The 57,268-nt window shown below is 61.1% G+C and carries 50 protein-coding genes, 1 tRNA gene and 2 pseudogenes (2 of these 53 cut by a window edge); 24 read left to right on the forward strand and 29 right to left on the reverse strand.

Annotated elements, in window-relative coordinates:
* Positions 1-899 carry the 3' portion of an arginase family protein gene (locus AC1DXM_RS24395; RefSeq protein ID WP_477236954.1) on the forward strand. The gene continues 13 nt to the left of window position 1, outside the view, so only the last 899 of its 912 coding nucleotides appear in the window; its start codon lies beyond the left edge, outside the window; its stop codon occupies positions 897-899.
* 3 nt (positions 900-902) lie between these two features.
* Here AC1DXM_RS24395 and AC1DXM_RS24400 read toward each other — a convergent pair whose 3' ends face one another.
* The gene (locus AC1DXM_RS24400) at positions 903-1,853 is read right to left on the reverse strand and encodes a S1C family serine protease (protein ID WP_112563267.1); all 951 of its coding nucleotides are present in this window, start codon (positions 1,851-1,853) and stop codon (positions 903-905) included.
* 169 nt (positions 1,854-2,022) lie between these two features.
* Between AC1DXM_RS24400 and AC1DXM_RS24405 the strand changes: the two genes are divergently transcribed.
* The 3 genes from AC1DXM_RS24405 (at position 2,023) to AC1DXM_RS24415 (ending at position 4,510) form a co-directional block, all read left to right on the forward strand.
* Positions 2,023-2,895: a S1C family serine protease gene (locus AC1DXM_RS24405; RefSeq protein WP_477236956.1), complete on the forward strand. Its 873-nt coding sequence runs from the start codon at positions 2,023-2,025 to the stop codon at positions 2,893-2,895.
* 8 nt (positions 2,896-2,903) lie between these two features.
* On the forward strand, positions 2,904-3,539 hold the full coding sequence (locus tag AC1DXM_RS24410; RefSeq protein WP_477236958.1) for a helix-turn-helix transcriptional regulator: 636 nt from the start codon (positions 2,904-2,906) through the stop codon (positions 3,537-3,539).
* A gap of 104 nt (positions 3,540-3,643) precedes the next feature.
* A complete protein-coding gene (locus tag AC1DXM_RS24415; RefSeq protein ID WP_477236960.1) occupies positions 3,644-4,510 on the forward strand; it encodes an SDR family oxidoreductase in 867 nt (288 codons plus the stop codon).
* 116 nt (positions 4,511-4,626) lie between these two features.
* On the opposite strand, the gene AC1DXM_RS24420 is transcribed toward AC1DXM_RS24415, so the two are convergent.
* Positions 4,627-5,142, reverse strand: coding sequence for a TIGR00645 family protein (locus AC1DXM_RS24420; RefSeq protein ID WP_477236962.1), 516 nt, complete (start codon positions 5,140-5,142; stop codon positions 4,627-4,629).
* Positions 5,143-5,482: 340 nt separating this feature from the next.
* Positions 5,483-7,666 carry an OmpA family protein gene (locus AC1DXM_RS24425; RefSeq protein WP_477236964.1) on the reverse strand — a complete coding sequence of 728 codons (2,184 nt, stop codon included), beginning with the start codon at positions 7,664-7,666 and terminating at the stop codon, positions 5,483-5,485.
* Positions 7,667-7,868: 202 nt separating this feature from the next.
* Here AC1DXM_RS24425 and AC1DXM_RS24430 point away from each other — a divergent pair, with 202 nt between their 5' ends.
* Positions 7,869-8,315: a YcgN family cysteine cluster protein gene (locus AC1DXM_RS24430; RefSeq protein ID WP_477237050.1), complete on the forward strand. Its 447-nt coding sequence runs from the start codon at positions 7,869-7,871 to the stop codon at positions 8,313-8,315.
* A gap of 302 nt (positions 8,316-8,617) precedes the next feature.
* Positions 8,618-8,962, forward strand: coding sequence for a hypothetical protein (locus AC1DXM_RS24435; RefSeq protein ID WP_477236966.1), 345 nt, complete (start codon positions 8,618-8,620; stop codon positions 8,960-8,962).
* Positions 8,963-9,213: 251 nt separating this feature from the next.
* Here the strand turns inward: AC1DXM_RS24435 and AC1DXM_RS24440 are convergent, their stop codons facing one another.
* Positions 9,214-9,924, reverse strand: a complete 711-nt coding sequence (locus AC1DXM_RS24440) for an SIMPL domain-containing protein (RefSeq protein ID WP_477236968.1) — start codon at positions 9,922-9,924, stop codon at positions 9,214-9,216.
* A 134-nt stretch (positions 9,925-10,058) separates the two neighbouring features.
* On the opposite strand from AC1DXM_RS24440, the gene AC1DXM_RS24445 reads away from it, so the two are divergent.
* Positions 10,059-10,134 (forward strand) — tRNA-Ile (locus tag AC1DXM_RS24445).
* Between the two features lie 191 nt (positions 10,135-10,325).
* On the opposite strand, the pseudogene AC1DXM_RS24450 reads toward AC1DXM_RS24445, so the two are convergent.
* Positions 10,326-10,709, reverse strand: a pseudogene (locus AC1DXM_RS24450) (tyrosine-type recombinase/integrase); the annotation flags it as partial.
* Between AC1DXM_RS24450 and AC1DXM_RS24455 the strand changes: the two are divergent.
* Positions 10,611-11,084 (forward strand): hypothetical protein, encoded by a 474-nt coding sequence (locus tag AC1DXM_RS24455; protein WP_477236970.1) that lies wholly within the window; start codon positions 10,611-10,613, stop codon positions 11,082-11,084. The pseudogene AC1DXM_RS24450 and the gene AC1DXM_RS24455 sit on opposite strands and share 99 nt — an antisense overlap.
* Before the next feature lie 246 nt (positions 11,085-11,330).
* Here the strand turns inward: AC1DXM_RS24455 and AC1DXM_RS24460 are convergent, their stop codons facing one another.
* Positions 11,331-11,579: a hypothetical protein gene (locus tag AC1DXM_RS24460; protein WP_477236972.1), complete on the reverse strand. Its 249-nt coding sequence runs from the start codon at positions 11,577-11,579 to the stop codon at positions 11,331-11,333.
* A gap of 357 nt (positions 11,580-11,936) precedes the next feature.
* On the opposite strand from AC1DXM_RS24460, the gene AC1DXM_RS24465 reads away from it, so the two are divergent.
* Positions 11,937-12,125: a hypothetical protein gene (locus AC1DXM_RS24465; protein ID WP_477236974.1), complete on the forward strand. Its 189-nt coding sequence runs from the start codon at positions 11,937-11,939 to the stop codon at positions 12,123-12,125.
* Between the two features lie 345 nt (positions 12,126-12,470).
* On the opposite strand, the gene AC1DXM_RS24470 is transcribed toward AC1DXM_RS24465, so the two are convergent.
* Positions 12,471-12,623: a hypothetical protein gene (locus AC1DXM_RS24470; RefSeq protein WP_477237058.1), complete on the reverse strand. Its 153-nt coding sequence runs from the start codon at positions 12,621-12,623 to the stop codon at positions 12,471-12,473.
* On the opposite strand from AC1DXM_RS24470, the gene AC1DXM_RS24475 reads away from it, so the two are divergent.
* On the forward strand, positions 12,567-12,779 hold the full coding sequence (locus AC1DXM_RS24475) for a substrate-binding domain-containing protein (protein ID WP_477237052.1): 213 nt from the start codon (positions 12,567-12,569) through the stop codon (positions 12,777-12,779). The genes AC1DXM_RS24470 and AC1DXM_RS24475 overlap by 57 nt on opposite strands.
* A 232-nt stretch (positions 12,780-13,011) precedes the next feature.
* On the opposite strand, the gene AC1DXM_RS24480 is transcribed toward AC1DXM_RS24475, so the two are convergent.
* The 5 genes from AC1DXM_RS24480 to AC1DXM_RS24500 all read right to left on the reverse strand — a co-directional run bounded on the left by AC1DXM_RS24480 (position 13,012) and on the right by AC1DXM_RS24500 (position 19,686).
* Positions 13,012-15,153, reverse strand: a complete 2,142-nt coding sequence (locus AC1DXM_RS24480; protein ID WP_477236976.1) for a beta-galactosidase — start codon at positions 15,151-15,153, stop codon at positions 13,012-13,014.
* Between the two features lie 24 nt (positions 15,154-15,177).
* Positions 15,178-16,080: a carbohydrate ABC transporter permease gene (locus tag AC1DXM_RS24485; RefSeq protein ID WP_477236978.1), complete on the reverse strand. Its 903-nt coding sequence runs from the start codon at positions 16,078-16,080 to the stop codon at positions 15,178-15,180.
* Positions 16,080-17,000, reverse strand: coding sequence for a carbohydrate ABC transporter permease (locus AC1DXM_RS24490; protein WP_477236980.1), 921 nt, complete (start codon positions 16,998-17,000; stop codon positions 16,080-16,082). Before AC1DXM_RS24490 ends, AC1DXM_RS24485 begins: the two co-directional genes overlap by 1 nt.
* Before the next feature lie 79 nt (positions 17,001-17,079).
* Positions 17,080-18,390: an extracellular solute-binding protein gene (locus tag AC1DXM_RS24495; RefSeq protein WP_477236982.1), complete on the reverse strand. Its 1,311-nt coding sequence runs from the start codon at positions 18,388-18,390 to the stop codon at positions 17,080-17,082.
* Positions 18,391-18,501: 111 nt separating this feature from the next.
* Positions 18,502-19,686 carry an ROK family protein gene (locus tag AC1DXM_RS24500; RefSeq protein WP_477236984.1) on the reverse strand — a complete coding sequence of 395 codons (1,185 nt, stop codon included), beginning with the start codon at positions 19,684-19,686 and terminating at the stop codon, positions 18,502-18,504.
* A 557-nt stretch (positions 19,687-20,243) separates the two neighbouring features.
* On the opposite strand from AC1DXM_RS24500, the gene AC1DXM_RS24505 reads away from it, so the two are divergent.
* From AC1DXM_RS24505 to AC1DXM_RS24515, 3 genes are read left to right on the forward strand one after another with little or no spacing between them, the layout of a single operon-like run.
* Entirely contained in the window at positions 20,244-24,614 is a 4,371-nt protein-coding gene (locus tag AC1DXM_RS24505; protein ID WP_477236986.1) for a GAF domain-containing protein, read from the forward strand.
* A gap of 16 nt (positions 24,615-24,630) precedes the next feature.
* Entirely contained in the window at positions 24,631-25,026 is a 396-nt protein-coding gene (locus tag AC1DXM_RS24510) for an Hpt domain-containing protein (RefSeq protein WP_477236988.1), read from the forward strand.
* Positions 24,995-26,587, forward strand: coding sequence for a response regulator (locus tag AC1DXM_RS24515; protein ID WP_477236990.1), 1,593 nt, complete (start codon positions 24,995-24,997; stop codon positions 26,585-26,587). Before AC1DXM_RS24510 ends, AC1DXM_RS24515 begins: the two co-directional genes overlap by 32 nt.
* Positions 26,588-26,821: 234 nt before the next feature.
* Here the strand turns inward: AC1DXM_RS24515 and AC1DXM_RS24520 are convergent, their stop codons facing one another.
* Positions 26,822-27,016 carry a DUF1294 domain-containing protein gene (locus AC1DXM_RS24520; protein WP_477236992.1) on the reverse strand — a complete coding sequence of 65 codons (195 nt, stop codon included), beginning with the start codon at positions 27,014-27,016 and terminating at the stop codon, positions 26,822-26,824.
* A gap of 668 nt (positions 27,017-27,684) precedes the next feature.
* On the opposite strand from AC1DXM_RS24520, the gene AC1DXM_RS24525 reads away from it, so the two are divergent.
* Entirely contained in the window at positions 27,685-28,275 is a 591-nt protein-coding gene (locus AC1DXM_RS24525; RefSeq protein WP_477236994.1) for a flavodoxin family protein, read from the forward strand.
* 143 nt (positions 28,276-28,418) lie between these two features.
* Here the strand turns inward: AC1DXM_RS24525 and AC1DXM_RS24530 are convergent, their stop codons facing one another.
* Positions 28,419-30,071: a bifunctional AfsR/SARP family transcriptional regulator/alpha/beta hydrolase gene (locus AC1DXM_RS24530; RefSeq protein ID WP_477236996.1), complete on the reverse strand. Its 1,653-nt coding sequence runs from the start codon at positions 30,069-30,071 to the stop codon at positions 28,419-28,421.
* A gap of 615 nt (positions 30,072-30,686) precedes the next feature.
* On the opposite strand from AC1DXM_RS24530, the gene AC1DXM_RS24535 reads away from it, so the two are divergent.
* From AC1DXM_RS24535 to AC1DXM_RS24545, 3 genes and pseudogenes are all read left to right on the forward strand, one after another.
* Entirely contained in the window at positions 30,687-31,823 is a 1,137-nt protein-coding gene (locus tag AC1DXM_RS24535; RefSeq protein WP_477237054.1) for an alpha-hydroxy acid oxidase, read from the forward strand.
* Positions 31,824-32,143: 320 nt separating this feature from the next.
* Positions 32,144-32,808: pseudogene (locus AC1DXM_RS24540) on the forward strand (tyrosine-type recombinase/integrase).
* A 305-nt stretch (positions 32,809-33,113) separates the two neighbouring features.
* Complete coding sequence (locus tag AC1DXM_RS24545; protein ID WP_477236998.1) at positions 33,114-34,100, forward strand: aldo/keto reductase; 987 nt, start codon at positions 33,114-33,116, stop codon at positions 34,098-34,100.
* Between the two features lie 184 nt (positions 34,101-34,284).
* On the opposite strand, the gene AC1DXM_RS24550 is transcribed toward AC1DXM_RS24545, so the two are convergent.
* From AC1DXM_RS24550 to AC1DXM_RS24575, 6 genes are read right to left on the reverse strand one after another with little or no spacing between them, the layout of a single operon-like run.
* Entirely contained in the window at positions 34,285-35,475 is a 1,191-nt protein-coding gene (locus tag AC1DXM_RS24550) for an arabinose transporter (RefSeq protein ID WP_477237000.1), read from the reverse strand.
* 31 nt (positions 35,476-35,506) lie between these two features.
* A complete protein-coding gene (locus AC1DXM_RS24555) occupies positions 35,507-35,941 on the reverse strand; it encodes a lipocalin-like domain-containing protein (protein WP_477237002.1) in 435 nt (144 codons plus the stop codon).
* 57 nt (positions 35,942-35,998) lie between these two features.
* Positions 35,999-37,015, reverse strand: a complete 1,017-nt coding sequence (locus AC1DXM_RS24560) for a zinc-dependent alcohol dehydrogenase family protein (RefSeq protein WP_477237004.1) — start codon at positions 37,013-37,015, stop codon at positions 35,999-36,001.
* Between the two features lie 26 nt (positions 37,016-37,041).
* A complete protein-coding gene (locus AC1DXM_RS24565; RefSeq protein ID WP_477237006.1) occupies positions 37,042-37,437 on the reverse strand; it encodes a (R)-mandelonitrile lyase in 396 nt (131 codons plus the stop codon).
* 19 nt (positions 37,438-37,456) lie between these two features.
* Positions 37,457-37,927, reverse strand: coding sequence for a cyclophilin-like fold protein (locus AC1DXM_RS24570; protein ID WP_477237008.1), 471 nt, complete (start codon positions 37,925-37,927; stop codon positions 37,457-37,459).
* Positions 37,924-39,114: an MFS transporter gene (locus tag AC1DXM_RS24575; RefSeq protein WP_477237010.1), complete on the reverse strand. Its 1,191-nt coding sequence runs from the start codon at positions 39,112-39,114 to the stop codon at positions 37,924-37,926. Before AC1DXM_RS24575 ends, AC1DXM_RS24570 begins: the two co-directional genes overlap by 4 nt.
* A 151-nt stretch (positions 39,115-39,265) precedes the next feature.
* Between AC1DXM_RS24575 and AC1DXM_RS24580 the strand changes: the two genes are divergently transcribed.
* The gene (locus tag AC1DXM_RS24580; protein ID WP_477237012.1) at positions 39,266-40,159 is read left to right on the forward strand and encodes a LysR family transcriptional regulator; all 894 of its coding nucleotides are present in this window, start codon (positions 39,266-39,268) and stop codon (positions 40,157-40,159) included.
* Positions 40,160-40,703: 544 nt separating this feature from the next.
* Here the strand turns inward: AC1DXM_RS24580 and AC1DXM_RS24585 are convergent.
* The 9 genes from AC1DXM_RS24585 to AC1DXM_RS24625 form a co-directional block, all read right to left on the reverse strand.
* Positions 40,704-45,395, reverse strand: coding sequence for an alpha/beta fold hydrolase (locus AC1DXM_RS24585; protein ID WP_477237014.1), 4,692 nt, complete (start codon positions 45,393-45,395; stop codon positions 40,704-40,706).
* A 111-nt stretch (positions 45,396-45,506) separates the two neighbouring features.
* The gene (locus AC1DXM_RS24590; protein ID WP_477237016.1) at positions 45,507-45,683 is read right to left on the reverse strand and encodes a hypothetical protein; all 177 of its coding nucleotides are present in this window, start codon (positions 45,681-45,683) and stop codon (positions 45,507-45,509) included.
* 122 nt (positions 45,684-45,805) lie between these two features.
* Positions 45,806-46,198, reverse strand: coding sequence for a MaoC family dehydratase (locus AC1DXM_RS24595; protein ID WP_477237018.1), 393 nt, complete (start codon positions 46,196-46,198; stop codon positions 45,806-45,808).
* A 77-nt stretch (positions 46,199-46,275) separates the two neighbouring features.
* Positions 46,276-47,487: an NAD(P)/FAD-dependent oxidoreductase gene (locus tag AC1DXM_RS24600; protein ID WP_477237020.1), complete on the reverse strand. Its 1,212-nt coding sequence runs from the start codon at positions 47,485-47,487 to the stop codon at positions 46,276-46,278.
* 10 nt (positions 47,488-47,497) lie between these two features.
* The gene (locus AC1DXM_RS24605; RefSeq protein WP_477237022.1) at positions 47,498-48,799 is read right to left on the reverse strand and encodes a flavin-containing monooxygenase; all 1,302 of its coding nucleotides are present in this window, start codon (positions 48,797-48,799) and stop codon (positions 47,498-47,500) included.
* The gene (locus AC1DXM_RS24610; RefSeq protein WP_477237024.1) at positions 48,796-49,374 is read right to left on the reverse strand and encodes an OsmC family protein; all 579 of its coding nucleotides are present in this window, start codon (positions 49,372-49,374) and stop codon (positions 48,796-48,798) included. Before AC1DXM_RS24610 ends, AC1DXM_RS24605 begins: the two co-directional genes overlap by 4 nt.
* Before the next feature lie 297 nt (positions 49,375-49,671).
* On the reverse strand, positions 49,672-49,920 hold the full coding sequence (locus tag AC1DXM_RS24615; protein WP_477237026.1) for a DUF1127 domain-containing protein: 249 nt from the start codon (positions 49,918-49,920) through the stop codon (positions 49,672-49,674).
* 238 nt (positions 49,921-50,158) lie between these two features.
* Positions 50,159-50,584, reverse strand: coding sequence for a globin family protein (locus AC1DXM_RS24620; RefSeq protein WP_477237028.1), 426 nt, complete (start codon positions 50,582-50,584; stop codon positions 50,159-50,161).
* A 946-nt stretch (positions 50,585-51,530) separates the two neighbouring features.
* On the reverse strand, positions 51,531-52,421 hold the full coding sequence (locus AC1DXM_RS24625) for an ankyrin repeat domain-containing protein (RefSeq protein WP_477237030.1): 891 nt from the start codon (positions 52,419-52,421) through the stop codon (positions 51,531-51,533).
* A gap of 161 nt (positions 52,422-52,582) precedes the next feature.
* On the opposite strand from AC1DXM_RS24625, the gene AC1DXM_RS24630 reads away from it, so the two are divergent.
* From AC1DXM_RS24630 to AC1DXM_RS24655, 6 genes are all read left to right on the forward strand, one after another.
* On the forward strand, positions 52,583-52,786 hold the full coding sequence (locus AC1DXM_RS24630) for a hypothetical protein (RefSeq protein ID WP_477237032.1): 204 nt from the start codon (positions 52,583-52,585) through the stop codon (positions 52,784-52,786).
* Between the two features lie 365 nt (positions 52,787-53,151).
* Positions 53,152-53,388, forward strand: coding sequence for a type IV toxin-antitoxin system AbiEi family antitoxin domain-containing protein (locus tag AC1DXM_RS24635; protein ID WP_477237034.1), 237 nt, complete (start codon positions 53,152-53,154; stop codon positions 53,386-53,388).
* Positions 53,389-53,565: 177 nt separating this feature from the next.
* A complete protein-coding gene (locus tag AC1DXM_RS24640; protein ID WP_477237056.1) occupies positions 53,566-53,745 on the forward strand; it encodes a recombinase family protein in 180 nt (59 codons plus the stop codon).
* A 530-nt stretch (positions 53,746-54,275) separates the two neighbouring features.
* Positions 54,276-54,638: a hypothetical protein gene (locus AC1DXM_RS24645; RefSeq protein WP_477237036.1), complete on the forward strand. Its 363-nt coding sequence runs from the start codon at positions 54,276-54,278 to the stop codon at positions 54,636-54,638.
* A gap of 219 nt (positions 54,639-54,857) precedes the next feature.
* Positions 54,858-56,630, forward strand: coding sequence for a type I secretion system permease/ATPase (locus AC1DXM_RS24650; RefSeq protein ID WP_477237038.1), 1,773 nt, complete (start codon positions 54,858-54,860; stop codon positions 56,628-56,630).
* On the forward strand, positions 56,617-57,268 hold the beginning of the coding sequence (locus tag AC1DXM_RS24655; protein ID WP_477237040.1) for an HlyD family type I secretion periplasmic adaptor subunit. 695 nt of this gene lie beyond the right edge of the window; the window shows 652 of its 1,347 coding nt (coding positions 1-652); it begins with the start codon at positions 56,617-56,619; its stop codon lies beyond the right edge, outside the window. The genes AC1DXM_RS24650 and AC1DXM_RS24655 overlap by 14 nt, the downstream gene beginning before the upstream one ends.

A 57,268-nucleotide genomic window follows, 5' to 3' on the forward strand; every position in this document is an offset into this window, starting at 1 on the left:
GCCTTGTTCGTGCGCCATCCAATCTCGGCCTTCGGCCCCTGCGGCCGGGCCATGTGCCCGGCACCTGGCGGGCGCCGCAGGCGCTGAGCGAAGCCGGTCTGATCGAGGTGCTGGTGCCGGCGCGGGTGGTCGATCTCGAAAGGCCCGCTTACAGCATCGAACAGCAACCGGGCACCAGCCTACGCAATGGTCCGGCGATCCGCCGCTTCAATCTCGACCTTGCCGAGATCGTCGCAAGTGCGCTCGGGCAGAGCGAATTCCCGCTGGTCATCGGCGGCGATTGTTCGATCCTGCTTGGCGCGCTGGCGGCGGCGCGACGGTTCGGCGCGGTTGCGCTGGTGCATGTCGATGGCCACAGCGATTTCCGCCATCCCGGCAATTACGACGTCGATGCCATGCCCGGTTCCGCAGCCGGTATGGATCTGGCGCTCGCCACCGGGCGCGGCGAGCCTTTGTTGAAGGAGTGGCCCGGCATTGCCGGTCCGCTTGTCGCCGACGAGACGGTGGTGCAGATCGGTGAACGCGAGGGCCGCGATGCCGATTTCGCCTGGCCCGACATCAATGCGACAGCGATCACGCGCATCGACGTCTTTGCGGTGCGGGAATGGGGCGCTGCAAAAGTGGTGGAGACGACGAGAGCGACGCTGGCGCGGGCCGATTGTCCCTACTGGCTGCATCTCGATGTCGACGTGCTCGACCAGACGGTGATGCCGGCGGTGGATTCGCCCGGCAGTCCCGGCGTAGATCCCGACGATCTCGTCGCCATCCTGTCGGCGCTGGCAGCGGATCAGCGCTGCATCGGCATGGACATGACGATTTTCGATCCCGACCTCGACCCGACCGGCGATCTGGCGCGGTTGCTGGTGTCGCTGCTCGGCCGGGTGCTCAAGCAGCGATAGGGTTCAGCTCGCCCTTGCCACCGGCGTCACCGTGACCTGGCTGACGCCGGTGCGGCGCACCACGGTGCACAGCGTCTCGCGGCCGATGCGTTCGGCGTCGAGCATGCGCACGAGGTCGTCGACGCCGGTGACTGGGCGGCCGTCTATTGCGGCGATGATGTCGCCTTCCTTCAGGCCGGCCTTTGCCGCCGGGCCGTTCTTCTCGACGCTGCGCAGCCGTACCGCGGTGTTGGTCGACACCTGTGACAGAAGCGCTGCGCGGCGCGGCAAATTGGTGGTGTCGGCGGAGATGCCGATAAAGGCGCGCCGCACCCGGCCGAAGCGGATGATCTCCGAAATGACGAAGTTCGCGGTGTTGGAGGCAACCGCGAAGGCGATGCCTTGCGCGCCATGGATCATGGCGGTGTTGACGCCGATAACCTCGCCGGCCGACGAGACCAGCGGCCCGCCGGAATTGCCGGGATTGAGCGCCGCATCGGTCTGGATGACGTCGTCGATCAGCCGCCCGGTCGAGGCGCGCATCGAACGGCCAAGCGCGGAGACGACGCCGGAGGTGACGGTCCATTCGAAGCCGAGCGGATTGCCGATGGCAATCGCAATCTGGCCGCGCCGCAGCCGCTTGGAATCGCCAAGCGGCGCGACATCGGCAAAGCTGCCGTCGGCGCGCACCAGCGCGATGTCGGTGTCGGGGTCGCGGCCAAGCACGCGGCCTTCGCTGGAGGCGCCGTCCGGCATCGAGACGCGCACCGTCCTGGCGTCGCCGACGACATGGAAATTGGTGACGACCAAGCCGTCCTGCGCGATGACGAAGCCGGAGCCGTGGCCGCCCTGGCCGCCAATGCGCTCGATGCGGCAGACGGCGGGGCCGATGCGGTCGACTGCGTCTGCCACTGTCGTCGAATAGGCGTCGAGCAGTGTGTCGTCCGGTTGGAATTTGGCGGCGGCGACGGCCATTGGCGGGCTCCGTGTTTTCAGGCTTGTTCGTGACTATATGTGCGGAGCGGCTGGAACCGCCGCGACCTGACCAGATGGCCAGTGAAACCATGAACTAGCCGTCAGGCGAGTATCTGCGAGCCGGCTGCCGAGCGATATCTGGGGCATGCAAGAAACCCAGGAGACCAAAATGAGCGACTTCAATCTCAGCGCCTTTTCCGCGGCCATCGCCGACGTCGCGGCTGCGGCAGCACCCGTGACGGCAAGTTTCACCACCCATCACCATCGCACCGCCAGCGCCTTCCATTGGCGTGACGGCTATTTCGTCACCGCCGAGGAAGCCGTCGAGGCCGGCGAAGAGATCGAACTGACATTGGCTTCGGGCGAGACGGTCAAGGCCGAACTGGTCGGCCGCGATCCCTCGACCGGCGTCGCGCTTCTGAAGCCGGCCGGTGCGGCCACGGCGCCTGCGCTTGCCAAAGCGGATGCGGTGCGGCCCGGCAATCTGGCCATTGCCATCGGCAGCAGCCAGGGCTCGGCGCTGGCCGTGTCGGGCTCAGTCGGTGAGGTCGGTCCGGCCTGGCGCTCGATGCGGGGCGGCACCATCGACCAGCGCATCAATCTTGCCGTCAATGCCGGCGGCCGTTTCGAGGGCGGGCCGGTGCTCGACGCCAAGGGCGCGCTGATTGGCATGCTGCTGTTCGGCCCGCGCGGCCGGGCTCTGGTCATGCCTTATGAGACGATCGAGCGGGCGGTGGAGACGCTGCGTGAAAAGGGCCATGTCGCGCGCGGCTATCTCGGCGCCGGCCTGCACCCGATCCGTGACGGTGCGGCGCGCGGTGCCATGGTGATGAGCCTCGACGACAATGGCCCGGCCAAGGCCGCCGGTCTTGCGCTCGGTGACATCATCGTGGCGTGGAACGGCGAGGCCGTACATGGGCCGCGCGAGCTGATCCGCAAGCTTGGGCCCGATAGCGCAGGTGCCGCAGTGAGGCTTGGCGTGGTGCGCGGCGGCGAACAGCGCGATGTGGCTGTAACCATCGGCGAGAAGCCGCTGACCTGAGAGGGTTGATGGACACGCTCGCCAACGATCGGATCATGGCTGACGGCCCCGCCTCGCGGCGGCTGGTGGTGCTGATCGCGCTTGGCGACGTTGTTCGCGCTGAGCGCTTGGCTGCTGCGCTTGCCGCGAGCGACGATCTGTTGCCGGTCGCGGCCGGCGGCGGTGCGGCCGACGTCGCCATCATCGACGGCAGCGGCGCTGATGCCGTGCCGGCCGCCACGCCGCGGGTGCTGCTGTCTGGGCGTGCGACGGGTGAACGGCCTGCCGGCGAGGTGATGGCGGTCATGCCTGCCGGCGCGGACGATCTGCTGATCGCCGCGGCGGTGCGGCTGGCGGCGGCTGGCTATCGCGTCTCGGGCGACGGCGGTGGCGGGCGCCATGGGGATTTTCATGCTGGCGATGGCGAGCCTTTCGAGGAAGACCTCTCCGATGAACATGCCTCCCGACCGGCACTGTCACCGCGCGAGGCCGAAGTGCTGGCACTGCTTGCCGAGGGCGCGCCCAACAAGGTCATCGCGCGACGCCTGAACATCTCGGTGCACACGGCAAAGTTCCACGTCGCCGCGATCCTGATCAAGCTCGGCGCGGCGAACCGCACGGATGCGATTGCCATCGCGATGCGGCAGGGGCTTGTGCTGGTTTAGATCCTACGCTGCGTAACCCGCTTGCGGGCTGCTAAGGCCTTGCGCAGTGGTGGTCTGCCGCGCAAAGGTTCGCGCCTGCTATGATGCTAGGGAGGCGCAAGGAAATGTCGCTGAAGGGAAAGACGCTGTTCATCTCCGGCGGGTCGCGCGGCATCGGGCTAGCGATTGCGCTCAGGGCGGCGCGCGACGGCGCCAACGTGACGATCGCGGCCAAGACCGCCGAGCCGCATCCGAAGCTGCCGGGCACGATCTACACGGCTGCCGCAGAAATCGAGCAGGCCGGCGGCAAGGCGCTACCGGTTCTGTGCGACATCCGCGAGGAGGCGCATGTTGCGGAGGCAGTGGCCAAGACCGTGGAAAAATTCGGCGGCATCGACATCTGCGTCAACAATGCCAGCGCCATCCAGCTCACCGGCACGCTGGAGACCGACATGAAGCGTTACGATCTGATGCACCAGATCAACACGCGCGGCACTTTCCTGGTCTCGAAAATGTGCATTCCGCACCTGAAGTTGGCAAGCAATCCTCACATTCTGAATCTGGCGCCGCCGCTCGACATGAAGGCCAAGTGGTTCAAGAACCACGTCGCCTACACGATGGCCAAGTTCGGCATGTCTATGTGCACGCTGGGCATGAGCGCCGAGTTTGCCAAGGACGGCATCGCGGTCAATTCGCTGTGGCCGATCTCAACCATCGACACGGCGGCGGTGCGCAATCTGCTCGGCGGCGCCACGGTGGCGGCCATGAGCCGTTTGCCCGATATCATGGCCGATGCCGCGCATGCCATCTTCCTGCGGCCATCGCGCGAGACGTCAGGCAATTTCTACATCGACGAAGAGGTGCTGCGCGCCGAAGGCGTGACGGACTTTTCAATCTATTCGCCCGGTACGACAGGACCGCTGGCCGGCGACTTCTTCGTGCCGGACGACGTGTTCGCCAATTCGGCGACGAACGTCAAAAGCATCTACTAGCTGACATCATCTGCTGTAGGTGTTCGTCGTTTCGAAAAGCCAAGCAATTGGCTTTTCGTCCGCTGCGCGGACCACTCCTCAACTCCCCGTATGGCGACGGCGAGGAGGGGATCGGCTCACGCTTCGCTCTTCTTGCCTTTGGCCAGGCCCATCAGCCGGTCGATATAGGCGAGCATGAATGCCGAGACGACGAAGGCGAGGTGGATGATCGTCAGCCACATCAGCTGCTCGGTTGTGTAGGAGGCCGAATTCAGGAACACCTGCAGCAGGTGGATCGAGGAGATGGCGACGATGGTCGAGGCGACCTTGACCTTCAGCGAGCCGACATCGATCGTGCCGAGCCAATGGACCTCGCCGTCATTCTCGTCGAAGCGGCTGACGAAGTTCTCGTAGCCGGAGATAATGACCATCACCAGCAGCGAGGCGACCAGTGCCGCATCGATGAGGCCGAGCATCTTCAGGATGGTGTCGGTATCGCCGAGCGTGAAGACTACCGTGATGAATTCGTAGAGCTTCTTGCCGAAGGACAGTGCATAGACGGCCAGCGCCAGGGCCAGCCCGATGTAGAAAACCACCAGCAGCCAGCGGGAGGCGAGAATGATCGATTCGATGGCGAGTTCGAGACGTTTCATGCAGCGGTTCCGGTCAGTTTTCTCGATCGAATGGGTATTTCGGTCAGCTTGCCGCGGTTTGCAAGGCCAAAGCGCGTCGCGTTCATTGCGACGCAAAAGAAACCCCGCCGGGAGGGCCGGCGGGGCTCAATGCGTCCCGCTGGAGTCGGGACGGGGCAGGGAACGCCCAGTGCTGAATCTGGGGTTTGCCGCCCCGTGATTCAATGAGCCGGCGCTAATGTCGGTGCAATTCTTGTTGAACGGGACGTGACGTCCACAGGTCTACCCATCCCGGTTTCCCGGGATGGGTCTTTCTTGCTGATCTGATTCTAGAAGCCCATTAAGCCTCTGGAAAAGCAGATCAATTGTTGCTCGCCACGGGCGCCACCAGCGAGGTGATGCGGCGGATGGCGACGCGGCGGTTCTCGCGGTTGGGCGCCGTCGTGTTCACCTTCAAATACTCCTCGCCATAGCCCTGCGTGGTCAGGTTCTCCGGCGGGATGCCGAAGGCATTGGTCAACGCTTCGGCGACCGACTCAGCGCGGCGGTCGGACAGAGCAAGGTTTGCCTCCGGCGTTCCGACCGCGTCGGTGTGGCCTTCGATGAGGAAGGTTTCGGCCGGGTTCTTCTTCAACAGCTTCTCCATGGCGCTGGCGACGCCTTCCAGTTTCTGGACTTCGGTGTCGGAGATTGAGGCTGAACCAAATTCGAAGTTCAGCGTGTCGAGGTCGACGCGCCGCGCGATGTCACGCACGCGGGCCGAACGCTTGACCTCGTCGATTGAGTAGAGGCGCTGGACGCGCTCCACCGGCGGCTGTTCGAGGAAGGTGTAGTAGTCGTCCGGGTCTTCGACATCCTCGGAGTCCAGGATATACTCCTCGCGCGGAATGGTGAGCCGCATCGGCGGCAGATCGTCGCCGGGATCGCGCCAGTCGCTGTCATCCTCATAGTGCCGCTCGTCGACATAGCTCAGCACATATTCGCGTCCATCCGGCGCAATGCGCGAACGCTGGATGACGTCGCCATAGCGGTTGCGGATGGTGACGATCTGGACACCGTTGTCACGCTCGACGATTTCCCGGGTGCGATCGCCCGACAGATCCTCATAGTAGACGTTCCTGGCGCCGCGGGTCATGCGCGGGGCGTCATTGCTCTGGACGAATGTCTGGTTGTTGAACTGCAGGATGACGCGGTCGCCGAGTTGCCTGACGACGTCGACGCCTTTCGGACGCCGGCGGTCGCGAACGTTCTCATCGGGTGCACGCTCTACGCGCGTGCCCTTTTCCTCCGTCACCGGCGCAATCTTTTCAGGCTGGATTGCCTGTTGGGCCGACTTGTCGTCGGTGGGCGGCGGTCCCTGGTCGACCGGAGCCGGCTTCGGGTTCTGCGCCTCGGTGCTGCCCTGCGCGGGCTGCTCGCCCGTCTGGCCGCCTGCATTCTGACCGGCGTTCTGGCCGCCCTGATCCTTGCGATGCTTGCGCCTGGCGTCCTTCTGGCTGTCCAGAATGGGTGCTTCGTCGGGATTGGCCACGGCTTCGCCCTGGGCCGGTTTTTCGCCCTGCGCCGGCTGCTCGGCGGTGGCGGGCTGTTCACCGGTCGCAGGCTGTTGTTCGCCAGTCGCAGGTTGCTGTTCGCCTGTCACCGGCTGTTCGCCAACAGGTTTCTTGCCATTCTTCTTGGCCTGATCCTTGGGCTGTTCGCCCTCGGCGGGAGCGGCTTGCTGATCGGCCGGGGGCTGGACCGGCTCGGCCTGCGGCACGGGTTCCCCGGCAGGTGCAACCTTGGTGGCTGGCGCCTGTTCGGCAGGTGCTGCCTCGATCTGCTGCTGGTCCTGCTTGCGCTTTTTCTTGCGCGGAGTGTTGTCGTTTGCCGGCGCTACCTGGTCTGTGGGCGCGGCTTGCTCTGCAGGCTGCTGGGCCGGCTGTTCAGCCGGCGCCGCTTCGATCTGCTGCTGCTGGTCGCGCTTCTTCTTGCGCGGCTTCAGCGGCTGTTCTTCGGTTGCGGGCGCGGCCTGTTCAGCCGGTTGATCCGCTGGTGCAGCCTCGATCTGCTGCTGGTCACGCTTCTTCTTGCGCGACCTGGGCTGCTGTTCGTCAACCGCGGGTGCTATCTGCTCGGCAGCAGGAGCTGCCTGCTCGGCCGGCGCTACCTCGATCTGCTGCTGTTGATTGCGCTTTTTCCTGCGCGGCTGCTGCTCTTCAGCCGGGGCGGCCTGTTCAGCGGGAGCCTGCTCGGTCTGCTGCTGTTCGTGCTTCTTCTTGCGCGGCTGTTGCTCCTCGACGGCCGGTGCGGCCTGCTCAACGGCTGGTGCTGCCTGTTCGGCGGGCGCCTGTTCGGCCTGCTTGTGCTTCTTCTTGCGCGGCAGTTCCTGGTCGGTCTGCTGACCATCTGCAGCAGGGTCGTCCTGGACCAGGATCAGCGGCGCGGCCGTGTGCTGCAAGGGGCCGAAAACGGCGTTGCCCTGCAGCGGGGATGCGCCCAACGGCGCGGATGCCATCAGCAGGCCGAGTGCCGTACCTGCCAGTACCCGTGGTTGGCGTTTCATCAAAAATTCTCCTTGTGGGGTCCCATCCCTGCCCAAACTTTCATCAGCCGGATTGGTTCCGGTTCGTGGACATTACCGACAACGAAGGACGATTGACCGGCCTTTTGAAGGCAACTTCATGTTTTTCGTATGGTGCGGGCGGCATTTGCGGCGGCGGTACAGCTTGACCTCACCGCCAGCGAGGGCCACATCTCAGCCCATGATGGAAACCCCGTTCTGGAAAACCAAGACGCTGGAAGAGATGACGCCGGCCGAGTGGGAATCGCTCTGCGACGGCTGCGGCAAATGCTGCCTGTCGAAACTCGAAGACGAAGATACCGGGGAAATCTACTGGACATCAGTCGGCTGCCGTCTTTTCGACGGGCAAACCTGCCGCTGTTCGGACTATGCCAACCGGCTGGCGCGCGTGCCGGACTGCGTCGGGCTGACGCCGCAGAATGTGCGCACCATCAGCTGGCTGCCAAAAACCTGCGCCTACCGGCTGGTTGCCGAGGGACACGATCTCTACTGGTGGCACAGGCTGGTGTCGGGAAGTGCCGAGACCGTGCATGAGGCCGGCATTTCCATACGCGGCCGCGTCCGCGCCAGTGAGACCGATCTTGCCGAGCCGGACGACTATTTCGACTATATGCTCGACGACGAGCCCTAGATTCAAAGTGATAGAGCATGATGTCTGGACAAACACTGTTTGTCCGAGAAAACCGCTTCGCACTTTTCGGCATCATGCTCAAGCGTCTGGAACGGATGTAGCCGCCGCCCGTTCTGGGATGACCGGACGTTTTTGACACTCCAAGTCGTTTGCAGCGGTGGAAGGGGCGGTTGCTTTCGACCTGTCCGGCAGATTAACCGAAAATGAACGGCCGGTTCGCAAAGAGTTCAGATTGCAAGGAGCATTCTCCCCCCATCGGTTCGACGAAGACGGGCGCCAGCCCTCAACAAGGAGAGAAGACAATGTTCAACACGATCAAAACGGCAGCCCTTTCGGGTCTCGTAGCCCTCGGCACGCTTGCCGCCGTGCCCGCCCATGCGGACTCGATCTATCTCGGCTTCGGCAACAGCCACGACCGTCGCGTCGGCGTCTATACCGGCGACGACGATGACGGCTTTCGCCGCGAGCGCCATTGGCGCCGCTGTTCGCCGGAGCGGGCCCTCGACAAGGCCGAGCGCATGGGCCTGCATCGCGTCCGCCTCATCGACGTCAATCGCCGCGTCGTGAAGGTCGCCGGCCGCCAGTATGGTGATCGCGTGGTGGTCGTGTTCGCCAATGAGCGCGGTTGCCCGGTTATTTATCGCTAAGGCAGGAGACTGATCTGCTGATAAAGATCAGTCTGGAGGCATGATCCTCTGCGAGGATCAGCCTGTGATAGCGGCATGACCTTCTGCGAGGGTCAGCCAGGAGCCCCCTTCCCATAGCTCGGAAGGGTGCGGCTCGAAGAAAACCCCGAAGGACCATGTCCTCCGGGGTTTTTCATATTTGGTGCCAACCAAAATACCGGCCAGTTCGGCCCGCAGCATGCTGCCGCGGGCCTTTGCCGATTTGGATAAGCCTACTTGAGCTCAAAGGTGACGGTGACCTGCACGGCATAGGCATTCTCGCCGGCCTGTACCGGCACCGCGGCGCCGGCCGCATCGAAGGCCTTGGCATTGATCGGCATCGGCGCCGGCGCGATGTTCTGATCGGTAATTTCCAGCACCTGTCCGATGCTCACACCGGCAGCCGCGGCCAGCGTCTTGGCCTTGGTCATAGCGTCGGCGACCGCCTTCTTGCGGGCCTCTGTGACGGCAGCCTTCGGATCCTCGTTGGAGAACGAGATGCCGCCGCCCTGGTTGACGCCGAGCGACACCGCCTTGTCGAGAATCTCGCCGGTCTTGTCGATGTCGCGGATGCGTACGGAGAGCGTGTTGGTCACCTGGTAGGCGACAAGTTCGGCTTCCTGGCTGCCGTCGGGCTTGTTGGTGTAGTTGTAGCGCGGGTTGATCTGGATGCCGGCGGTCTGCAGGTCACGGTCCTTGATGCCGGCCGACTTCATTGCCGCGATCACGGCGGCCATGGCGTCGTTGTTGGCGTCGAGAGCGGCGCGTGCGGTCTTAGCCTCGCGCATGACGCTGAGCGTCAGCAGCGCCAGGTCTGGCGCTACAGTCGATTGGCCTTCACCCGACACGATGATGCGGGGCGGGGGCAGCGAATCGGCAGCGGTGGCAATAGCCGGAAAAGCGATCGCCGCGGCAAGTGCGAGCGGCAAAAGATGTCTGGTCATGAAAATCTCCTCGGTCTGCGATCCAGTCGCGCCAGTCGACTAGGATGCGAATATGGGCTGATTTGGGCGATCTCGGCCAGTCCGTCCGGAAAGCCTTGTGCCGCGTAAGGAAAAACACTAATCCAGCCCGCGTGGGGCCTGTAGCTCAATGGTTAGAGCCGGCGGCTCATAACCGCTTGGTTGGGGGTTCGAGTCCCTCCGGGCCCACCATTATCGTTATTTATCAATGCTTTATGGGGTGGTTCGCCACGAGGTTCGCCAATAGGTTCGCCAAGCATCGGCTTGCGCGTCACGAGGCGCACGACTCGATCCATCCCTTGGACCGCCAGCCGAACCTGCGAGGCCTCGCGCGAATAAAGCTCGGCATGGTCGATATCGTCGTGACCGAGCACGTCCATGAGCTGTCTCGTTGAGGCCTCGGCCTCCGCCAGATAAACACCGAGCGACTTCCGCAAGCCATGCAGTGTCAACCCCTTCGGAAGATCGGCAAGCTTGCACCAATGCGCCATCATTCCAGTCAGCGACTTGGCGGAGAACGGCTCACCATAGCCGTTGACCAGAACGGTCTCGCCGCGCCTGTCGGCCGCATCCAGGATCTCGGATAGCATCGGCGTGATCGGCACGAAAAGCCGTTTGCCACCTGTTCGTCCCTTGTTCTTGGCCTGAACGATATCAAACCCGTCGAAGTGACGCTCAACACCATCGATGATGACACGGCGGGTGACCCGCTGATCCCAGCGCAAGCCTGCGACGTCGCCGCGGCGGTTGCCGAGCCAAAGGGCCAAACCGTAGCAAGTGCGTGCCGCGGTGCCGAGCTGCCAACGGTTTTCGAATTGCGCCATCGCCTCGCGCGACCATGCTTTCCAGCCGGCATAGGCAGGCCGCCACTCGACCGCTGCTGTGGGATCGATTTCGATCCAGTCTTGCCGCAGGGCGACATAGACCAGCTTGCGTATGCCCACCAGCAGATGCTTGGCTTTATGGGGGGTGGCGATGAAGCGGCCAAGAAGCTCTTCGATATGGATACGTCTAAGATTCTTAACCGCTACATCTCGCCAGATGAGCGGGTGATCAGGGACCACCCGCAGTTCCAGAAATTCTTCGATCAGCCGCGTGTTCTTGCGCTTGCTGGCTTCGTCCAGCGCCAGCCACTTGACTGAGATCTTTAACCGTTGAAAGGCCGCTCCAAATGTGCCTGGCAGGGCGGCCCCAGGCATACGGACGACGGGAGCCTTGGGGACTTTCCGGCCCTCGACCGCCGCCTGGTACGCCTCCTTGAATCCGGGTTGATTGGGCGCTGGCAGACTAACCACACGCTCCTTCGTCCGATAGCGCCAGCGAACTTTGCCATGGCGGTCGGTGTAGGAGGAGAGGCCGGGATATTTGTCAGTCATGGCCGAATGAATCTATCCCCTGCGATGATTCCCTTGCAACAGGAAGTCGACTATATTTTCGTCATCGTCTCCAGGTAGTTCGGCAAACGCCGCTTCGAGTTTAAGGCGATCCCAAATTACGCGGCCGTCAACTTTCTTCGGCTTCGGCATGCGGCGGTCAGCAACCATCTGGTCGAATTTGGTTATGCCCACGCCAACATATCGGGCGGCCTCTTCACGTGAGAAGCCGCGAGGAGGATAGGAGAGGGAGTCGCTCTTCATGATCTCGCGCCGCCGTGTGCCCTGAGTGCTCGGGCTTCCGTTCAGAGAGCAGAATCTAGATTGTGTCAGCCTCCGACAGAAGGGCGCCGATCAAGGCATGCGGTAAATTGCGGTCACGGCGTATAAATAGGATGGTTGTGTGAGTTCAGGGGTTCGAGTCGGGAGGGCGCTACCATCCCTTGTTAGTTCGAAAATTGGCCTACGCGGTGTCACCCCAACATCGGGCGCCACTTTCCCGTCGAGGAGGTATTCCGTGGAGACGACGGTCTCCATCTCCGTTCCGTTCTGTCTTTTTGGTCACCGCATCCGCATTTTGCGCGTGACGATTGGTTAGCTCGCTTGCAGGGTGGTCTCACTATGGCGCGTAAGAAAAAAGACTCTCCAGTTCGATTCTTCATGGCCGATGGCGTCGAGGTGGAAACCATTCTCGATTTGGCCGGCCCCCACAAGGATGAACTGTTGAAGCGAATCGTTGAGGCGCTGGCGCGAGACGCGGCGAGGCGGGATTTTAACGCCGAGCGCGGCCTGGTCTCGGGTCAAACCTAGCGGGCCGTCGCCGGATTAGTTCGGAATGCGGGTTTGCGTTCAACGCGCGCGACGTGTTGCCTCCGAGAGGAGGATTCATTGCTCCTCTTGGTTTATGGGTTCGGCACAGCGTGCGAGAACATACGGCGGACATGGATTGGCGAACCGGCCGCTAAAACCTTGAGTTTCTATTGAAAATCCTGTCCCTCAGCGACTAACATAATCGTTAGTTGTCAATGGGTTACGAAGCGGTTCGCCCAAATCGATTCAAGAAGCTGCTCCAGCCACTCGCTGACCGCATTTATTTTCTACCGAATGGCAGCAATGCGCCTCATGTCGGCTGTTGAGATCAAATTCGCCGTTTCCTCAAAGCAGCCGTTCGGCTTGGGCGACATGATGTCCGGGTTTGGCCCAAAGCGGACACGGGTCCACAGCGCCAGCCGTCATGCCCGCGACGATCTGCTGGTTGAAGAACAGGTAGACGATCAGCGGCGGGATGGTGATCAAAAGGATGTTCATGAAACAAGCGCTCGACTATTTCGACAAACAACACACCCCGAAGCGGTCTTTTTTTGGACGGATTTCGTGGCTTTCGAGGTTTTGAGCGTTGCCAGGGAGCTGGGTCTGCATGTGCCAGGCGACGTGGCAATAATGGGTCACCCTTTTGCGATCTGAGTATCGCCTCCATGACAAGTTTCGATCAGTCGGGGCCCGAACTTGGCGCAAACGCGGCACGGCTTCTCATCGAAAGGATCGAGGGACATACGAAAAGCGTGTTCGTGACGGTCGCACCGAAAGTCGTGGCACCTGGCAGCACAAAGATGCCTAGAGTGGAGATTGCTGCCCAACCTAAGATCACTGGGACAGAAGATACTGAGCGTTTCCCAAGGCCTCGCGACAAACATCCCTAGTCGAGTTCGATGATGCTGCAGCCATAGGCCGGGAGCGACAGCTTACCGCCGCGCACTTTGCCATCGCCGAGCAAATCCTTGCCCGCGGGGACATTGCGGATGCTTGCCAACTCGCCCAGCGTGTTGAGGATGAAGAGCAGGCGGCGGTCCTTGCTCTCGCGGATGGTCGCTTCGACACCGGCCGGCATGTCGGCAATGAGCGGCACGATACCGGCGGGCGCCAGCACCTGATCGGCCAGCACCTCGACCAGAGCATCGCTGAGGTACGTGCCGAGGTAGATCACATTGCCCTTGCCGACTTTGCGCGAAGTCATCGCGGCTTGGCCCTCGGCGAAGCGGCTGGCCCAGATGCCGATAACGTCCGTGCCGGGCGCGACGTTAAGCAGCTCATAAAGATGCGCCGCCGTCACCTGCGCATTCCCGATCTTGAGCTCGTATTGGCGGCTCGCCGACGTCGCCGGCAGCTTCTTGCGCACCGTGTTGGCGCCGAAACGGCCACCATGCTCGAACATTCCGTCGCCGCCGATCGGCGTCAGCAACCCGAACTCCTCGACCGTGATCCCGGCCAGCGCCGAGAGCCTCTTGCCCGGCGAGGTGTCGCGGATGACGTGGTTGTTAACGTCGCGTGATCCGGTGCGGCCTCCCAGGATTACCGTTCCACCCGCCTTGGCGAAGGCCTCGATCCGCGCCGTCCACGCATCGGTCCATTTCAGCCAATGCGGCACGTAGAGCGCCTTGAGCTTGCTGAGATCATCCTCGGGATGGATGAAGCCGCAGGCGATGTTGTGGCGGTAGCAATAGCGGTGCAGCAGCGTCGCATCGTCCTGGGGGCTCGGCATGCCGATTGGGCAGGAGCGGTGCATCTCCTGATTGTCGAAATCTGATCCGGCGATGCCCAAATCCATGCGCACATGCGTGCCGAGGATCTTGTCCTTGAGCGCCGTGACCTCACCCGCAAACTGCTTGGCCTCGTCATAGCGCCGCCGAGGGATGTCGTCGTGATCGATGATGCCCATCCAATAGATCTCGGCACCGAAATGCGCCGGCCGCCAGCGGAAGAACATCACGCCATCGGCGCCCCGCGCCACTGACGTATAGGCCATCCGGCGCATCTCGCCGGGTTCGGGCGTCAGCGTCGAGAAGTTCGGCTGCGCACCGAAGCCCGATTGCTGCTCGGGCACGATGAAATTGCCGGTGAAGCCGCGGCAGAGATCGAGACGCAGCGCCTGCGCCTCGCCGACGCTTCCGACCCGCTGCATCTCGTCATCGAGATGCGGGTAGATGTCGAAGCCGAGAAAATCGAGATCGGTCGAGAACTCGCCGCGGAAGTCAATGTCGTCGATCCGCCCCAAATTGTGGAAGACGAACCAGTCTGGATTGGTGGCGCGCAGGATCAGCACCTGATCGTGCTGGAACCGCGCCGTGACGAAGGCGAGGAAGCGGTGATAGTCGACCACATGGGTCGGCCCGACCGGGGCAGGAACGTAGTCGAGGGGCAGCACCACTTGATCGAAATCGTCGTAGGCGGTGGCCCAGAAATGCCCGCCCCACGCATCGTTGAGCGCGGCGATGGTCTTGTACTTGTCCTTGAGGAAGGCCTGGAACTCGGCCAGAGTCACCGGACCGTAGGACAGCGATCCAGAAGTATTGAACTCATTGTCCGTCTGCCAGCCGATGATGTGCGAATTGCCGCGATAATGCTCGGCCATCGCTTGAGTGATGCGCTTTGAATGCTCGCGGAACACGCCGCTCGCAAGATTGGCATGCTGGCGCGAGCCATGGCACATGGCGCGGCCATTGGCATCGACGCGCAACACTTCGGGATAACGCGCCGTCAGCCAGCGCGGCGGCGTCGCCGTCGGCGTGCACATGATGGTCTTGATGCCAGCCTTGCCCAGCCCATGTATGGCGCGGTCGAACAAATCGAAGTCGAACGTCCCCTCATGCGGCTCGAAGATATGCCAGGCGAATTCCGCAAGTCGCACCGCGTTGTAGCCCGCGGCTGCCATTCGGTCGGCGTCGCGCTGCCAATAGCTTTCATCGACATGCTCCGGGTAATGCGCGGAACCGACAAGGAAAGTGTCGGTTGCGATCGGCCGCCAGACAGAGAGCGGCGCGGATTTCGAGGCAGTCGTCATAGTCTGAAAACTCCAGGCGATAGTCTACTTGATGGCGCCGGCGGTGAGGCCGCCCTGCCAGAACCGCTGCAGCAGCAGGAATACCACGATGACCGGGATGATGCTGACCAGAGCGCCGGTGATGATGATCGAGAACAGCACCTGTCCTCCGCCACCGCCTTGCTGCGCTAGCTGATACCAGGTCGCCAGGCCCACCGTGATCGGCTGATACTCCGGCGAGCGCAGCACGATCAGCGGCAGGAAGTAATTGTTCCAGGTCCCGACGAACGAGAGCAGCGCCACGGTCACCATGCCCGGTGCCACCAGCCGCAGCACGATGGCGCGGAAGATCACGAACTCGCCGGCGCCATCGAGACGCGCTGCGTCGAGCAGTTCGTCGTCGACGCCCTGCTCGATATAGACGCGCATCAGATAGACGCCGATCGGCGAGATCATCGAGGGCAGGATCACGCCCAGCGGATTGTCGCTGAGTCCCGAAAGCGCCAGCAGCAGGAAGGTCGGCACGACGAGGGCCGTCTGCGGGATCATCACAGCGCCCAAGACCAGCGCAAACAGCAGATTGCGGCCGACGAATTTGAATTTGGCTAACGCATAGCCTGCCGCGGTAGCCAAGATCGCGGCACCGAGCCCGGCGACGGTCGAATAGAGTAGGCTGTTGAACATCCAGCGCATGAAGACGCCGTTGTCGCGCGCCAGAAGATCGCTCAGATTCTGCCAGAGGTTGAACTCGGTGCCGAAGCCGAAGCCGAACGTGGTGAACAGGTCGCCATTCGTCTTCGTTGCCGATAGGACCAGATAGACCAGCGGCATGAAGCTGTAGAGAAGGAACAGTGACAGCAGCAGCGTGAGCATGATCCGCGAGCGCTGCCTTTCGCCGGGCCGGCGCCTGGCAGCTTCGAAAGTGGCGATGTCGGTGGTCGCAGTCATCATTGCTCCGGCCGACGGCGGTTGGCGATCAGGGTGAAGATGTAGGAGGCACCGGCGATCACGATGCCAAGCACGAACGAAACGGCGGCCGCATAGCCATACTGCTGGTTCTTAGTCGCAAGAGAATAGGCATAGAGGTTCGGCGTGTAGCTCGAATTGATGGTGTTGCTGGCGAGCGCGCGCATCAAGTACGGCTCATTGAACAGCTGCAGTGTGCCGTTGATCGAAAAGATAATGGTGAGCAGGATCGCCGGCCACAGCAGCGGCAGCTGGATCAGCCGGGCAAATTGCCAGGGCGAGGCGCCGTCCATCCGCGCGGCCTCGGCGAGGTCCGACGGGATCGCCTTCAGCGCGGCGTAGTAGATCACCATATTGTAGCCGACATATTCCCACGTCACGATATTGGCCAATGAGAAGATCATCGCGCCCGGCGATAGGAAGTCCGGCGGCGGCAGGTTGAACGCCTTGGCCATCTGCGTGAACGGGCCGAAGGTGGGGCCGTAGAGATAACCCCAGATGATCGTCGCGATCACGCTCGGCACAGCGTAGGGGAGGAAGAAGCCGAGCCGGAAGACTCCCTTGGCATAGACCTGACCACGATCGAGCACGATGGCGAACAACAACGCCAGGGCCAGCATGATCGGCACCTGCACGATGCCGAACAGAACGAGGTTCCACACGCCGCCCCAGAATTTGGCGTCGTCCGCGACCTTGATGTAGCTGGCTGCACCCGCGAACTGCCGTCCGCCCACCAGCGTGTCGCGGTAGAGGCTCATGTAGAACGCATAAACCAGCGGCGCGACGATGAAGGCGATAAACAGCAGCATGAAGGGCGCCAGGAACAGATAGGGCGCGAGCTTTCGTGACGTAAAACCGCCCAATCGCGCTGGGCGCGTCGGTGCGGTTGGCGAATTCGACATTGCCATGGGTCCCCCGTCCGGCAAGATGAAGAGATCGGGCGCGCCGATCAAGGCGCGCCCGGCCGGTGCCCGGGAGGAGTTAGGCCACGGTGAAGCCTTGGTCCTTCGCGTAGGTAACCACGGCGTCCTGGACGCGGTCGAACGCATCCGACAGCGTGCCCTTGCCGCTGATCGAGGCGCCGAATTCATCGGACATCGACTGGTAGAGGAAGCCTTGGAACGGGCTCCACTCAAACGGCGCCACGGCACTCGCCGATTTGGCAAACACTTTGTTCACCTCCTGGCCGCCGAAGAATTCCGGCTTGGCGCTCGCCCATTCCGGGCTCGACAGCAGCGCGTTGGTGCAGGGGAAGAAGTTTTGCTTGGTGGTGTAGAGCTTTGTGGCTCCGGGATTCGTGTTCAACCAGATCGCGACTTCGGCGGCCTCGGGCAGATGCTGGGTCGCTTTCATCACGGCCAGCGATGAGCCACCCCAAGCGCCAGTCACGAACTTGCTCGCGTCCCACTGCGGCAGATCGGCGGCACGCCATTTGCCCACGCTGGTCTTGGCGACCGAGGTCAGGAACAGCGGACCCCAGCCCGCAGCGAGCCAGGTGGCATAGCGACCCGAGTCGAGGCCGGTGTACCACTCATTGTTGAAGCCCGGCTTGGTCTCGATAACACCCGCGGTGATAAGGTCCTGCCAATAGGCGGCGAAGTCCTTAGCAATCTTGTCGTTGATCCTGATCACGAGCTTGTCGCCATCGCGGCTAACCGGCTTCCAGCCCATCGGCCACAACAGACCCAAGACCCAGTCGGCGTTGGCTCCGAACGGCGCGTCGGTCATGAACACAGTCGGATCGGCCGCATGGATCTTCTTGCCCGCATCGGCAAACTCGGCCCAGGTGGTGGGCGGCGTGATCCCATGCTTGTCGAAGATGTCCTTGCGATAGAGCATCGCCATCGGACCGTAATCCTGGGGCGTGGCGTTGACCACATCGCCCATGGCGACCTGCGCCCATAGGCCTTCGGGGAACTCGCCCTTATGGGCATTGGCGTACTGGCCGATGTCTGCGAGGGCGTCGACCTGGCGGAAGCTCTCGAGGTGCTGGTATTCGATCTGGGCAACGTCCGGCAGGCCGCTGCCCGCCTGCACGCCCGCGCGGAGCGCGTTATACAACGGGTCCCCCTGGCCGGGATTCACGAGTTCGATCTGGATGCCCGGATGCGCGGCGTTGAACATGTCTACCTCAAGCTGGAGATTCGGCACCCACGACCATACAAGCACCTTGACGGGCTCGGCAGCGCGAACTGCCGCAGGCAGACCCGCTACCGCAACGCTCGCAGCCGCAACTTTCAAGAAGTCACGACGCTGCATCATCCGCCCAAGCGGATTGAAAATCTTCGTCATTGAAGTCCTCCCACGAAAGATACGCTCCCACACGACGCAGGGCGCGGTTTTTCTTTCAGTTAGAAACTTAATGCCTACAGACAGTTGCTGTCAATTGCGATCGATTGATCTTCAGTCGGCCATCACGAGGCTGTCGGCAGGATTGAGGGTCGTCGCATCGAGCACCAGACGCACCGCGCCCAGGACGATATCGCGGTGACCCAGCGCGCCTATCACGAGGCGCGGCGGGTCGTACACATTGCCCTTAAGGCGATGCCGCAGCACATCGAGCACCAGATCACCGCCGCCGACGATCCGGCCCGCAAGTACGATGATTTCGGGATTCATGAAGGCAGCAACACTGCCCACCGCCATCGTCGCATAGTCGAGCAGTTCGGTCACGACTGGCGCGATTTGGTCCGCCTGCCGGTTGGTGACGGCAGCCAGGGTGAGCTTTCCCGCCGCATACTGGGTGTTGGCCTCTTCGAGCATCTTGGTCGCCTGTTCGGGGATGCCGAAAAAGCGGAGCGATTGCTTGTCGCCCAGATGTTCGAACGGCCGCCCGGTAAGGAGTGGGTCATCGAGATACCAGCCGAGCTCGCCCGCCGCATGCGAGTGCCCGCCATAGAGCTTGCCGTCGATCACGACGCCCGCGCCGGCACCAGGCCCGATCGAGAGGCTCACGACGCTGTCGGCGCCACGCCCGGCCCCGAATCCCCATTCGCCCACGGCGGCGAGGTTGCGCCCGTTCTCGACGACGATGGGCATCTGAAAATGTTCGCTGAGCCGCGCCCGCAACGGCATGTCGCGCCACCCGAGCCCGAGCGTCAGCACTACTGCGCCCTCCGGCTGCCTGACGATCGAGGGCAGGCCAATGCCGATGCCGCGAATGGTCTGGCCGCGCGGGCGGGGGACCGCCATCAGCCGGCGGATCAGGCCGACCAGCTTCTCGAAATTGCGCTCGCCATCATCGTCGGCGGTCTCGTGCATTTCGGTCTGCACGACGCCCTCGAGATTGGCCACGGCGCCATAGAACTCGCCCTTGCCGGCCTCGATGCCGATGATCGCATGCGCCGCGCCGCGGAACTTGATGCGTGCCCGGGGACGGCCCCGGACATTAGGCTCGTCAAACCCGTCATACGCCACCAAATCCTCGGCAATCAGATCCTCGATCACCCGCATCACCGTCGGGATGCTGATGTTCAGTCGCTCGGCGAGGCTCGAAGGTGATGCCACTCCGTCGGTGCGGATCAAATCCACCACGGCCGAACGATTGAGTCGGCGTAACAGGCTCGACGTCGTGGGCTGGCGCTTCATTCATGGACCAGTTGCAAAAGGCCGGCGGACCGGCAACGAGCGTCGGAATAGACCAGAACCGTGCCAGAGTCCGCCTTTTTCTGATGACGCCGAACGTAGTTGTCGCTCCGCAGTGAAAGCTGCCGTGGTAGTCCGTTCGATGATTGCGGCGATCACCGGCGTGCGCCCGAGCCCTCCGGTGTCATTGCGCTTACTCGTGCAAATGACTGCCACCGGTTGCTTCAATCGGTTACGAGCTCGTCCGCCTTTAGCGCGGAACTGTCATCAATGACTGCTTTTGGCGCAAAGCGGTCCGCACAAAGCTGGACGCAACGGTCGGCTTTCTTGCCAGTCATCCTGAAAGCTGCCAGGCCGTTAACGGCCCAATTCAGACTACTGTGAGGCGCGCGATTTGCGGCAGAAGCAGACATCCCGGGTAGCGGCTGCGCAAAGCCGCGGGCAAGGTACTGTCAATCACGCACTTGGCATGTAACAGTGCCTGCTAATATGCGATGGGCAGTTGGGGAAGGATGCCGCGCAAGCTCTTAGCGGAATGTTCCTCGGGGGAGAAAACCAATATGCAGAGTTCAATCGAAATCGACCTTGCTGGTCGACTCGAAGCCGCCAACCAGTACATTGCCGAACTGGAAATCGCCAAAGCATCTGCGGCAACCCAACTCAGCCAACTTTCTGCCGATAACAAGCGTCTGCTTGACCTCACCGAGGACCGCGCAAAGGAACTCGCGATCCTCAACAGCGTCGGCGAAGCAATGGCGCAGACGCTGAACGTCAAGACCGTCACACGCATTGTCGGCGACAAGGTACGCGAAATATTCGGGGAGGACATTACCGAAATTCTTTTGTGTGACGAGGCCTCTGACCTCATCACAGTCCCGTATTCTTTTTACCGGGAGTACCAGGAGGTGGAGCCTTTCACTTTGGGCGCGGGACTTACCTTCAAGGTAATTTCCTCTGGAAAACCGCTGATTCTCGCGACGTTCGAGCAGTCGCTCGAGTTCGATGTGATCGCCCTCAACGAAGCGGAGGTATCGGAATCGTACATTGGTGTACCGATCATCGCCGGAGGCAGAACTCTGGGCGTTGTCAGCGTGCAGAGTTACGAGAAGAATGCCTTCAACGACGATCACGTGCGTCTTTTGCAAGGGCTCTCTTCGAGCATGGGCGTTGCCATCGCCAATGCGCGCCTTTTCGACGAAACTCAGCGACTGTTAAAAGTATCAGAGGACCGCGCTAAAGAACTCGCGATCCTTAACAGCGTCGGCGAAGCAATGGCGAAGACGCTGAACGTCAAGACCGTCACACGCATCGTCGGCGACAAGGTGCGCGAAATATTCGGAACGGACGTCACCGAAATCCTGCTACGTGATGAGAAGTCTGATCTTATAACCGTACCCTATGCGTTCTACAGGGACTATCAGGACCCCGAGCCGTTTGCGATGGGGGAAGGGCTGACCTCCAAGGTCATACTGTCAGGCAAACCATTGGTATTGGGTACGACTGAGCAACACGTTGCTCTGGGGGCACTCATACCCACAGAGGATGACAGGACCGAGTCCTATCTGGGTGTGCCGATCATTGCTGGTGACAGAATTCTGGGTGTCGTAAGCGTCCAGAGCTACGAGAAGAATGTCTTTAATGAAGATCATGTGCGTTTGTTGCAGGGACTTTCATCCAGCATGGGCGTCGCCATCTCCAACGCCCACCTGTTCGATGAGACCCAGCGCCTCTTGAAAATGATGGAGGCCCGCAACGCTGAACTGGCCTTCGTAAATGGCGTTCAGGAAGTGCTCGTCTCCAATGTGCAAATGCAGGAGATATATGACCAGATCGGCGACAAGATCCATGAGATTTTCGATGCCCAGGTGGTGGATATCGGACTTCTCAACCCGGACGACAACCTTCTGCATTTCCCTTACACGATCGAGCGGGACGTTCGCTTCCCCGATGAACCGATCCCGCTCGTCGGTTTCCGCAAACATGTCATCGAGACAGCCCAGTCATTGCTCATCAATGAGGATATGATCAGCGCGAATGAGCACTACGGCAACCCGCCCGTGCTACAGGGAGAGGCGGCGAAGTCCGTCCTGTTCGTGCCGATGATCATCGAAGGACAGGCGAAAGGGGTCATCTCGCTGCAAAACCTTGATCACGAACACGCCTTTAATGAATCGGACGTGAACCTGCTCACGACGATCGGCAATGCGACGTCAATCGCTATTGAAAAGGCGAGGCTCTTCACCGAGACGAGGCGCTTGCTGAAAGTAACAGAGGACCGCGCAGCAGAACTGGCCATTCTCAACAGCGTCGGCGAGGCCATGACGCAGTCGCTGGATCTGGACACGGTTATTCGCCTCGTCGGCGACAAGGTGCGGGAGGCCTTCGGGACCGAGGTTAGTGAAATTTTGCTGCATGACAGCGAATCCGGCCTGATCCATGTGCCTTATGCATACTTCAGGCAATATAGAGTTATTGATCCATTTCCGTTCGGCGTGGGTGTAACGTCCAAAATCATAGAGACAGGGCGACCGTTAATCTTCACGACTCTCGAGAGTGGAAAAGAGCTTGGCGCATTCTTTCCAGACGAAAAGGACAGGACCGCATCTTACATAGGTGTGCCCATCAAGTCTGGTGAAAGAACGCTGGGAGTTATCAGTGTACAAAGCTACCAGGAGAATGCCTTTGACGAAAATGACGTACGCCTTCTGCAGACGGTCGCCTCCAACATGGGCGTCGCCATAGCCAATGCCCGCCTATTTAACGAAACACAGCGTCTGCTGAGAGTGACCGAGGCCCGCGCCGCCGAACTTGGCGCCATCAGTACGGTCAGTCAGGCGCTCATCGCGGAATCCGAACTCGAAAGCACGATCCAGTTGATCGGCACTCAGATGCAGGAAATCTTCGACGCTGACATCGTCTACGTCGCTCTGCTCGACCCGGAAACCAAGCTGATCCATTTCCCCTATCAGTTTGGCGAGGCCTTCACCACGCTCACCCTCGGCGAGGGGCTGACGAGCAAGATCATACAGACCGGCGAGCCGCTGCTCATCAATCAGGATGTGGCGAAACGCGGGGCTCAGATCGGGGCCACCCCCGTCGGCAAGGATGCCTTGTCCTATCTCGGCGTTCCGATCAAAACGGCGCAAGGAACGCTTGGCGTTATCAGTGTTCAAAGCACCACGCGGGAGGGCATATTTACCGATGACTCGCTCCGCTTGCTTTCTACCATTGCCGCCAATGCCGGCTCTGCCCTGCACAACGCGCAACTATTCACTGAGCTCAAGCAGTTGTCCCTGGCGCTCCAGCAGGCAAAGGAGGCGGCCGAGGCCGCAAATGAGGCGAAGAGTTCGTTTCTGGCGACGATGAGCCACGAGATTCGCACGCCAATGAACGGCGTGATCGGAATGAGCAACTTGCTGCTTGGTACAAACCTTGACGCTGAACAACGCGAGATTAGCGAGACGATCAGCCAGAGCGGCGAGGCCCTGCTAACGATCATCAATGACATACTCGATTTTTCCAAAGTTGAGGCCGGCAAGCTGGAGCTCGATCCAAGGCCCTTTGAACTGCGGGAATGCCTTGAAAGCGCGATTGACCTGGTCGCTTCCAAGACTGCGGAGAAGGGGCTCGACCTAGCGTATCTGGTAGAGCCGGGTACGCCCGACGGGATTGTCGCAGACAGCACCAGACTGCGGCAGATTTTGCTTAATTTCCTCAACAACGCTGTGAAATTCACCGAACGGGGTGAAATTGTACTATCGGTGACGAAAGTTCCGCCCGCAGTTGAGGGCGCGGAAACACCCCACAGCGGAAGCGAAGAGGGCTTGTCCACTCTGCAGTTTGCAGTACGCGATACCGGTATCGGTATTCCCGAGGGCCGATTGGATCGCTTGTTCAAGTCTTTCAGCCAGGTCGATGCCTCGACAACGCGGCGCTACGGCGGAACCGGGTTGGGGTTGGCGATTAGCAAACGCCTGGCAGAACTGATGGGCGGGGAGGTATGGGTGGAGAGTGTGGAAGGGTCGGGTACGACATTCTTCTTCACGATCCGCGCTGCCGCGGCGCCCGCTCCCAAGCAGGCGCAAATGTCTGTGGCCAAAGTTGAACTCGCAGGCAAGCGGTTGCTGATCGTCGACGACAACGCAACCAACCGGCGCATCCTGTCTCTGCAAGCCCAATCCTGGGCCATGGTTCCACAAACAACCGGATCGCCCGTGGACGCATTGAGCAGGATTTCGAGCGGCGAAAGTTACGACGCCGTCGTGCTCGACATGAACATGCCAGAGATGGACGGCATAGAACTGGCCAAACGTTTACGTGGGCTTGGTGAAAGAGGTGATGTTCCATTGATATTGCTGAGTTCCCTGGTGCCTCTTGATGAGCGAAACAAGGCGGATATTGAGAGCATCAAATTTGCGGCGATGCTGCCTAAGCCGATCAAGCCCTCGCCACTCCTCAATGCTTTCATGTCCGTCTTTGCCGAGGCTCCCATGCGTTCGGCCAAGCCTGATCAGCCCAAGGGACCCTCCCTCGATAGCGAAATGGCGTCAAAATTGCCGCTTCGGATCCTGCTGGTTGATGACAACGTCACCAATCGGAAGATTGGCTCCAAGGTGCTTGAACGGCTTGGCTACAAGGCAGATCTGGCGGTGGATGGAGAGACGGCGATTTCGTCATTCGCCGAGGGACAACACGATGTCATCCTGATGGACATCGAGATGCCGGACATGGACGGGCTCGAAGCCACAAGGTTGATCCGCGCATCAGGCTCCGAGGATTCGCTACAGCCTTTCATCGTGGCACTTACCGCCAATGCTATGGCCGGCGACCGCGAGCGGTATCTGGAAGCTGGGATGGATGATTACCTAAGCAAGCCGTTGCGAGTGGAGGAGTTGGTCGCCTCTCTGAAACGCGCTCCCAAGCACAACTGAGGACAAAGGTTTGGTCATGGCTGTGGCACAGGAAGCTCTCGACAAGCTCCTTGACCTCATAGGCGGGGATCAAGAATCTCTGGCGGAGCTCATTGAGAGTTTTCTGGATGAATCCCCGTTGCTCGTCGAGCAGATGCGCCGGGCTGCGGAGTCTGGCGACCGTTCAGGCCTTGGCCGGGCAGCCCATACGCTGAAATCAAGCGCGCGGGACTTCGGCGCCAACCAACTTTCCGCGCTTTGCGCGGCAATGGAAACATCCTGCCGCGACGGTCTGCCCAGCGGGGCCTCGACGGAAGTGGAACTCATCGCGGGCGAGTGTGACACGGCGAACCGAGATCTAAGTTCGCGTCTTGCTGATTTGAAACGAGGGGGACAACTGAATGAGCATAGTAGCGGAGACTCAGCCACCTGAGGCTCGCGCACCAGTAGGTGCGCGCGTCCTTATAGTCGATGACTCAGGCACTGTGCGCCTGAAGCTCAGCAAAGCCATCCAATCGCTCGGCCATGAAACAACCGCTGTCGCAAGCGGCAAGCTGGCGCTTGAACAGGTTGCCCAGAATCCATTCGACCTCGTACTCCTCGATATCGTCATGCCCGAAATGGATGGCTTCGAAGTGCTCAAGGCGCTCAAGTCATCGCGGGCCACTCGCGATCTGCCGGTGATCGTCATCTCGGCCCTTGATGAAGAAATGAGCAGCGTAATTAGCGCTATCGAGCTTGGCGCGGAAGACTTTCTGCCAAAGGATTTTGAACTCGCTCTACTCAAGGCTCGTGTTGAAACCTGCATCGAGAAAAAAAGACTCCGCGACGTTGAGACGGAATATCTGCGGCAGGTGGCCAAGCTGACCAGGGCGGCCGCCACCTTGGAGACCGGGCGGTTCAATCCTTCGAAGCTTGGCATCCGCGACGTAGCAAGCCGTACAGATGGTCTCGGCAAGCTTGCCACCGTCTTCGCGACAATGGCCCAGAAGGTCTACGAGCGAGAACGAAAGATGCGGCAGAATATTCGCACGTTTCGTGGCGCTCTTCTGCTGCTGGCATGTGGTGGATTATGGGGCGTCGTCGTGCCACTTTCCAAGATGGCTTCGCTTGTTGAGGCTCATCCGGTGGGATTGGCAATCCTCATTGATATCATCGGAGCCGTGTTCTGCATTGGGATTAGTGTGAAGCGACAGACAATGCCGAGCCTCAAGGACCTAACGTCGGCGGATAGGAAATTCATCCTTCGTTTTGCGTTCATTAGCTCGGTGATCAACCAGATTCTGGTGTATTGGGTGGCAAGCAAGCTTCCAGCTTCTATCGTCTCCATTGTCATCGTGCTCGAGGGATTTGCTGTCTTCTTGTTCGCCGCTCTGATGCGGACCGAAGCTCCGAATTTGAAGCGCTTTTTAGGGCTTGGATTGGGTCTCGTCGGCATCTTCATCATCCTCCTGTACGGAGAGCCCGGGGAAATGGCCACCAGTTGGCTGTGGCTTGCCATTGCCTTGGTAATCCCCGTCACTTACGCGACCGAGGATATCTATCTCTCAGAGTCCAAGCCCGCCAACATCGATAACGTCGCCCTGTTCGGCATGACCCTCGTTGTCTCGGTTTTCATGCTGATCCCACTTGCGGCTTTTTATCGGGACTTCGTGCCATTTGATCTGTTGGCCGGTCGGCTTGGCGTCATCGTCTTGCTGATGGCTGCCGCTGGCAATTTGGCGATGCTGCTTTTCATTCAGTTGATCTCCAGCACCGGTGCCGTCTTCGCCAGCCAGAACGCCTATGCGGGAACAGCGGCCGGCATAGGCTGGAGTATGCTGTTGCTTGGAGAGGCGATACCAGTCGTCACCTGGGCCTCTCTGGCACTGGTCGTCGTCGGTCTCCTGATGGTCGAGCCCAAGCAGGAGGCTGAGGAAGAACCCCCGCTGCTTGATGACTCGCTGGAGGAATTTGTGCCGCGGCTTGATCCGCTGCCGTCACCGACGCAATGAATGATCGGACATCGATCAGTGGTGCGCCCGCAATCAAGCTGGCAAGTGGCTCATGACAGTTGCTGCAGACCAATAAGCAGATTGGGTGTGCGGGCAGCCTTCTGGGCCGGTCATCTCGAATTCAGACCTTCGTTTTTCGGCCCCGAATTCACTTCAGAATGTAAGGAATTGCGATAACGTTTCGGGCGATCCCGTAACGACCAATCCCACTATAAGCGCGATTATCGAGAAGACTTAGAGCAGGACGATGCCAATGAGCCTGGACCGGAACGGCTCCTTGCGCGTCTTGTGCCGGATCGTTTGCTGAGCGATCATAGTCCCGATGCTGCCCCCGATGAAAGCCAGGTACAGAAGCGTCGACTCGGGAATGCGTTGCGACCTGTTCTCGGCCCTAGCCTTGTCGAACACCATGGCGGCGTATGCCAACAAGTTTACCGCTACAACGTAGCCGACGACCCCGGTTGCGAACTGCCCCTTGCATGCGCTGCTCGATCTTCGGGCCAGTATAACCGAAGCCCGTTAAGCCAACGCGAATAACAGCAGGTCCATTCCAAAGGGGTTGTTTGAAGCCTCATTCGATGGTGACCGAAGGTCGGCTTTCGCCGATCGGGGCCCAAAAGCCGACCGCGTTCTCGGCCATAAACGGCCTTTCCGCACGTCGATCATCGCGCGCGGTTTAATTTTCCACACTCTCAACATGGGTCGTCCGCCGGCAAGGTGGCCTTTTGATTAAATCCCGTTCCAGTTTTGCCCGGAAGGAGCGGTGGCTTCGCGCCTCATGTCGGCCGTAGAGATCAGCTTTGCCACCGCCTGAAAGCGGACGTGGCCGGCGACAGGACCGGCCTTGCGGTCGCTGCGCGTCACTCATCAAGATTGTCAGAGCCGCTCTCGGTTCACGTTTTCAAGGCAACAACCAGAGCTTGGAACCGCTAAAGGGCCATGGCTGGGGGGATTCGGAGGTGGCTTTGGGGTCACGTGTCGGAGTGATCCGGAAAAAGAACGAGTATCATCGACTTTGAAGCCATCGGTGGGGATACTCAAAACTTCGCCCCATCCCATCCGGTATCGAGCTGTCACGCCTTACTAGGGATCCTCACATGGACAAAGCGACGACCATTATTGGAATAGACTGCAGCCCACGCACGTCCAGTAACTCAGGGCGGATGCTCGGCGTGGTTCTTCGCTCGCTCGAGAGAGATCGGCGGGTGAAGGTCGTGGAACAGGTGCGTCTGGCCGATGAGCGTATCGACTGTCTCGGGTGCGAGCAGTGTTATCAAACGTTCGGATACCACGGCGACGGGATCGATCGTGTTCTGTCACTCATAAAAGAGTCGGACGTGATTCTGATGGCTACTCCCACCTGCTTCGGAATGCCGCCGGCCCTGGGCGTCGTCTTGCTCGACAGATCGGATCCCCTGTGGCGAGACGGACAACAGCTCAAAGGAAAACTCGGAGCGGTCGTCGTCAACGGCGCCACCGATCCCGCGGACGATCCGAGTGTGGGCCTATGCGCGGACAACGTGATCAAGTTTTTCGAACAGCACGAGATGCCCTGCGTCCAGCCGGTCCATCTGGGGGGAACGCTCGCGTATCCCGAGCAACGGTTTCCGGACCCGCTCCCCGCCGGGACGACAGGCGTTCTCGAGCAATTGGCTGACGAGATCCGGCAGTGGGTCGGGAGCAGGTGATACCGGCACATCTCTTGCTTCGGAACGACGGCCTCAAGCGTAGTTCTTCGCTCAGGTCATCGAGTGGTTTCGATGATCCTCCCGAAACTGATCGAGACGATCCATTGCAATGAGCAGGAAGAAGACAAGCCAACCTTGCAGCTCTATCCGGCCTTCGTCGGAAACGTGAGGGTGAGATAGTGTTGGATCGCGTCGACTAGACGATCCGAATCGGCGCCCCATATCAGGTGGTCATCGCCCGGGAGCTCAACAAGCGTGGCACCAGCGATGCGCTCGGACAGGTAAAGCGCTTCTTCAACCTTGACCCATCGATCACCCTTCCTCTGGAGGATCAGAGTGGGCACATGGATCGCGTGGAGGATATTACGGACATCGACTTCTGCGCCCCAGCGCCACAGTGCGATCGCATCGGAAGGAGACGCCGAATTCCTCAGATAAGCTGCGAACCATTGTTGCTCGTGAGTATCGTTCACCAAGCTCGGCGCTCCTCTTCCCAAGTCCCAAGGCTCCCCCCAATTGCGCTCGATTGCGACCAATTCTTCTTCCATTTCCTCTCTTGTCTTTGCCCAAGGATAGTCCGGCGACCACAGTCCTTGAGCGTAGGCACCGTGAAGAATGAGAGCCTCGGTTCGCTCGGGATAGGTCGCCGCAAAGAGCATGCACAGGACGCCGCCTTCGGAACTGCCGAACAAGACCGTCCGTCGCGATCCGATTGCATCGAGTACCGCCCGCACATCGTCCGCCCGCTCTTGCAGCGTTGGAAAGCCCACATTGCGGTCGGAAAGCCCAGTGCCCCGCTTGTCGATGCGGACCAGCCGACAAAATGACCCAAGTCGCCGCAGCACGTGCGTTAGCCGCGGAGATTCCCAGGCATAGTCGAGGTTGGAAACCCAGCCCTGTACGTAGACGAGGTCGAACGGTCCCCCACCGGTTACCTGATAGGCAACGCTAACCCCGCCCGACCTTACGTAGTGCGTTTCCGGGCGCAGCGAGACCGGCACTGGGCTATCGACTGGGACAGACCCCTCGGCCCTTACGCTCGGTGTTGGATTCTGTTTGGATGGCACGGAACGGCTAGCACGGAGCTTGTCGTACAGCTCACGCGTCTCCTTCTCCGGTTCCAGCTGAAGGTGCTTGCGCAGTACCTCACGGCATTGCGCATATTGCTTCAGTGCCATGTTGGGTCGGCCTTGGCGGGTATAGATTTGCATCAAGGCTCGGTGGATATCCTCCCTCAGCGGTTCCAAGGCCAGCAGGCGCGTGGCCGCCCGCACGCAAGACGCAAGACTATTCGTTGCGGAGTAGTGCGCGACGAGCTTCTCCAGAACGGTGCTTGCCACCGTTCTCAATCGCTCGCGCTCCATCCTGAGCCAGTCTTCGAACGGCTCCTCCTTCAGGTCGAAGCCCTCGAGGAGGTCGCCACGATAGACAACGAGCGCCTGCTCGAGTTGCTCGGGTGTTGGGCCGGCTGCTAGCTCCTCAAACCGCGCGACATCGAAATCAAGATCATCAAGGTTAAGGGTGATGCTGCCGCCGTCGGTCAGGAATTTACCACCGTCGGTGGAGCGCATCGCCTTTCTGATCACGGATAGGGTCTGCCGCAGGTTCATCCTGGCTTGGGACTCGGTGTTACCGCCCCACAGCAGGGCGGCTAATTTCTCGCGCGACTGGGATTTCCCGGATTGCAGGGCGAGATAAGCCATCATGGCGCGCGCCTTGCGACTGAAGGCCGGGGCCGCCGCTGCATCACCGGCAAAGTCAAAACCACCTAACAGACTGAGATGAGGGCGCGCCATCCGGATCCGCCACAGCCACAATTTCCCGGTAATCCTTTCCTGTACTTGCCACTAATTCAACTGTGATCTCGCCAGCGAAGTGCTTTTCACGAATCCTTCACGCCGGTTCCAACGCGTTTCTCACGGTGCTGGAGGACATTGTCGAGACGAGACAGTCTTACCTGTGGAGGAGTACGTGGTGCGCCCGAGCTCGACTGAATGGCCCATCTGGCATGATGATCCCTTGCAAAATCCGCAGCCGCGCGACGAGGTTGTGCCCCTTCGCCACGATATTGCGCTTACGGGTTATCTTGAGAAACAGCGGGCCTGTAGGGCATCGACGATCCGCCGGTTCGATCTGTGGACTTCCGCGATTGGCCTGTGCGCGCTGGTAGCGCGTGTCGGGCGAGCTTCTTCCGGTACCCGTGTCCTCCCATCGGAGCGGCCGAGCAACGGTTATCGAGAGGACGATATGGGGTATCTGGGGCGATGATCTTCATGCGTGACGGCGACGAAGAAATCCTCAGAACTGCTTGCGAACGCGCTTTCGGTGGAAAGCCGATGAAGGATCAGTCTTGCAAGCCCAAAAACGCACACGTTCGCAAGGAGGCCACGTCATCGCCGTTAGGTTCATCGATGCAGAAAATGACCTGCATCGAAGACCTTCGGCGGGCCGCTCACCGCAAAGTTCCTCGCGCCTTCTTCGGCTACGCCGAGGCAGGCGCATATTCGGAAGAGACGCTGCGCGCCAACCGCGCTGACATGGAACGCGTAAGGCTTCGTCAGCGGGTGCTAATTGACGTTTCGGAACGCGACACGAGCACGAAAATCCTCAACGAGAAAGCCTCGCTCCCCATAGCTCTGGCACCGATCGGCATCGGCGGACTTCAATACGGCAATGGCGAGATACACGCCTGTCGTGCCGCCCAGGCCGCGGGGATTCCGTACACGCTAGGCACGATGTCGATCTGCTCGATCGAAGACGTTGCCGGTGCCGTCGAAAAGCCGTTCTGGTTCCAGCTCTATGTCATGAAGGACCGGGGCTTCGCACGCTCCCTCATCGAGCGCGCTGTCGCCGCCAAGTGTAGCGCTCTGGTGCTCACCGTTGATCTGCAGATACTCGGGCAACGCCACGCTGACATCAAGAACGGCCTTTCAGTTCCGCCGTCACTTACAATCAGAAACCTCATCGATATGGCAACCAAGCCGGCTTGGGTCTATCGCGTGCTCACTGGAAAGCGCTGGACATTCGGTAATCTCGCCGGCCACGTAAAGGGTGAGGAAGGGGTCACAGCGCTGGCGGAATGGATCGCGCATCAATTCGATCCCACCCTGAACTGGAAAGATGTCGAGTGGATTCGGAGCATCTGGCCAGGAAAACTGATCATCAAGGGCATTCTCGATGTGGAAGACGCCAAGATCGCGAGCAAAGCCGGTGTCGAAGGCATCGTCGTGTCCAATCACGGCGGCAGGCAACTGGACGGCGGTGCGTCGTCGATCTCGATACTCCCCAAAATCGCGGACGCAGTCGGCTCAGATATTGAGATCCTCTTCGACGGCGGCATTCGTTCCGGACAAGACCTGATGCGCGCGCTCGCGCTCGGCGCCAAGAGCTGCATGATTGGTCGCGCCTACATCTACGGCTTGGGCGCAGGCGGCCAGGCAGGCGTCGCCAGGGCGATCGAGATTATCCGGAAGGAACTGGATGTCACAATGGCGCTCACTGGGGTCAGGACCGTCGAAGAAATCGATCGGCGAGCCTTGGTGAGTTGAGGCAGTCTCGGAGTCAGAGCTTGTCCACTCCGGTTGGGCGCACAACCGAAAATTCTCTAGCTGCCATGGGCTCTTCGCGGCACCAAGAACCATTCGGAATATGCAATTACTGTGAGCGCAAGACCCGCTATTTGCCCAATCGGGACGTTCCGAGACGCTGGTTTGAAGGACAGCAGAGGGTCAGATCCTTACGATGCCCCACGCCGCCCATTATGTCCGCTCACGAAGATTCGCAGCCTGAAGCTGCCAGTCCGTTCTCGGCCCCCCAACCGTCTACCGGCGTTTCTCCGGTGGCCAATCATGGCCGAAGGAGAAACGAAATGGGACACTCGTGCTACGACCTCACTGCCTCCGATCGCCGGGCATGGAATGCTGACAAGAAGGTCGGAACGAAACGCCCTCTGAAACCTCGACAGATATGGGCGATACGCTTCTTTCTCGATCGGGAACGGCGTCTGCGAGACAGAGCGCTCTTCGATCTGGCGATCGACAGCAAGTTGCGCGGCTGCGATCTCGTCAAGTCAAAATCGGCAACCTTGTCGTAGGGCCGGAAATCCGAACTCGCGCGATGGTCATCCAACAGAAGACCGGCCGACCTGTTCAGTTCGAGTTGATGAGCGACGCACGCTCCAGCCTTGTCGCATGGCTGGCACGACGCGGCGGGACAATGGATGATTACGCATTTCCGAGCAGGATCGATCCAAGGGCTCACATGAGCACAAGGCAGTATGCCCGCCTCGTCGACGAATGGGTCGAGGCGATCGGGCTTCGACCCCAGGAATACGGCACTCATTCCCTGCGTCGCACCAAGGCGTCGATTATCTACAAAGCGACGGGAAATCTGCGAGCTATCCAGATTTTGCTCGGTCATACCAAAATCGAGAGCACTGTTCGCTATCTGGGAGTCGATGTAGAAGATGCTCTCGAACTTGCCGAGGCAACTGAGGTGATCAAGAGCGGCTCCGCTTCACGAGTGGAGCCGTGAACAATTTGCGCCTCATGGCAGTCGTTCATACGGTCCAGTCCGTTCACAAAAAGCGGACATCGCCCCGGCAGAGGCCGTAGCCGGCTTTGCGCCAAGAACTCACGTGAGCCCGGAGGGCGACCTAGCTGCATCGCGCTAGAATTAGGCACCTAGGGCGGAAAGCGGAGCTTCGCTGTACGTGCGAGTAGCGTTACAAGATGGGCGGTTTGTAGCCGGAGTATTCCGCTAGGTTGCGCATGGCATGGATGCATCGGAAGTCACGGGGGCAGAAGTAGCTATCCTGAAACAAATCTAAGGTGTTTGCCATGAATTACACTCCTCTAGGCCGGACCGGCATCAAGGTCAGCCGAATAGCCCTCGGCACGATGGAATTCGGCTGGCAGATCGATGAGGCGGACAGTGTCACGATCATGGACGAAGCTCTCGACGCCGGCATCGATCTCTTCGACACGGCGGATGTTTATGGAGGCCCGCAATCGCCCGAAATGGAGAAGGGCTACGGCACCTCCGAGGAGATCATCGGCCGCTGGCTCGCGCAGGGCGGCCGGCGCAACCGGATTGTATTGGCGACGAAGGTCTACCAGCCGATGGATTCTGGTCCCAACGATCGACGCTTGTCTGCCTATCACATCCGACGGGCCTGCGAAGCCAGCTTGCGGCGGCTGAAAACCGATCACATCGATCTCTACCAGATGCATCACGTCGACCGGGTCACACCGTGGGAGGAAATCTGGCAGGCGATGGAGCAACTGATCCGCGAGGGCAAGATCACCTACGTGGGCAGCAGCAACTTCGCGGGCTGGGACATCGCCACTGCCCAGTGCACGGCCGCGTCGCGCAATCTGCTGGGACTGGCTTCCGAGCAGAGCCTCTACAACCTCGCGCAGCGTACCATTGAGCTAGAGGTGATCCCGGCGCTGCGTCACTACGGGGTGGGCCTCATCCCCTATGGACCGATCGGCGCTGGGTTGCTCGGCGGCGTGCTCCGCGGGGCAGCCCAGGGGCACGGCTCGTCGACGCCGCTTCAACCGCGGGTCGCCGAACTGCGCCCGCAATTGGAAGCCTATGAAGCGCTCTGCGATGAACTGGGCGAAGCGCCGGCCCTCGTGGCCCTCGCGTGGTTGCTCCACAATCCGATTGTCAGCGCGGTGATCAGCGGTCCCCGGACGGTGGTGCAGCTCCGCGAGAACTTGAAGGCACCCTTGCTGAAGCTTTCGAATGAAACACTGATGAGGCTGGACAAGATTTGGCCAGGCCCCGGCGGTGAAGCGCCGGGGGCCTATGCCTGGTAGGTTGTGGAAGTGACTGCTGTACCTACACAGCAACCGTGCTGGAAGATTTAGAGACGGCCCGATTGCAGATGGCCCCTCGCAATTGCGAAGTCTATGATCATCTGTGTCGGAATTCCAAATCGCTCGGGCCAGGATCAAATGGGTTGGAGCGCAGGTCAGAGATCCCGAGTGCAGCCATCCGGCATTAAAGCGGAGCGTCATGGCGTCCCAGCAGCAGAGCGATGCCAAACGCCGGAAGTGTTGCCACCGCGACCGCGAAGAAGACGAATTGCAAGCCGGCCGGCGCGGCGACCATTCCGAGCGCCGGACTGCCGAAGCCAAGCGCCAAGTCGAGGAAGACGGTGTAGAATCCCATGGCCAGGCCGCGGCTGCGTGGCGGAAGACTGCTTACGGCCTCGGCACCGAGACCGGGATAGACCAGCGAATAGCCGAGGCCGGTCAGCCCCGCTCCGATGGCGGCGAGTACAGGCCCGGGCGCAAGCCAGATCAACATCAGCCCTGCGGCCTCGACCGCCACGAAGATCACGGCGACGCGCGCGCCCCCTAACCTGTCAGGCAGGTGGCCGAAGCATAGCCTTGCCGCGATCAGCGAAGCGGCATAAGCGGTGAAGGGAAGCCAGACTGGCTGCCAACCGCGCTCGACAAAGAGCAGCGCGCCGAAGGACAGGATTGCGCCATAGCCGAGGCTGCTGAAAGCGGCTCCGATGCCGGGAAGCCAGACCGCTCGCGCCACGCTCTTCCATGATTGCCGCGTAGTGCTCGCGGCGGGGCTGGCACCACGCATCGGCAGGATGGCAAGCAGCGTCGGAAGCGGTAGGACGAGCGTCGCGAGAGCGATCGCCGCGAAGCCTCCGGCCGCGTAAAGCGCAGATCCGATCGGTGCGCCGAGCGCGAGCGCCGCGAACATCGCCGTACCCACCCAGGCGATGACCTTTCCGGAGTTCTGTCCGCCCGCAAGGGCCAGGCCCCAGGCGACGCCCCCGGTGATGATAAAGCTCTCGGCCGCGCCCAGCACCGCCCGGCCGGCGAAGAGCCAAGACGCGGACACTAGCGGCCGGTCAAGCAATGCCAGCGAGCCGAGATAAATGAACCCCGCCAGCGCAGCGGCAATGAGTCCGATAATGACGGCCCGCCTGCCGCCGCGGCCATCGGCATAATTTCCGGCTCTAATGCGCGACAGCATCGAGGCGACGAACTGGCTACCCGTCACCAGCCCGACGGCGAAGGGACCGAAACCGAGCCGCTGGTGAAGATGCAGCGGCAGGACGGGCAGCGCCAGGCCGATCAGCAGGAAGCCGGCGAAGACAGCCGCCATGATCGGCAACAGTTCCGCCATCGCGTCATTTCGGCCTGAGGTCCGCGCCATCGTGGCCATCGGTAACACCTTAAGAGCCGGGCTGTTCAGATCACTCGCGCTCGTAGGTCACGCGCCAGCCCTCGGCCGGATTGTCCGGCGTGAGGACCAGCTTATTATCCGAGACTTCGAATTTGCGCTTCATGCTTTGCCCGACAAGATTGCGGACCAGGGAAGACTCGACAGTGATGACGAAGGTCTTGTCCCGGTCGTTGATGGCGACGGGTCCGTAATAGGCTTCGTAGCCATTCCTTGTGTAAGGCGTGTCGGGCGCCTTGGCCTCGGGATTCTGCGCCTGTACCGAGAGAGTGCCGGCCTCGGTGAAAATAACCTGACCGGAATACGGTACGGGCTTGAGGTTTCCACCCGCGCCGACTTCTAGCGACGTCATGCGCCACGCGCCGACGATCGGGGACTCCCCGCAAAGGGCCGGCGTGGCGGCCGAAAGCGCAAGCGCAAACGCGGCGATCTTCAATCTCATCGTCATATGTCTTTGTTCCTTATCTGATGTGAGCGCGAACGGGCTGTCGCTCCCAATCCTCGCTCACACGGAGAGCATGACCTTGATCGCGCGGCGCTCGTCCATCGCGCGGTAGCCTTCGGCGACCTCGGCCAACGGCAGCTTGAGGTCGAAGACTTTGCCGGGCTTGATGCTGCGCTTGAGCACGCGGTCCATCAGGTCTGGCAGGAAGCGGCGCACCGGCGCCGGGCCGCCCAGCATCCGCTTCTGGCCGAAGAACAGTCTTTGGCCGTCGAAGCTCACGCCATGCGGTACGCCGACATAGCCGATCGTGCCGCCGGGCCGCGCGCAGGCCAGCGCCTGGTCGAAGGATTCTCCCGTGCCGACGCATTCCAGCACGGAGTCCGCGCCGACGCCCTTGGTCAGCTCCTTGATGCGCGCAATGCCTTCCTCGCCGCGCTCGGCCACGATGTCGGTCGCGCCGAATTCGCGGGCAAGGTCCTGACGGCTCTTGTGGCGGCTCATGGCGATGATGCGCTCCGCGCCCAGCTCCCTGGCCGCCAGCACTCCCATCAGGCCGACCGCGCCGTCGCCGACGACCACCACCGTCGACCCTTCGTGGACCTCGGCCGCGTCGGCCGCATACCAGCCGGTGCCGAGCACGTCGGACACAGCCAGCAGGTCAGGAATCAGTTCGGCCGACGGCACCTCGGCAGTGTCGACCAGTGTGCCATCCGCCAACGGCACGCGGGCGTAAGGCGCCTGCGCGCCCGACATGAACTCGCGCTGCACACAGGACGACTGGAAACCGAAGCGGCAATGCGGGCAGGTGTTGTCGGAGAGGCAGAACGAGCCGACGACGAACTGGCCGGGACGCACCGTGCGCACCTCTGCACCGACCTCGACGACGATGCCGCAATATTCATGGCCCATATGCATGGGACCGTCTACGTTTTGGAGCCCTCTATAGGGCCACAGGTCCGATCCACAGATGCAGCTTGCCGAGAGCTTGATGATGGCGTCCGTCGGGCGCAGGATTTTCGGATCGGCGACTTCCTCGCAGCGGATGTCGCCAGGCTTGTAAAGAAGGGTTGCGAGCACTTTGCTTTCCTTTCGATCAATCGACGTCAGGCGCCGTAGTCGGCGTCGCTGACATGTTCCAGCCAGTCCACCACCTTACCGTACTTGACCTCCTGGAGAGCAATATGGGTCATGGCGGTCTGCGGCGACGCGCCGTGCCAGTGCTTTTCGCCGGGCGCGAACCAGACGACGTCGCCGGGCCGGACCTCCTCGATCGGGCCGCCCTCGCGCTGGACGCGGGCGAGGCCGGACGTGACGATCAGCGTCTGCCCAAGCGGATGCGTGTGCCAGGCGGTGCGGGCGCCCGGCTCGAAAGTTACCTGCGCGCCCTGGACCCGCTCTGGGTCGAAGGGGTTGAAGAGCGGGTCGATCCGCACCGTGCCGGTGAACCAGTCAGCCGGCCCCTTGCCGGAAGGCCTCGTTCCAGCGCGAACAATGTCCATGGTGATCTCCTTTGTGTCATCAAACGCGTTCGATGCGGAGCGAGAACTCGCCGCGAATGTGCAGGGCCTTTTCGCCCTCGTCGAATCGGCCGAGCCTGATCAGCCCGGGATGGCGATAGTCGGCGTAGAACATAGCCAAGTTGCCCCAGGGCATGAAATAGCAGAGGTCATAGGGCTGCTCGTTGGCGAACGGACCGCTTCCATCCTCCGTTAGCTTGCGCGGCAGATAGGCGATCTTCTCGTTATGCGCGTAGTCCTCGATCTTGAGGTCCAGCGGCAGCATGGAGAAGAAGTCGCGCGCCGACGGATTGTCGTAGAGCGTCGCGGTCATGGTGCGGCCGTTAAAAGTCATCCTTATCTTCATGTCGGTGGGCTCCTGGCTGGCTGGGGCCTTGCCCTCTTGGCTGGCGGCTGCGCGCGGCAAGGCCGCCACCGCGAGCGCGGCGCCGAGCAATGTCCGGCGGCTGAGCGTCGCATGCTCGATGATCATTGCGAGGATCTCCGGGCCATATGCGCTGCGGCGAAGGCGGCGAGCGCCGATCCGCAGAGCAACATCGAGGCAAAAGTGAACGCTCCCCACCAGCCGACCGTATCGAAGAGCGTGCCGCCGAGGGCGGCGCCCCCGGTGATGGCGAGCTGGATGACGGCGACCTGCAGCCCGCCGCCGGCCTCCGCGTCGTCCGGCAACGTGCGGCTGAGCCACGTACCCCAGCCAACGGGCGCGGCCGTGCCGAAGAAACCCCAGGCAACGAGCAGCAGCGCTGTGGGAACTGGCGAGGCACCGAAGGCAACGAGCGCAACTGCTAGCGCGGCCATGACCAGGGGGATGACTATGAGAATGCCGAACAGGCGCGTCCGCAAAAGCCGGCCGACGCACAAGGTACCGAGGACCCCCGCCAGCCCCATCGCCAGCAGGATCGCCGAAAGCGCGGCGATATCAAGCCGGGTGGCGCTCTCGAGGAAGGGGCGCAGATAGGTGAAAAGCGCGAACTGGCCCATGAACAGCATCATGATCGACGCCATGCCGATGGCGACTGGAAGACGGCCCAGCAGCGCCAGCGGATTGCCTGGACGTTTCCTCTGGCGCGGGGGCAGCGCAGGAAGGCTGATCCACTGCCAGACCAGCGCCAGCAGACCGAGCGGCACGACGAGAAAGAAAGCGCCGCGCCAGCCCACATAGGCGCCAAGAAAGCTGCCCAGCGGTGCGGCAATCGTGGCGGCAAGGGCATTGCCAGCGTTCAGCATGGCGAGGCCCTTTGGAACGATGTCCTGCGGCATCAGGCGCATGACGATCGCGGTCGACATCGACCAGAAGCCGCCGATGGCGATTCCGAGCAGCGCGCGGCCAACCATGAGGGACGCGTAATTCGGCGCAAAAGTGACAGCGAGCCCGGAGACGATGAGGAGAAGGGTAAAGCCGGTCACGACCAGCCGGCGGTCAATCCGGCGCGTGAGGCCGGCAACCAGCAGGCTGGTCACGACGGCGAAAGCACCCGAAATCGAGATCGCCTGTCCGGTGCGGCCTGCGGTGATGTCGAGATCGGCCGCGATCGGGGAGAGCAGGCTCACCGGCATGAATTCCGACGCGATAAGCACGAAGACGCAAAGCGCCATCGAAAGCACCGCACCCCATGCGGCGCGGTCTTCGATGAATCTGGTGTCGTAGGTCGTTTCCATTAGTTGGCATCCCTGCAACGCAGCTGGGGCTGATCAGTCGCCTTCCTCGTCGTCATGCCCGGAATATATCGCTGAGGAACCCATTCTATTAGTCTGAGTAATTCGCATGGACTTATCTGCTTGTGATATAAATGTCCGTTAGGAGGCGACCATGCAGCGCGATGGCATGAAAGATCTGCTCTGGTTTGTGGCTGTCGCTCGCGAGCGCAGCTTCACCAAGGCGGCGGCCAAGCTCGGTACCTCGCAGTCGACCCTAAGCTCGACAATCAAGGATCTGGAAGCTCGTCTTGGAGTCCGTCTGCTGACGCGCACGACGCGGAGTGTCGCCCCGACCGAGGCCGGCGAGCGGCTTTTCCAATCTCTTGTTCCCCGCTTCGAGGAAATCGAGGCCGACCTTGCAAGCCTGGTGGCCTTTCGCGACAAACCCTCCGGAACGGTCCGCATCACTCTGTCCGACCATGCGCTCCAGACGACTGTCTGGCCAAAGCTGCAGCCCGTGCTTAGCGACTATCCCGACGTGCGCGTCGAGCTCTACAGCGACAACGGCATGAAGAACATTGTGGAGGAGCGCTTTGACGCAGGCGTGCGGCTCGGCGAGAGCATCGACAGGGATATGATCGCAGTGCGGATCGGTCCGGATTGGAGGCTCGTGGCCGTGGCTTCGCCAGAGTACTTTGCCCACCATCCGGTGCCAACCGCACCCCAGGATCTGGTCGATCATGACTGCATAAACATGCGACAGGCGACTTTCGGCGGATTGTATGCCTGGGAATTCGCCAGGGATGGGCGCGACCTTCGCGTGCGGGTGGAAGGCCAACTCACCTTCAATTCGTCCATACCCATGATCGAGGCTGCGATACGCGGTTGCGGGATCGCCTATGTCCCGGAAAATCTCGTAAGCCACCACATCACCAGCGGACGCCTCAGGCTGGTGCTTGACGACTGGAGTAAGCCATTTGCGGGCTATCACCTCTACTACCCGAGTAGGCGGCAGCTCTCGCCTGCGATGGCGGTAGTCGTCGAGGCGCTCCGACATCGCATCTGACCCCAAGCCAATCCACTCTGACTTCTACGCTGCGGACAGCTTGCCTTGCGCTGGTTCGGTGAGGGGACGACGCGGACGTATTCTAGACTAGGGCGGGCGGAAACCCGCTCCGTTACCTGCGCTACAACTCGTGCTGCAGCTCCAGATTCGGCGACAACAGCGGAATCGGACCCGGCGAACGGCTGCTATCCCCATGAGGCTCTCCGAACCAGACAGTCTGCAGTCGGCCCAAAAGTTGTCAGTCTGAAAAGCGCCTCATGTCGGACGTTAAGATCGGCCCTGCCGCTTCCGTTAGCCGACCCCAACAATCGTGGTTGCGCCAATTGCGGACATACAAGTTGGAAATCAGGTGCGTTCGCCAAGCGAACGATCCGCTCAAGTTCGCAAGATTCCGTGGCCGCTAACCTCTCGAAATAGTCAGCCTCAAAAACCTGTGCACCAAACGTGCAGTTCATGGCCTTGGAGAGTTCGGGCTAGAGAACGCTCATTCAGCCGCAGTGGCGGGCGGCATGGTTGCTGGGCACGCGTCACGTAGCCACGCTCGCTAGAACAACTCACGCGCCGCGTGCGCATCCGGGCTATCGTCGAGCTTGCCGACCAGCTCGCCGTGAGGCGCGATCAGTTCACGCGCTTTCTCGACATCTCCACGGCTTCGAAGACAGCGAGCGAGTTCCACAGCGATACGCAGTTGGCCAATCGCGGAACGCTGCAAGGTAGCGACGTTCGCAGCCTCGTGGAGCATCTTCTCGATCTCGTCAGGTCCGCCACCGCTCTTTTCGCGGATACAGGCTTCGATCCTAAGTACTTCGGCGAGCTGGAAATAGGTTCCGTTGTAGCGGCCGAGCTCGAGGGCAGCTTCAACCGACTTGCGAGCGCTGTCCAGCCTGCCGCTGTCGCCCAGCGCTTCGGCGTAAAGGCCTATCAGATAGGGCAGCCCCATTTCAGCGCCGGTCCGGCGAATGGCAGATATAGCTTCCTCCATGCCGCGCAGGCCAGACTCCCGTTCCCCAAGCCGGAATTGCCCCCATCCAACCTGGAACGCGGCTTGGCCGATAAGGAGCGGCAACTGGAACTTCTCTGCTATCTGCAGCTCGCTTTCCGCCGCCCGAAGCGCGGCCGCAGGCTCACCCGCGAACATATGGAGGTAGCTGGTCCCCCAATACGCAAGTGCCATGCTCAGTGGATGCTCGAAACGTCCGGCGAGTCCGATTGCGTCTTCGCACCGTAGCCGGGCCTTATCCGGCTCGCCCGCCAGCCAGGCCGACAATCCTGCGAAGCAGCGGCAGCAGACACCCGGGTCATGACCGGAGTACTTGTAGGTCAGGTAATGATCGCGGTCGGGGTCGTAGAGGCCGATGGCGCGTTCCGCATGGCCATGGGCCGCCGCCGTCTCCCCAAGGAAGAAATTGTTGGTCCAGAACATGTGCTCGGTTTCGATCGCGAGACCGGGATCGCTGTCGTCCTTAACCATGCCAGCCCATCGGCAGGCCAGTTCCTGCGCCGCTGCCGGCTTACCGCTAAGCATGTAGTATTGGGCTCTCCCGCGCAGCGCCGTGAACAGACGCGCCTGGTCGCCGATCTTGCCGCAAAGTTCCTCGGCACGCTCGAATGCGGCGAGCACTTCGGTCGCACCCCAACCACGAGCCGCCATGAGGGCCACGCCCCTCGCGAGCTGGAACTCGATCTCTTGCTCATCGGCGTCGGCGACATCGTTGCTCCTCAGCAGCCTGACCCCAAGGTCCAGCTGCTCAAGTGCACTGACGTGCGCCGACCGCCTGATCGCCTTGCGAGCCGAGATCAGAAGATAGCCGACGGCTTCGTCCCAGAGGTGAGCCTGTTGCGCGTGTCTGGCCAGGCGTTCGCTGTACTCCTCAAGCCGGTCCGCGTAATGGGCCTTCAGTTCGGCAAGCGCAGTCCTGTGGAGCTCGATGAGCGCCGACGATACGATACGTCCTGACACAGAAGTTCGGATGAGGACGTGCTTGAAGCGGACGAAAGCCTCGGGAAAAACCTGAAGCTCCACCAGGAGATCGGCCTTCTTCAAATTCTGGAGGGCGGCATCGAAGCGCAGGCTCGACAGCGCTGCCATCCTTCGTAGCAAGGGCACCGGAATCTCTCCGCCGAAGATCGAGGCGACCTCGGCCACCCGCTTCGCGTCCTTGTCGAGACGTTCGAAGCGAGCGTCGACGATCGTCTGGATACTCGCCGAAACGACGATCTCGTCGACCTCGCCAGAAGGCCGGTAGCGGCCCGGCTCCCCTTCCAGCTTGCCGGTCTCGGCGAGGGCGTGGACGGTCTCTTCCAGGAACAATGCATTGCCCTTGCACGCATCCGAGACCGCGCCGCGGAGCCGCTCGAGCTCAGGGTCCCTGCCAACCAGGTAGTCAAGAAATGCTGCTGCTTCGGCCGTATTGAAGGCCGGCAGGCGGATTTCGGAAGGTCCTGCAGCGGCGAAGGCACCGCGATCGTATTCGGGCCGACAGGTCAGGATAAGCAGGCAGCGGACAGTGGGCAGTGCCTGCGCCAGCCGCACCAGGATACCCTCACTCTCGGCGTCTATCCAATGAAGGTCCTCGACCAGGAGAACGACGGGCTTCCTGCGGCCAAGGAAGAGCAGAAGCCCAACCGCTGCTTCCTGCATGCGCCGGGATCGCTCCTGGCCAGAAATGATAGCCCAGTTCGGATCCTGAACGGGCAGCTCCATGACTGCCATGATCGGATCGAGGAGCCGCTCATCGAAGCCCTGCGCGCTTTGCGCGGCCAGTACCTTTTCGATTGCGATCGGCGGCGCTTCGGTGTCGCCCACGCCGAACAGGGTTTGCAGCAGCTTCCGAATTACGACGAAGCCGCTGCGCAGGTCCGTTTCGAGCGCGCCGACCTCCAGATTCTCAGCGTCATCGTGAGGAATGGCGCCAACGAATTCATGCGTGACACGCGACTTGCCGTGACCGGGATCGCCAACTACGAAAACTGTCTGGCCTTCGCCATTGGACGCTTCATGCCAAGCCTTGTTCAGAATCTGCAGCTGCATCTCGCGGCCGATGAAAGGCGACAACTGCGTTTCGGCGCGCAGCTGCCAGCGCGAGCGACCCCACCTGATCTCGCTCACTTCAAAGAGCCGCTGGTTCTTCGGGTATTCCGACAGAAGTGGCGCTGCCAGCGCTTCCATGCTGACGAAGCCGCCAGCCGATGCCCGGGTCCTGGCGGTTGCCACCACGAGATCGCGCCCCAACGCCTGGCTCAGCGTATGGGCCACGGACACCGGCCCGCCGCGCACCTCCAAAGCCCGGTCACGTGCCGGGCTGACGATCACGATGCCTGTGTCCAGGGCAGCACGAACGCCGGTCATCCAATCGCCGTGGCGCAGCGCGAGCTCGCGCAACGCGAGTGCGGTCCGGCAGGCAAGCGCTGCATGTCCTTCGAGCGGCTCGGGCGCGCCGAACGACGCGACCAGCTCGTTTTCGGAAATCGTCAGAACCGTCCCACCATTGTTGCGCACGAGTGCGGTGGCCTGCATGAGGAAAGGATCGATCCGTTCCAGCGCGAGGTCGGCGGGCAGGCTCTCCATCACCTGTTCCGTGTATCGGAAATCAGCGCACAGGATCGTTGCCTGTCGCCGGGACCTCGGGTCGACCGCAACTACCGATCGGGCCTGAAGCACTTCGTTTGCAAATGCCGACGCCTCAACGACAAAGGTGCGGAACGCGGGTTCCTCGGCAAGCAGGATATGATTGGCGCTGTCCAGTTCGACGAACCGGGCACCGGGGATCGTTCTGGCGAGCTCCAGGCCTTCTGAGAGGGGCGCGACCCGGTCGCCGTTGGCATGCATGACAAGCGCTGGCACATGCAGCCGTTCAAGTGATCGCGATATGTCAACGTCGGCAAAGGCAAAGCTCAACCGCAACGCATTTTCGGGCGTGAGTGTCCGGCGCTGCAACTCGTTGAACCAATCCATCTGCACGCGATTGGCGCCCGGTACGAACAGGTTGGTGAACATTTGGCGGAACAGTGGGTCGTCCTGACCCCAACCCTTGCGCATCAACTCGGCGATCGCTTCGCGCCTGACTATCTCCGCTGCATTCCCGCGCGCTCGCCATCCACGAACATATCCCCCCCAAATCAAGAGGCCCGCGACCTTCTCGGGATGGCGAATGGCGTATTCGACCGAGAAAGCACAGCCTTGCGATATTCCTAGGAGGACGAAACGGTCGAGGCCCACAGCCTCTACGACGCATTCGAGATCGTCGACGAAGGTATCGAAAGAAACATCCTGGCAAACTGTGTCGGAAAGGCCGTTCAGGCGCCCGTCATAGCGCACGAGCGTGAAGCCGCTGGACAGGGCATCGATCCAATGTCCCCAAACTGGGCTCTCCCAATCGAAATCCAGATGGGACATCCAGTGGGAGGCGCGCACGATTGGCGGCCCGGACCCACTGATGGCATAGGCGATCCGGGTCCCATCGCGGGAGTTGACGTAGCGTATCTGCTGCTTGTCTGACGAAACCTTCGTCGAAGGCGGCAGGATGAGGCTGCGCGCAGGCACCGGCTCCAGAAGTTCGGCTGAAGCTCGACTACCAGGTCCAACCGTCGTGCCGGCTGTGATCGGGCGAGCAGCGGCGGTCAGACGAGCCCGCTCGTTAGTGCGGGCGATCTCGTCAGCGAGATCATCTCCTGGAAGAAGCGACTGCAGCGTGTGCAGGTGGGCAAGCGACCGCTCAGGGTCGTCGCCAAGGCGATCGATCAGGGCGCGCAGCGCTTTTAGACGCAGGATCTCGGTCTCGTTCGAGCAGTAGACGCGCCAAGTTTCGAACGCCTGGCAGCGCGGCAGGTAGAGGTCGGACAAGAACGGGCCTGAGAAAGCCGCGACGATTGCTTCCAGACGCTCGGTAGGCAGCGAACCAACCGCATCGGCCGACAGGCCCCTGATCAGGTCGTAGTCGAGCCAGATCGATCCCGGCTTCAGTTGAACCGCGTTGCGGTCGGCCACAAGCCTTGTCTGGCCGTCGGCGTTTAGAATCCGGCGCAGCCTCGAGAGGCTCCAACGCAGCGCCCCCCGAGGATCATCAGGGACGTCCCAAAACATCTCGCAAAGCCGTTCGCGGCGCTGCTGCTTTTGGTGCACGGCCAAATAGGCGAGTAGCGCCCGCGTTTTGCGCGATTGCGTTAGCGTCACAGGCTCGCCATCATAGCGCACCGTGAAGTCGCCGAGGACCCTTACTTCGAAGGCCGAGCTCAATCCGGTTGTCCTAACGTGTGGTCGGCTTCACATTAGCACCCTACGGTCGGCCTTACATTAGCTACGAAGCGCTTGGGGTCCGCAAAACACTGACCGACCGCGGGCGTGTGTTCACGCCCGCCGTTGCATACGACCTGAACTCCGTCGCCCCAGTTCGATCTCGCAAATGCGCTTGAAGTTCACCACCCGGTCCAGATGCTCCCGGACTGCGTCGAGCGGTGGTCCCTTGCGGATGTCCTCCCACGAAGTGGATGATGGGGTTGCATAAATACCGAACGAGATGTTCATAAGATGGCTCCTGGTGTTGGTCGCGGACCATTCCGCTGAGTACTTCGAACATACTGTCTGCCCGTTGGAGACAGCGTGTGGGAGAGCATGGAAACTGACGTCGCCCGGCGGCCCAACGCCGGCTAATCGAGCGGCACAGAGTAGGTCGTTGCCGTGCCGGACAGGCAAATCTCGCCTGCCGCGTTCGCGACGGTCGTTGACAGTGTGCAGATGGGTTTGTCGTCGCGCACGGTGAGCACTTGCGCGCGCGCGACGATCTCCTCGCCGATGCCGACGGCCTTGAGGAACCTCCACTCGACGCCAAGAAAGACGCTGCCGGGTCCTGGCAAGTCTTCGGCCACCAGAGCATTGAGGAGGCCCGAAGTGACACCGCCCTGGACTATGAGACGGCCGAATACGGTGCGGGCGGACAGGATTCCATCGTAGTGGAGTGGATTTCGATCGCCGGTCATGTCACTGAACGCGATGATGTCGCTGGCCCGGGTGATGCGTCTTCGCTCTGCGCTGGCCCCCACTTGCGGTTTTCCAAATCGGATTCCAGACCATCCGGATCGTATGATCGTTTGCATAAGCTTGCTCCATGGGTTGGGTGTCATATTGCCTCTACCCGCGAGGTGCGCTGCTCTTGCAGGGTAGCTGGGACCTCGTGATCGCGCGCCGCCCTGGCCGACAGCACGGCGACCTCGGATTTCATCGCCTCGCTGAAGCGCTTGTGGCGTTCAGGTAGCTCTTCGAGGGACCAGTCGAAGGCACTGATGGCGTCCGTGGCCTCAAGGATGGGCAGTGCGAGGCTGTCGCGTATTTCCTGGAACTCCCGCAATGCGGACTCGCGATATGAAAGGATTGCAGTCGCGGCCCCTTCGGCATCACGCAGGGCGTCGGAAATACCATGCGAGGTCAGCGGATCGCGGAAGAAGCCGGCATCGCCGACCAGCATCCAGCCGGGGCCGTATGCCTGCCGCAATCGGCCTGGTGTGCCGCGGAAGGCCTTCAGACCTTTGCCACCATTGCCGAGGACCCGCGATCCCAATCCGGGTGCCAGCGCTGCCAGGGCAAGCTGTGCGGCGGAAAGATCGAAACGGAACTCCGCGTCAAACCGCTCGGTCGGAACGGATGCGACGATACAGGCAAGCCCGTCATTCGTCGGGATCACGCCGCCGGATAGATTCCGGCCGAAATACCAGTGGTATCCCGAGAACGCCGGCGCGGGGGCGTAGGCGAAGACATGTGCCACCGAGCACCGCCCCTGCACCAGCGTCCGTGCCTCGACCTTGCGAGCGATAAACGAGCCGAGCCCGTCTGCTCCAACCACGATATCGGCGCTTATCGCGCGAGTTTGGCCGGCGGCATCCCTGAACGTGACGCCGCGTACACGGCCATGTGGGTCGAACACGAGATCATGGACCGCAGTGTCATGCAGAACCGTCGCGCCCGCCGCGCGTGCCGCGTCGACCAGCATGCGGTCGAGCACCGTGCGGCGTGGAGCGATCAGGCCCGGCATATTTGGCTCGGCCCGTATGGGCACCGTGACCTCCTGCTCGCCATAGTGAAAAGTGGTAGACCCGATCACTGGCGCGCCGCTTTGAATCAACGGTTGGAGCAGGCCCCAGCGCGAGAGCTGGATGACGGCTGGTCGCATCAGCGCGTGTGTAGACAGCGTGTCAGATCCATAGGACTGGCGGTCGACTGCCAGCACCCGCAATCCTGCCCGGGAGAGCAGCATTGCCGTCGAGGCTCCGGCGCAGCGCGCGCCGACAATGATGGCGTCGTAGTGAGAATGTGCGGGGACGACGTTGGAAAGCATCGGAATGTCCTTATGCTGCCTTGAGGCCGCTCTGACCGAGATAGTGTGAGACATGGTCGGCGATCGCTTGCGCGTCCGGCCCAACGCCTCCAATGAAATTGGAATCGCGCTTGCGCAGAAAGCGGAAGCCAAGCGCGTAAAGGCCGGCGATGGTTGTTATCCCGTCCTTGTGGGCCAGTTCGCCATCGGCGGTGAAGGCTGGCAGTTTCAGCCACGAAAACGAGCGGCTGTAGCCGGTCGCCCATATAATGGTGCCGATGATGCCGTCCGCGAACGACAAGCGCTTGAGGCAGCTCGTCGGCACCTCGATCGGGGCGGGGGCGCAGGCCATGGATTTGTGACCCGCGAACTGGTCGACCTGGCGAAGGAGCCGCTCCTGCTTCGCGTCCGCCGCCGTGACGCTATCTTTGAGATCATCGGCAAAGCCAATTGTCCCGTTCGAGATGCCATTCAACCGCCCGGTGAGTTCGACTCCGACGCCCTGAAGGGTCGCCAGATCGACATTGGAGCGATCCGCCCGACCGGCAAGTTGAAGTGAAGGCTGTCGTCTGGCGCTGTCGGGATCTGTCAAATCGTCCAGCCGCTGGGACATGAATCCCATATGGTAGAGCCACCAGAAGATATCCTTGTCTCGCCAGATGCGCGGCAAACGCGTGTGCTTCCCCACGGACAGGATTACGCGTCTGCCACTGCGTCGTAGCTCGTCGGCTATCTGGACGCCCGACGACGATGCGCCGACAACCAGCACGCCGCCCGACGCAAGCTGGTCGGGACTTTGGTACTGCGAAGCATGGATGCTGACCGGTTGGTCCGCGCCGGTATGCGGCGGGAAGGGCATGCTTGGCACGTCACAATGGCCGGTGGCCACAACGACGACTTTCGCCGACCAGTCGCCTGCGGTCGTCCGCAGCCAAAAGCCTTGCCCATCCTGTTCGCACGACAAGACATCGACGTGCGGGCGCACAGGCGCTTGCGATTGATGGGCATAGCCAACCAGGGTTTCCACAAACGCGTCGCGGCTCATGTAGCCGTCGGGTTCGGAGCCGCAATAGGGGGAGCCTGGCAGCGCGTTCAGCCAATTGGGCGTCAAAAGGCGGAGCGAACGCCATGTCGAGGACCGCCACCGTTCGCCAATGCGCCCGCGCTCCAGAACGACATGCGAGATCCCGCGTTTTCGAAGGCAATGGCTCAAGGCGATGCCCGCCTGGCCAGCGCCGACGATGACAACGTCAGCCTGTTCCATATTGTTTCCATCAGTTTTGGAGGACGACGGTTCAGACACCCGTCCGAACCGTCTTTCCGGGTGGATCACTGGATGGTTTTGACACCGACCGAAACGGAAACACCGTTCGTCAGCACGTCGAAGACCGCGGACCGTGCCCGTGCCTGCTCGACCAGTTGCTGGAGTTTCTCGGACGGCGCATCGCCTTCGATTTCGAACGCCACCATGATGTTCTGAAAACCGTTTCGGACCTCGTCGGAAATCCCGAGGATGCCGCGCAGATCGATGTCGCCATCGACCGAGCAGCGCACCTTGGTCAGCTTGATGCCGCGCGCCGCGGCGATGTTGGCGACGCCCGACATCAGGCAGCTCGCCAGCGCATGCAGCAGCCATTCGACCGGGGTGGGGCCGTGATCGGCGCCACACAGCACGGCCGGGTGGTCGCTGTCGGCGTAATAGGCTTTGGCATGCTTCTGTTCCTGGCCGGCGCCGTGGAAGCCGAGCATGACGCTCTTGCTGTGAGTGCCTTCGACCCACTCGTTGTGGGCGCGGAACTGGAACTTGGCCAGTTCCGGCTGGCCGGCGACAAAGTTGATCGTTGCAAGAAGGTTCGGCGTGTCGACGCCGTTCAATGGTGGTCTTGAGACTTTGGTTGTGTGTTGCATCGTCTTCTCTCCAAGTGAATAGTGCGGCGAGTTTGCCGGACCGCTCCCTTATGATGATGCAGCGTTTGAACGAGTGTGGTTGCGTTCGTGGAATTTGCTTTGATCCATCCGTTCCCACGCGGCGAAACGGACTTTGTGCGAGAAGTGCAGGCCTTGTTCAAAACACAATAAATCCCCGGCGATGGATCGCCAGGGATTGCGCGGTTGAGTAATTCTTGTGTTGAAGGACTTCGGGACAACCTCTCGCGCCCGTCGAGCCGAGCCTGTTCAGCAGGCCCGGGTCAATGCGGATCGGCATCATTTCGCGTTCAAGCGACCGCTTTGAGCGCTGTTAGCAATTGTATATCGCATGGACGTGACGTGATTGATCTCAGAGCGGCCGATGCCGATGTCCTTGAGCAGGTAGTCGGGCATCTCATGGAGCGCGGCTCGCTGGCAGCGCACCTTTAGTGCAAGAAAGGCCAGGCGGATCGCGGATTTGGCGAAGCCGATAGCGTCGAGCCTGTCTCTCGAGGCGGAATAGTTTGCGTGATCGATAGTGGTCATTTTTGTCTCCATCCTCGCGACGCGACCATTCGCGCCGTCGATGGGAGGAGATTGCGATAAGACCAGGGGAGTGAGCGTTTGAGCCTCCGTCGAATTATGGTCGAATTCGAGGGAATGGGTCCGTTAAACTGCGTACGCTACCAGGGGAATTGACAGCCACCGTCGACCCCGGCCGCTGGGCTGTGCCACCGGCGCGTCAGGTTTCAAAGCGCGAATATATGTCCCGGCATCGGATGCCTCACGCTGCGAGCTGATCCTCTCGGGCAGCGGCGATCATCACACTTGCCAGCAACGCATAGGCTGCCTCCCAGGCCTCGCGGACCGCCGGCGTGAAGGCTGCGCCGCGGCCGGCCGCCATCGTGTCGATGAGCGCTTGCCCGAGAATCGGGTAATGATGCTCCTTGACGCCGTAGGTGACGTGACGCTTGGCGAGTTCGCGCACTGTCGGGAGGATGGTGTTGGCATGGTTCAGTCCGTGCACGACGAACCCCAGGCTCGCCACCAGCTTTGCACCTTGCCTAGGCATGTCGCTCGCCAGAAACAGGCCGCGAAGGTCCGAGTCGATCCCGAACAGGCGCTCATAGAACAGAGCGGCGGCGGCCACGCGTATCGGGAGGACCTCGTGGAAACTATCCTGGACAAGTCGAATCTGGTCGGGTGTCATCGGCTACGCTCCGGGGTTTCTGGTAAGGCTCGACCATCCCCCCAAAACGTTTCGCGTGCATGTCGCGCGGCGTGTCGATGTGTTTCAGTTGTGTCTCAATTGCGGTTCAGTTTGCGCTCAGTTGTTTTCGGCTTCCTTCCGTGTCCTGACGGCGCCTGGAAACTCTCGATGTGACCAAACAGCTAGGAGACATTCCCGAATGGCCCTCTGATCACAGATCACACGCATTTTCATCGCCCGGTAGTTGACGGCCAAAGCTCATTGCGTCGCTGAATTTGCCGCAACCGGACCAATGTCCGCACCGGGTCAGTTCACGTCGATTCACGCAGGGCGCCTCAACGTCCGCTTCTGACCTTCCGATTCTTGAAACCGTCAGTCAGCTTTCGGCCCCATTGCGGTCATTTCAGATCAAGGTTTGGACGAAGCCGCTTGGTGCTTAACGGGCGGGCTTCGCCGCGATGGCCGCACTCCGTTTAATTAGCCACAATGTCAGCATAACACGCCCACCAGATTCTGTCCGGCAGCTTTGCGCCTCATGTCGGTCATTGATGGCGTCGTTACCGCCGCCCAGAAGCAGACATCCGCGCGGGCGTAGGTCGAGGTTGCCCCACTGCTGACACCAACATCACCTGAACGGCACCTTCGCCGCAAACAGACATGACTCTTTGGACGATACCGTCCAGGCAGCTTTTCGCTCCGGGTCAGCTTCCAAATGGAATGGGCGGAAGGAGGACCGCATCAGCACAGAACGCCCCTCAATTTCCGCAGCCAATCTTAGACCGTGAGGCGGTGACCAACGAGTAGGACAGGTCCGGTCCAACGTAAGCCAGCTGCGCCAGCGAGCGTTCTGGCGGATCGCTGAGCGCAGGATCGAGCATGAAGCGGACAGTGATCAACGACTCCGCCGGCAGGGCTGAGCGGTAAACTCGGCTTTGGGGATGAGGGTTCAGGGTAGCGCGATTGGCTTGTCACTGAGTGTGCGCAAGTAGGCGATCATGTTGACCCGTTCGGTCTCGTCCGGGACACCGGGAGTCTCCATCTTGACGCCCGGCGTGGTGAGCATGGGCCCGAAGAGAAATCTGTTCAGATCCTCGTACGTCCAGACACCCTCCCAGCCCAGCAAGGTGTCGGAGTAGCGCATATCTGCCATGGATGCCTTGTCGCGGCCGACGACGCTCCACAAGTTCGGTCCAATTTTGTTCCCTCCCTGTGGCTCGGCGTTGTGGCAACTGGTACACACGCGGGTGAAGTAGGTTCGGCCTTTCTCGACATCGGCAGAGGCCAACTTCATCGAGATCGGGGCTGGTGTTGGCAAGACGACGCCGTGCGACAAGAGATAGTCAGCGACTTCGCGTTGCCCCCTGCTTTTTGCCAGATGGAGCGGCGTCTTGCCGCCCGTAGTCTTCGCATTCACGTCCGCGCCGGCCTCGACCAGTGTCTTCACGCAGTCGAGACAATCGAGATTGACGGCGACATGAAGGGCGAATTCGCCGCCACTGTCGGAATTTGGATTTGCGCCCCCATCCAGCAATAGATTCAAGAGATCGATCTTGTCTTTCCCCATAGCCGCCATCAGCGGGGGACCAAAAGCCGTCTGAGCGTTGACGTCCGCACCACGTTCTATGAGCAATTTTGCTGCTTGGATGTGGCCCGTAAAGACCGCAAGATATAGCGGCGTTGCGGTTCCATCACTCTCATCTACACCGGCGCCCGCATCGAGCGCTGCCGTGATAGCCGCGACATCGCCCTCCATGGCGGCGTCGTGGATGGCGGCGGCATGCGATACAATCGGAATGTGCAAAAGCACGAACAAAATGGGAAGCAAAACGTCGCGCATTCGGCACCCCTCTGTCAAACTTGGAGGACGCGGCACGCTTCAAGAAAGGGGCGAGGCTAATACGAATACCTTGCCGCGCAAAATCAATTTCACTCGGCTTAGACCAGCGGCGACCCGGTCTCCGACGGGATGATCGCGGTTCGCGTCGGCCGGATTTCAGGATGCTGGCCGTCGGCGCGCCGACCTACTTCGAGAGCAACGGCGTTCCGATAGCCGCACCGCCGGCCGCGATCAACGCCTGGAGCAACGCCGACGCCCGCTGGCCGAGCGGCACTGGTTTGCCGTCGCGGAGCAACGTACCGCGCACGGGATCGAAGGTGAATGGACCGAACCGCGATGAGTCATCCGACATCGGGCGAACATAGTCGGCAGCCGGGTCGCGCGAAAGCCTACACTGTGTTGCCAATGCCGACGATGCTGCCGCAACCGACATCACGATCTCGGCGCTTCTAATCGAGTGTCGGCTTTTTCATGGTGTCCGCAAAAAGCTGCTGGTGCGCAACCGGCCCCAAAGCGGCTAGGAGGAATAGGCGTGGGCGGACGAGGGCGCTATTCTTAGGCTTGATTTCATCGGTCTTCGATGGACTAACGAGCTACGAAGCGTAGGGAAAAATCGCGCGCTGGAGCGCCGTATCGCGCTCTGGCGGAGAAAAGGCGGTGGCTCCCCGGGCTGAACGAAACTGCGAACTATGCTTTGCCGATCCCCCTCAAAACTACGCCAAGGTCCTCCGTGCGGGTTCGAAAGCGTGATCGCGACCGCGCCGAGCGGATCCGGCTTGCCGGTGGTTCGAAGCCGACATTGCGGGAGCGCGCCGTCTCGCTCGCTATCGAGAAGGGCGAAGTCCGGACAAAAGACCTGACCGACATCGGCGTTCCTCGCTGCTACCTCGCCCGCATGTGCGAGGAGGGTTTGCTGACGAAGGCGGGCTATGGGCGCTACCGTGCGGCGGCTCCCAAAGCGGCTTGATGGAACGATACGAGTGGTACTTGAGGATGCAAGACGCCATCGAGAGCCGGGAGGAGGAAAGGGTAGGCTGGAGTGGAAGGCGAGGTTAGAGCGTCCGGGATTGCTTTCATCCCGTCCAATTACCCGGCACCAATATCCGCCTCCGAAGCAAACGATATGATCAACGGGCGGCAAGCTATGAGTGGTAAGGCTTTGAGGCAGGCAGTGGCTTATCTTCGTACCTCGTCCGCAGCCAACGTCGGCGCCGACAAAGACAGTGAGAGGCGCCAAGGCGAGGCCGTTGAGGCGTTTGCCCGTTCAAGCGGCTATGAAATCATCGGAAGCTATTACGACGCGGCGGTGAGCGGGCAGCGGTAAAAGGATGGGGCGGGGAAAGGAGGGCGTGGTCAGAGACGGCCCCTGAGATAGCCTCTCGTCGGCAGACAACTAGCCGGTGGATAGTCAATGTCAGAACCTCGTCGACCTAACCTGCGGTGGCTCGCGATGGGTGGTCGGCAGGGCTGCCGCGACGGTCTTCGCCGCGCGGCCCTGAGAGCCGACGTCGCCAGCGTCGGCCGTAGGACGGCGGCCGAGCGCAGGCTTGTAGGCTAATGCCATCCTCCGCACTGCCGATGCATAGGCTTCACGGCCCCAATGGAACAGTCCCGGTCGCGACCCGTCCGCCACCAGATCGAAGCGAACATCGCAAGGCGGTCTGGCGCAGCATCCTGTCCGAGATGCGGGCGCTGCACATCGCCCAGCCGTACTGGCTGTCGGCTGCCATAGGCCCTCCATCCTGACAGGAAAGCGCAAACCCTCGTGTTACGCTCTGATGGTGTTGCGTCACAGATCTGATAGCCATCAAACAAATGGGAGAGGTCGCCACGTCTAGGATCAACCGCCGCGCCTTGCTTTTCCACTCCGCCAGTGCAGTCGTCGCCTCGACGGTTGCGGCAAAGGCACTCGGCAAAGAGCCGCTGGACCGAAATCCCGAACCGTCTAATAAGCTGCGAGCACTGATTGAGGCGCACAAGACAGCTTATGAGGCGTTCGGCAAAGCCCTGCACTACATAGGCGGTGGCAGCACCGACTCTGCCAGTGCCAGCCGGGAGGAGGAGACGGCGCTGCTCGAAATCTGCGGCTATGCTGCGGTTAGGGAAGGGGATCGCCTGGCCAAGGCAGGATATCTTTTAGAGATCGAGGCGCGCGGCGAACTCGACCTCGCAGCGCACATGCAGGCAATTCTCCAATCGACGATGTGGAAGGGATGATACGACCGGCGCGCGGACGGTCAGGTGCTGAATGTCTGGTATGCGCCCATTATCGGCCGTAGCGACCAGGTTCTCCGCGTCCCAAAAGCAGACATCGTCGGATGCCCACTAAAGAGGTATTGCCTTCTGCGCCACCAAATATCGGAATCGATGGCACTATGGCCTATGATATATGAGATTTTTCTAATATGATTTTAGTCGGGAGGGACCAAATCGCCAATGCCAACAACTAGCGCACGCGGCGTCGTGTCGAGAAGTCTCGTCGAACTGGGTATCTTTTCGACGGTGATGAACGCGCTCTTGCTGGTTTTACCCCTTTACATGCTGCAGGTTTACGACCGGGTGTTACCTGCGTCCAATCTGGATACGCTGATCTACCTCTCATTGATTGCTCTATCTTCGCTCTTGCTTTTCGGCATCCTTGAAGTCGTTCGCGGGATGTACGCGAGCCGTCTTGCTGCCAGACTGGATGTCTCTTTCGGCGCAACGTGTTTTCTTGCGGCGATGAGCGGCCCTCGCGCTGGCTTGGGCGACGTACAGGCGCTGCGCGATTTAACGCTCCTCCGCAATTTCATAGCATCTCGAACCCTGTTCTTTCTTTTTGACGTTCCGTTTGGGCCCATCTTTGTGGGCCTTCTCTATTTCATCCACCCTCTGCTGTTCCTTGTAACAGTTGCTGGCGCGGTGCTGATGATTTTCATCGCGTTGCTGAATCAGGCTGCAAGCTCCAGATCAGCCAAGGACGCGGCTGAGAGCCTCAATGCCTCAATGAATTCCGCTCAGGCCTTCGCCCGCAATTTCGAGACCGTTCGAGCACTCGGAATGGTCTCCCACACAGTCGAATTCTGGGGCAACCGCTTCTCGGGATCGGTGAAGGCGTCCGATCGAGTTGCTCGCGTGAACGCGTTTTACGGCGGTGTCTCCCGCACCGCGCGTTCGATTCTACAAATTGCGATCTTAGGTGTCGGCGCCGTCCTGGTTCTGCGCAATGAGATGACGGCCGGAATGATATTCGCGTCCTCGATGATCTCGGCCCGGGCGCTACAGCCCCTCGATCAAATCATCGGAAGCTGGCGGCAGATCATTGACGCGAAACTTGCGTGGAAGCGGCTGGGGGCAATCCGTTCGAGCGCAAGGCAAATGGAAATTGTCGCGTTACCGACGCCGCAAGGGGCGTTGGGTGCTGATCAGGTTATCTACTACCCTCCCGGCTCGCCTGACGGGTCGCTGCCTCTGATCAAGCGTATGAGCTTTCAGGTAGCTGCCGGCGAATCGGTGGCGATCGTCGGCCCGAGCCAGGCGGGGAAATCCACCCTGGCGCGTCTCATTGTTGGCGCTATAGAACCGCGTTCAGGCGCAATCCGAATAGACGGCGGTGACATCCGAAATTGGGACCCTGAAAAGCTCGGCCGACACGTGGGCTATCTTCCGCAGGACGTGGAGCTCTTTCCAGGCACAATTGGCCAGAATATTTCGCGCTTTGAGCCTGTGGCTCCGGATGAGAAATTGGTAGAAGCCGCACAACTGGCGCAGGTGCATGAGCTGATCCTTGGATACCGCGAGGGATACTCGACCGTGATCGGCCCAAGCGGCGTGCGTCTTTCGGGGGGGGAGCTTCAGCGGATTGGACTTGCACGCGCTTTTTACGGCGACCCCAAGGTTGTCATCCTCGACGAGCCGAATGCAAACCTCGACGCAAATGGCGAAGCCGCACTTGAGCGAGCGATCCTGCAGGCGCGCTCTCGAAAGACGACTGTCCTGGTTATAACGCATCGCCCTTCACTGGCATCCAGATGCGACCGGATGCTCGTGATGCGCAACGGCCAGATCGAGCTTTACGGGCCGACCAAGGACGTCCTGGCCCAGCTTGCCGAGCGAATGAACCAGCAGGCTCAACCAGCGACGTCGTCGCAGCCAGTCGCCAACGAAAGCGTCGTTGCTTTTCCGTCACCTTCCCGCACCGAAGTGAAGGCAGCCAATGACGGTTCCTAGTCAAACCCTCTCGGTGGTAGCCAGGACGTATCACTGGCAGGAGAAAGTCGATACCCGCACCGGTCGGGTGTCGCTGGTAGGGTTCATCAGTATGGCCATCTTTCTGGTCGCATTCGGGTACTGGGCGGCCGCCGCTCCAATAGGCGGGGCGACAATCGCCCCGGGCGTGGTCGCGGCCGCAGGCCAGAACGTCATGATCCAGCATCTCGATGGCGGGATCATTACGAGTATCCGGGTGCGAGAGGGTGATCGGGTCTCAAGAGGCCAGGCGCTGATCACTCTCGATCCAACCTTGCCACAAGCCCAGCTCAACCGCATGCTGAAGCAGTGGGTTGCTCAAAGGGCTGAAGTTGCCCGCCTGGATGCCGAGCGAGACGGGTCGAAAAAAATCGATCTGCCGAACGAGCTTAGACCTTATTCAGAGGACCCGGGTTACAGCGGTTTCATCGAGGAGCAAAACAAGGAGTTCCAAGCCCGGTTTGCTCGCTATACCGCGGACCAGGAAATTCTGAAGCAGAGAGTTACAGCCCTCCAGGAAGCCATTGTCGGACTGCGAGCTCGTAAGGCAGCAGCCGAAAAGCAGCTTGTGATTGTCAAGGAGGAGACGGAGCGAAAAAAGGCTCTGCTCGACAAAGGGC

Source organism: Mesorhizobium sp. P3_A2, from assembly GCF_056403115.1.

Excerpts from the sequence above, each read along its gene's own strand:
- AC1DXM_RS24400 (WP_112563267.1), bottom strand. The coding sequence starts at position 1,853 with ATGGCCGTCGCCGCCGCCAAATTCCAACCGGACGACACACTGCTCGAC.
- AC1DXM_RS24405 (WP_477236956.1), top strand. The coding sequence starts at position 2,023 with ATGAGCGACTTCAATCTCAGCGCCTTTTCCGCGGCCATCGCCGACGTC.
- AC1DXM_RS24410 (WP_477236958.1), top strand. The coding sequence starts at position 2,904 with ATGGACACGCTCGCCAACGATCGGATCATGGCTGACGGCCCCGCCTCG.
- AC1DXM_RS24415 (WP_477236960.1), top strand. The coding sequence starts at position 3,644 with ATGTCGCTGAAGGGAAAGACGCTGTTCATCTCCGGCGGGTCGCGCGGC.
- AC1DXM_RS24420 (WP_477236962.1), bottom strand. The coding sequence starts at position 5,142 with ATGAAACGTCTCGAACTCGCCATCGAATCGATCATTCTCGCCTCCCGC.
- AC1DXM_RS24425 (WP_477236964.1), bottom strand. The coding sequence starts at position 7,666 with ATGAAACGCCAACCACGGGTACTGGCAGGTACGGCACTCGGCCTGCTG.
- AC1DXM_RS24430 (WP_477237050.1), top strand. The coding sequence starts at position 7,869 with ATGGAAACCCCGTTCTGGAAAACCAAGACGCTGGAAGAGATGACGCCG.
- AC1DXM_RS24435 (WP_477236966.1), top strand. The coding sequence starts at position 8,618 with ATGTTCAACACGATCAAAACGGCAGCCCTTTCGGGTCTCGTAGCCCTC.
- AC1DXM_RS24440 (WP_477236968.1), bottom strand. The coding sequence starts at position 9,924 with ATGACCAGACATCTTTTGCCGCTCGCACTTGCCGCGGCGATCGCTTTT.
- AC1DXM_RS24460 (WP_477236972.1), bottom strand. The coding sequence starts at position 11,579 with ATGAAGAGCGACTCCCTCTCCTATCCTCCTCGCGGCTTCTCACGTGAA.
- AC1DXM_RS24465 (WP_477236974.1), top strand. The coding sequence starts at position 11,937 with ATGGCGCGTAAGAAAAAAGACTCTCCAGTTCGATTCTTCATGGCCGAT.
- AC1DXM_RS24470 (WP_477237058.1), bottom strand. The coding sequence starts at position 12,623 with ATGAACATCCTTTTGATCACCATCCCGCCGCTGATCGTCTACCTGTTC.
- AC1DXM_RS24480 (WP_477236976.1), bottom strand. The coding sequence starts at position 15,153 with ATGACGACTGCCTCGAAATCCGCGCCGCTCTCTGTCTGGCGGCCGATC.
- AC1DXM_RS24485 (WP_477236978.1), bottom strand. The coding sequence starts at position 16,080 with ATGACTGCGACCACCGACATCGCCACTTTCGAAGCTGCCAGGCGCCGG.
- AC1DXM_RS24490 (WP_477236980.1), bottom strand. The coding sequence starts at position 17,000 with ATGTCGAATTCGCCAACCGCACCGACGCGCCCAGCGCGATTGGGCGGT.
- AC1DXM_RS24495 (WP_477236982.1), bottom strand. The coding sequence starts at position 18,390 with ATGACGAAGATTTTCAATCCGCTTGGGCGGATGATGCAGCGTCGTGAC.
- AC1DXM_RS24500 (WP_477236984.1), bottom strand. The coding sequence starts at position 19,686 with ATGAAGCGCCAGCCCACGACGTCGAGCCTGTTACGCCGACTCAATCGT.
- AC1DXM_RS24505 (WP_477236986.1), top strand. The coding sequence starts at position 20,244 with ATGCAGAGTTCAATCGAAATCGACCTTGCTGGTCGACTCGAAGCCGCC.
- AC1DXM_RS24510 (WP_477236988.1), top strand. The coding sequence starts at position 24,631 with ATGGCTGTGGCACAGGAAGCTCTCGACAAGCTCCTTGACCTCATAGGC.
- AC1DXM_RS24515 (WP_477236990.1), top strand. The coding sequence starts at position 24,995 with ATGAGCATAGTAGCGGAGACTCAGCCACCTGAGGCTCGCGCACCAGTA.
- AC1DXM_RS24525 (WP_477236994.1), top strand. The coding sequence starts at position 27,685 with ATGGACAAAGCGACGACCATTATTGGAATAGACTGCAGCCCACGCACG.
- AC1DXM_RS24530 (WP_477236996.1), bottom strand. The coding sequence starts at position 30,071 with ATGGCGCGCCCTCATCTCAGTCTGTTAGGTGGTTTTGACTTTGCCGGT.
- AC1DXM_RS24535 (WP_477237054.1), top strand. The coding sequence starts at position 30,687 with ATGCAGAAAATGACCTGCATCGAAGACCTTCGGCGGGCCGCTCACCGC.
- AC1DXM_RS24545 (WP_477236998.1), top strand. The coding sequence starts at position 33,114 with ATGAATTACACTCCTCTAGGCCGGACCGGCATCAAGGTCAGCCGAATA.
- AC1DXM_RS24550 (WP_477237000.1), bottom strand. The coding sequence starts at position 35,475 with ATGGCCACGATGGCGCGGACCTCAGGCCGAAATGACGCGATGGCGGAA.
- AC1DXM_RS24555 (WP_477237002.1), bottom strand. The coding sequence starts at position 35,941 with ATGACGATGAGATTGAAGATCGCCGCGTTTGCGCTTGCGCTTTCGGCC.
- AC1DXM_RS24565 (WP_477237006.1), bottom strand. The coding sequence starts at position 37,437 with ATGGACATTGTTCGCGCTGGAACGAGGCCTTCCGGCAAGGGGCCGGCT.
- AC1DXM_RS24570 (WP_477237008.1), bottom strand. The coding sequence starts at position 37,927 with ATGATCATCGAGCATGCGACGCTCAGCCGCCGGACATTGCTCGGCGCC.
- AC1DXM_RS24575 (WP_477237010.1), bottom strand. The coding sequence starts at position 39,114 with ATGGAAACGACCTACGACACCAGATTCATCGAAGACCGCGCCGCATGG.
- AC1DXM_RS24580 (WP_477237012.1), top strand. The coding sequence starts at position 39,266 with ATGCAGCGCGATGGCATGAAAGATCTGCTCTGGTTTGTGGCTGTCGCT.
- AC1DXM_RS24590 (WP_477237016.1), bottom strand. The coding sequence starts at position 45,683 with ATGAACATCTCGTTCGGTATTTATGCAACCCCATCATCCACTTCGTGG.
- AC1DXM_RS24600 (WP_477237020.1), bottom strand. The coding sequence starts at position 47,487 with ATGCTTTCCAACGTCGTCCCCGCACATTCTCACTACGACGCCATCATT.
- AC1DXM_RS24610 (WP_477237024.1), bottom strand. The coding sequence starts at position 49,374 with ATGCAACACACAACCAAAGTCTCAAGACCACCATTGAACGGCGTCGAC.
- AC1DXM_RS24615 (WP_477237026.1), bottom strand. The coding sequence starts at position 49,920 with ATGACCACTATCGATCACGCAAACTATTCCGCCTCGAGAGACAGGCTC.
- AC1DXM_RS24620 (WP_477237028.1), bottom strand. The coding sequence starts at position 50,584 with ATGACACCCGACCAGATTCGACTTGTCCAGGATAGTTTCCACGAGGTC.
- AC1DXM_RS24625 (WP_477237030.1), bottom strand. The coding sequence starts at position 52,421 with ATGCGCGACGTTTTGCTTCCCATTTTGTTCGTGCTTTTGCACATTCCG.
- AC1DXM_RS24630 (WP_477237032.1), top strand. The coding sequence starts at position 52,583 with ATGCTGGCCGTCGGCGCGCCGACCTACTTCGAGAGCAACGGCGTTCCG.
- AC1DXM_RS24640 (WP_477237056.1), top strand. The coding sequence starts at position 53,566 with ATGAGTGGTAAGGCTTTGAGGCAGGCAGTGGCTTATCTTCGTACCTCG.
- AC1DXM_RS24650 (WP_477237038.1), top strand. The coding sequence starts at position 54,858 with ATGCCAACAACTAGCGCACGCGGCGTCGTGTCGAGAAGTCTCGTCGAA.